Here is a 48,699-nt window from a genome sequence, read left to right as displayed (position 1 = left end):
CGAACTGCGCACGCCCCTGAACGGGGTTCTGGGCATGGCCGAGATCATCGGGGCCGATCTGGTGACGCCGCAGCAGCGCGAGCGACTGGAAATCCTGAAGGCGTCGGGGCGTCAGCAACTGAGGCTGGTCGAGGAGCTGCTAGACGTGGTGCGGCTGCGCGACGGGGCCGTGGCGCTGGAAACCCGACCGTTCCGGCCCGACAACCTGCTGCAGCGGGTCGCCAACGACTTCCGGGGCGCGGCCGAGGCCAAGGGGCTGAAGATTTCGGTCGAGGCGGCCGAAGGCGAGTGGCTGGGCGACCCGGTTCATGTCGAAAAGCTGATGGCGGCGCTGACGGACAATGCGGTGCGGTTCACACGCACCGGCGGCGTGATGCTGCGCGCCGTTGCGGGCGCGGGCCTGGCCTTGGAGGTCGAGGACACCGGGCCGGGCATGGAGCCGGCGGAGGCCGCGCGCCTGTTCGAGGCCTTCACCCAGGGCGATGAAAGCGCGACGCGCACGGCCGAAGGGCTGGGACTGGGATTGACGGCGGCGCACGGTCTGGCGGCCCTGATGGGCGGCAAGATCGAGATCGTCACCGCGCCCGGCGCCGGAAGCACCTTCCGCGTCGTCCTGCCGTTGAAGGCGGTCGCCTAGGCCGTCAGCAGGCGCGGCAGTTTGAAGGTGACCGTTTCGCGCGCGCCGTCGTCTTCGGTCACCGTGGCGTCGAAGCGCGCACGGATGGCGTCGACCAAGGCCTCGATCAACGGTTCGGGCGCGGAGGCGCCGGCGGTGACGCCGACGGTGTTCACGCCGTCGAACCAGGACCAGTCCACCTGGGACGCATCGTCCACCAGATAGGCGGCCGGGGCCCCGGCGTGCATCGCGACCTCGACCAGGCGCACGGAATTGGACGAGTTCTTGGATCCGACGACCAGCACGAGGTCGCAGCCCTCGCCCAACGCCTTGACGGCGTCCTGGCGATTGGTCGTAGCGTAGCAGATGTCTTCCTTGTGCGGATCGGGCAGTTCGGGGAAGCGGCGCTTCAGCACCTTCAGGATGCCCGCCGTGTCGTCTACCGACAGGGTTGTCTGGGTGGCGTAGGCCAGGGGCGCGTCGCCGGGGCGTTCGAACGATTCGGCGTCGGCCTCTGTCTCGACCAGGGTGATGGCGCCGGGCGGCAACTGGCCCAGGGTGCCGACGACCTCGGGGTGGCCTGCGTGGCCGATCAGGATGATGTGGCGGCCGGCCGCATGATGACGCTCGGCCTCGACGTGGACCTTGGACACCAGGGGGCAGGTCGCGTCCAGGAAGACCAGTTCGCGCGCCCGCGCCGTCGCCGGCACGGACTTGGGCACCCCGTGGGCCGAGAAGACAACCGGCCGGTCGTCAGGGCATTCGTCCAGTTCCTTGACGAAGACGGCGCCCATGGCCTTCAGGCGCTCGACCACATGTTTGTTGTGGACGATCTCGTGGCGCACATAGACGGGGGCGCCGAACTTTTCGATCGCGCGCTCGACGATCTGGATCGCGCGATCGACCCCGGCGCAAAAGCCCCGTGGGGTGGCCAACCTCACCGCGATGGGGCGAAGCGGAGCGTTGGGGACAGGAACATGCGCATTCATGGCGGCGAACCTAGTCGTTTGCGGCGCTGACCGCCATCGGAGCCGATGGGCGGATGCGACGGATTCTGTCGGCCGCAGCAGCGGCGCATCGTCACGGCGGGCAGGCGCGAATGGAAAGTCGATATTCTACAATGTCTTAGGCTATGATCACGACGCCTTGACCTGTAGGCCGCTCACGATTAGTTTCCGCGCCGAATTCAGACCCGTCCGGACGCACTGTCTGGACGCCGAACGCACAGGTCCTATCCCCCATGTCGGAATCGCGCGAAGAGGCGATCAAACGCCTCCAAGACAGCGCATCCGCATTGGAGGCGCGGACCACGGCGGAGAAATCCGCCGAATTGACCGGCCATCAGGTGTCGGGTCAGGCCTACAAGATCATCGCCGAGCTTCTCGGCGGCGTCTTCGTGGGACTGGCGTTCGGAGCGATCGCAGACTGGGCCCTCGGGACCCGTCCGTGGGGTTTGATCGGCGGGGTCCTTCTGGGCTTCGCCTTGTCGATTTACATGGCGCGTCGCACAGCCAACCGGCTGATGGCGCAGGCCAAGGCGCAAGGGACGACGGCTCCGGCCGAGCCCTACGTCGAGGCCGACGAAGACGGGGAACGATAGGGCTTCATGGCCGATCCGATTCATCAGTTTGCGATTCAGAAGGTCGTCGACCTTGGCGACGTCACCCTGCCTGTGCTGGGGACGGTCGATCTGGCGATCACCAACTCGCACATCGCCATGACGGTCGCCTTCGTGCTGATCGTCGGCTTCCTGGCCGCCGTAACCGCGAACGCCCAGGTCGTGCCCGGCCGGCTGCAAGCCGCCGGCGAGGGCCTATTCGGCCTGATCGACAATCTGGCCGATTCCATCATCGGTCACGAAGGCCGCAAGTATTTCCCGTTCATCTTCACCCTGTTCATCCTGATCCTGGGCATGAACATTCTGGGTCTGTTCCTGACCTTCACGGCGACCTCGCAGCTGGCCATCACCGCCACCTTCGCCCTGATCACCTTCGGTCTGGTGCTGGTCGTCGGCTTCGCCAAGAACGGTCTGGGCTTCTTCAAGCTGTTCTGGCCGATGGGCGCGCCGCTGGCGCTGCGCCCGGTGGTCGGCCTGATCGAGTTCGTGTCCTTCCTGCTTCGCCCGGTCACCCTGGCGCTGCGTCTGTTCGGCAACATGCTGGGCGGTCACGTCGCGCTGAAGATCTTCGCCGGCTTCGTCGTGTCGCTGGGCCTTCTGGGCCTGGGCGGCGGCATCGGTCTGCTGGCCTTCCCGGTCGCGGCCCTGTCGCTGGGCATGGTCGTCGCCCTGACCGCTCTGGAGTTCCTGGTGGCCTTCCTCCAGGCCTTCGTCTTCGCCGTTCTGGCCTGCATCTATCTGAACGATGTGGTCAACCTGGACCACGCCCACTAACGGGCCGGACCAGTCTCTTCACCCCAACCACCAACGACTTTAATCTAGGAATACAATCATGGACGCTGAAGCCGCGAAGTACATCGGCGCTGGTCTCGCCACCCTGGGCATGATCGGTTCGGCCCTGGGCGTGGGCAACATCTTCGGCAACTTCCTTGCCGGCGCCCTGCGCAACCCGTCGGCCGCCGCCGGCCAAGTCGGCAACCTGTTCGTCGGCGCCGCTCTGGCTGAAGCCCTGGGCATCCTGGCCTTCGTGCTCGGCATCCTGATGATCTTCGGCTGATATCAGTCGATCACGGCGCGCGGGGTTCGCCCGCGCGCCGCTTCATCTGATCCTGCAGTAGACGGTTCATGGCCAGCACCCACACCATCGACGCGGTCCCGCCTTCGGTCGAAGCGGACCTGCACGCCGAGACGGCGACCACCGCCGAGCACGGCTCGGGCGGCCTGCCGCAATTCCAGTTCGAACACTGGGCGGGCCAGATCGGCTATCTGCTGATCCTGTTCGTCATTCTGTATGTTCTGGTTTCCAAGGTCTTCGCCCCACGCCTTCGCAAGGTGATGGACGAACGGGCCGACACCATTTCCACCGCCGTCGCGACCGCGCGCCAGGTTCAGGCCGAAGCCGCCGAACAGGCCGCTCAGGCTCAGGCCGAAGTCGCCAAGGCTCGCGCTGACGCCCGCGCCACGGCCGAGGCCGCCAAGGCCCGCGTGACCGAAGAAGCGAACGCGCGTCAGGCCGCCGAAGAAGCCGTGGTCAACGCCCGCATCGCCGAGGCGGAAGCCTCGATAGGCAAGACGCGCGACGCCGCCATGGCCAATGTCTCCACCATCGCCTCCGACACGACCGCCGCCATGGTCGAACGTCTGACCGGCAAGGCCGCGACCGCCGCCGAGCTGGCCGCCGTCAAGGGAGTCGCCTGATGAACCTGATCTTCGAACACGGCATCTGGAGCTTCGCCAATGCGGAGATCTGGGTCGGCATCGGCCTGATCATCTTCTTCGGCATCCTGGTCGCCGCCGGCGTGCCCAAGATGGCCGGCAAGGCGCTGGACGCCAAGGCCGTCAAGATCCAGGCCGACCTGGACGAGGCCGCGCGCCTGCGCGCCGAGGCCGAAGCCCTGCTGGCCCAGATCCGCAAGGAGAAGGCCGAGGCTGAAGCTCAAGCCGCCGAGATGATGGCTCAGGCCGAGGCCGACGCCCGTCGCCTGGAAGTCGAGACCAAGGCCAAGCTGGAAGAAACCCTGGCCCGTCGTCAGAAGATGGCCGAAACCCGCATCGCCCAAGCCGAAGCCCAGGCCTCGGCCGAGGTGAAGGCCGCCGCCGCCGATCTGGCCGCCAAGTCGGCGGAACAGGTTCTGGCCGCCCGCGTCGCCAGCGGCGCCAAGGATCCGCTGCTCGACAGCGCCATCGCCCAAATCGGCGATCGCCTGAACTGATCAGGGCTGATCCTGAATGAAGCAAGGCCCCCGACGTCGCCGTCGGGGGCCTTTTTTCTTTGGACATCAAGCCGTGATCAGTGGGCGTGGGCGCCGCCGATGATGGTTGCGCCCATTCGCTTGTCGCGCGCCACCAGCCGAGCATAGACGTTGCCCAGCACGATGCCGAAGACCGCGTGGGTGATCAGCAGCCAGGCGAAGGTGCCGAAGCCCGCGCCGGCCGTGAAGGTGCGGTAGTTCCCGAACATCACGATGGCGGCCATCATGATGATCCAGGCGCCGACGGCGAAGACGATGCCCTTGGTCTCGGGCGTGTCCGTCGGCAGGCGGGGACACAGGACGGCGAACAGCGGCCCCAGGATGAAGACGCCGCTGATGACATGGACCACCCAGCCGACGGCCAGATTGCCGGGCATTCCGATCATGCTGGCGATGACCCCCTGGAAGGGATCAAACCAGTTCAGGAACATATTGGGTATTTCGAGCAGTGAGACGGCCACGGTCGCCGCAACGCCGGCGATCAGACCTTTTTGTACGCGTGACATCATGACCTTAGCGCCTCCCAACGCCTAAGTGGTTCTCTGATAACGCGCAGACAGGATACGCCTGACTTGAGAGAGCGGTGTTCACGATCCTGTGGTTAGCGGTTGCAGCAACGCAACCGCGAAATCAGGCGCTAACTAGCTGAAGAGTTTGCGGAAATAGCGCCGAACGCTCTTGCGGCCGCGCGAGAGGCGACGGCTGGACCGCTTGGTAACGATCTTTTCGGCCCGCAGCGCCTGTTGCCAGAAGACCGGTGCGAACTCGGGCTTCTTCCGCATCAGGCGACGGAAGGGATAGACCCATTTCGGCCGCGCATATTGGGCGCGAATGAACTGGCGTTTGGCCCAGAACGAGCTTTTCAGAATCAGCATCAGGCCGACGGCGATGACGGGAATGCCGCCCGGGCCGGGCAGGGGGGCGATCAGAATGCCCAGCAGCACGACGAACAGACCGCCGATCATCAGCGCCCAGCGCTTGACGACCCGCAGCGTCGAGGCTCGCGGCTTGTCTGGGCGGACGAAGGGAACGGGGAGTGAGGTCACGAATACGCCGGATGGGGAGGAGGATCGTCATGACAACGATCGCCACGGACGCGCGATCCCTCGTCGGGAAAGGAAAAGGCGACCGTGACGACCTTGCCACAAGACCTCTTAACGCCCTGCGTCCATGGCGGATGGATGTCCGGCGGGTGAAGCTTTGGTCATGAAGTGACGATCGCTGCGCGCCGTGGCGCTGCGGACACGCCCCGCGCCGTCAGCCGTAGGTCATGCCCGTCAGACGCTCTGATTCCGTCCAGAGACGCTTGGCCACATCGACGTCCCTGGCCTGGCGCTTGATCACCGCAACGCCGGGCGGCCCCTTCATCTCCTGAAAGCCGGTAGGGCCGTAATAGCCGCCGGGCGTCGGGTCCGGCAGGGTCGCGGCCATCAGGATCGGCAGGGCGCCGTCCGCGGCCGAATGGCTGAGCACGGCCTCCAGCAACCGGGCGCCGCGCGCGAACAGGCCGGGCTTGCCGGCATGGCCGTTGGCGATCAGGTCGGTGCGGGCGAAGCCGGGATGGGCCGCCACGCTGGTCAGGCCCCAGCCGTGCGCGTCGCTGCGGCGCTGAAGCTCCAAGGCGAACATCAGCATGGCCAGCTTGGACTGCTGATAGACCGGCCAGGGGCTGTAGTGGGTCTGATAGTTGAGGTCGTCCAGACGGATATGGCCGCTGCGGTGGGCGACGCTGGACAGTTGGACCACGCGGGCGTTCGCGGCCGTGAGCAAGGGCAGCAGGCGACCGACCAGGGCGAAGTGGGACAGGTAGTTGGTCCCGAACTGCATCTCGAACCCGTCGACGGTCGTCTGGCGCGTCGGCAGGGCCATGACGCCCGCATTGTCGATCAGGATGTCGATGGGGCGTCCCGTCGCCAGATACCGCTCGGCGAAGGCCCGGACGGAGGCCAGGCTGGCGAGGTCCAGCAGTTCGAACCGCACGGCCGCATCCGGATGACGAGACCGGATCAGCCGTTCGGCCTCGGCCCCCTTGGCGGGATTGCGGGCCGCCAGCACGACCTCCGCGCCCTTGCCGGCCAGCACCAGGGCGGTTTCTAGCCCCAGCCCGCCGGTCGCGCCGGTGACGATGGCCAGTCGGCCGGAAAGGTCGGGGATGTCGTTCGTCGTCCAAGTCATGGCCATGACCTAGCGATGGATCAGCCCCGCGTCAGCCCCTTCCCGCAGGAAGGGGCGACTAAGGGGTCAGGCCGCCTTGTTGGAGCCTTCCGGCGCGGTCCAGCGCAGAACCGGCGAACGGGCGGCGCGGGTTTCGTCCAGGCGCTTCAGCGGCGCATGGAAGGGCGCGCCCTTGAAGCGATCCACGTCGCCCGCCTTGGCGGCTTCGGCCAGCAGGCGCATGGCGTGGATGAAGCGGTCCAGCTCCGCCTTGGATTCGGTTTCCGTCGGCTCGATCAGCATGGCGCCGTGGACGACCAGAGGGAAATACATGGTCATCGGGTGGAAGCCCTCGTCGATCATCGCCTTGGCGAAGTCGAGCGTGGTGATGTCCGTGCCCTTCAGCCATTCGTCGTCGAACAGGGCCTCGTGCATGCAGGGGCCGTCGGGGAAGGCGGCCGACATCAAATCACCGAGCCGGGCCTTGATGTAGTTGGCGTTCAGTACGGCGTCCTCGGCGACCTGACGCAGGCCGTCGGCGCCGTGCGACATCATGTAGGACAGGGCGCGGGTGTACATGCCCATCTGGCCCTGGAAGGCGCACAGACGGCCGAAGGCTTGCTCGGCCTCGTCCTCTTCGCGCTCGATCAGGCGATAGCCACCGTCGTCATGCACGACCCAGGGGGCGGGGGCGAAGGGCGCCAGGGCTTCGGACAGCACGACCGGACCCGCGCCCGGACCGCCGCCGCCATGGGGCGTCGAGAAGGTCTTGTGCAGGTTGATGTGCATCGCATCGACGCCGAGGTCGCCCGGACGAACCCGGCCGACGATGGCGTTGAAGTTGGCGCCGTCGCAGTAGAAGTAGGCGCCGGCCTCATGCGTCAGGCGGCTGATCTCCAGAATGTCGCGCTCGAACAGGCCGCAGGTGTTGGGGTTGGTCACCATGATGGCGGCGACGTCGTCACCCAGCTTCGACGCCAGGTCGGCGACGTCCACGCGGCCGTCCTCGGTCTGGGCCACTTCGACCACCGAATAGCCGACGAAGGCGGCAGTGGCGGGGTTGGTGCCGTGGGCGCTGGTGGGAACCAGAACCTTGCGCCGCTTCTCATGCTGGCCCGAGGCCTCGTGGGCGGCGCGGATGGCCATCAGGCCGCACAGTTCGCCGTGGGCGCCGGCCTTGGGCGACAGAGCGACGGCGGGCATACCGGTCAGGGTCTTCAGCCAATGGGCCAGGGTGTCCATCAGCTCCAGCGCGCCCTGAACCGTCGAGATCGGCTGCAACGGGTGGATGTCGGAGAAGCCGGGCAGGCGGGCCATCTTCTCGTTCAGGCGTGGGTTATGCTTCATCGTGCACGATCCCAGCGGATAGATGGCCAGGTCGATGGCGTGGTTCTTCTGGCTCAGACGCACATAGTGGCGCATGGTTTCCGGCTCGGACAGGCCGGGCAGGCCGATCGGATCCTTGCGGACGAGGTCGCCCAGGTCAGAGCCGTTCGTCTTGGGTTCCGGCAGATCGACGCCGGTCTTGCCCCAGCCGTCCCCCTCGAAGATCAGGGCTTCGTTCTGCAACAGGCCGCGGCCGCCGGTCAGGGTGGCGGGCTTGGTCTGGACCTGGTTCGGGGCGGTCGGGCGGCCGACGGTGTTCATGGTGCTCATGGTCAGTATCCCTTACGCGCCGAGGACTTTGGAGAGCGACTTGGCGAGGATCTGGATGTCGGCATCCAGGGTCGTCTCGGTCGCGGCGACCAGCAGGACATCGTCCATGCCGGCGTCGGGGGCCAGGCGGCTGTAGGGCACGCCAGCCAGGACGTGATGGGCGGCCAACTGATCCACGACCTCGGCCGCGTTCTTGGGCAGGCGCACCGCGAACTCGTTGAAGAAGCGGTCGGTCAGGATTTCGACGCCCGGAATGGCGGCCAGGGCGTCACGCGTGGCGACGGCCTTTTCGTGGTTCAGCAGGGCCAGCTTGCGCAGGCCCGTCTCGCCCAGCAGGCTCATGTGGATGGTGAAGGCCAGGGTGCACAGGCCCGAGTTGGTGCAGATGTTCGAGGTCGCCTTGTCTCGGCGGATGTGCTGCTCGCGCGTGGACAGCGTCAGGACGAAGCCGCGCTCGCCGTCGGCGTCCACAGTCTCGCCGGTCAAGCGGCCGGGCATCTGGCGGATCAGCTTCTCGCGCGTGGCGAACAGGCCGACATAGGGGCCGCCGAAGTTCAGGGCGTTGCCGATCGACTGGCCTTCGGCCGCGACGATGTCGGCGCCCATCTCGCCGGGCGACTTCAACAGGCCCATCGACACGGCCTCGGTGACCACAACGATCAGCAGGGCGCCGGCGGCGTGGGCGGCCTCGGCGATCTTGGTCACGTCGGTGGCCGTGCCGAAGACATTGGGGGTCTGGACGACGACGCAGGCGGTGTCGGGACCGATCTGGTCGATCACGGCGGCCTCGGCGTCCACGGCGGCGGGCAGGGCCAGGGTTTCGACGCCGACGGCGTGAACCACGGTCTCGGTCGCCTTGATGTAGTGCGGGTGCACGCCGCCCGAGATCACCGCCTTGTTGCGGCGGGTCACGCGGGTCGCCATCAGCACGCCCTCGGCCATGGCGGTCGAACCGTCGTACAGGCTGGCGTTGGCGACCGGCATGCCGGTCAGGTTCGCGACCTGGGTCTGGAACTCGTACAGGTACTGCAGCGTGCCCTGCGCAATTTCCGGCTGGTAGGGGGTGTAGCTGGTCAGGAACTCCGAGCGCTGGATCACGTGGTCCACCGTCGCCGGGACGTGGTGCTTGTAGGCGCCTGCGCCGCAGAAGAAGGGCACAGCGCCGGCCGTGGCGTTCTTGGCCGCCATGGCGGACAGGGCGCGCTCGACCTCCAACTCACCCGCGACGCGCGGCAGATCGACGGGGCCGTCCAGACGGGCGGCCTGGGGCACGTCCACGAACAGATCGTCGATGGATTTCGCGCCGATGGCGGCGAGCATCGCCGTGCGGTCGTCGGGCGTCAGGGGGAGGTAACGCATATCCGGTTCCTTGCATCCGTCATCCTCGGGCTTGACCCGAGGACCAGATGTTGTGCGGCTCGTGCGTCGAAGGCTTCGCACGAGTGGTTGATCGTCCGGCCCTCGGGTCAAGCCCGAGGGTGACTGAGCTTAAATTTAGAGGGTTTTCAGGAAATCGTCGTAGGCCGCCTGGTCCATCAGAGCGTCCAGTTGCGAGGCGTCCGAAACCTTGATCTTGGCGAACCAACCGTCGGCCTCGGCTGCCGAGTTAACGGTTTCCGGGGCGGTCGACAGGGCGTCGTTCGCCTCGACCACTTCGCCCGAGACGGGGGCGTAGACGTCCGACGCCGCCTTGACGCTCTCGACCACGGCGAAGCTGTCGCCCTTCGAGACGGTCTTGCCGACTTCAGGCACTTCGACGAACACCACGTCGCCCAGGGCGTCGGCGGCGTGTTTGGAGATGCCGACGGTGGCGATGTCGCCGTCAAGGCTGACCCACTCGTGATCCTTAGTGAACTTCATGGTCTGATCTCTCAGGCTTTGGGTTTGCGGTAATAGCGTTGGGCCACGAAGGGCATGGCGACGACTTCGGCGGCGGCGGTCTTGCCGCGCACGATGACCTTCAGCTCCGTGCCCAAGGCGGCATGGGCCGGCGGGACGTAGCCCATGGCGATATTCTTGCCCAAGGTGGGGGAGGGGCCGCCAGAGGTGACCTTGCCGATCACGGCGCCGTCGGCGTCGGCGATCTCGGCGCCTTCACGGGCCGGGGCGCCTTCCTTGACGATCAGACCGACGCGAACGCGCGAGGGGCCGTCGGACAGTTCCTTGAGGATACGGTCTGCGCCGGCGAAATCGGCGCGTTCTTTGCGCGACTTGGAGAGGGCGAAGGTCAGGGCGCCTTCGACCGGCGAGGTCGTCGGGTCGATGTCGTGGCCGTGCAGCGGCAGGCCGGCTTCCAGACGCAGGCTGTCGCGGGCGCCCAGGCCGATCGGCTTGACGCGGTCGTCTTCCAGGATCGTGTTCCAGATGCGCTCGGCCTGGTCCGCCGGGACCGAAATCTCATAGCCGTCTTCGCCGGTGTAGCCCGAGCGCGAGACGTAGCAGTCGGCGCCGAACAGCATCAGACGGGCGCATTCCATGAAGCCCATTTCGGCCAGGATCGGCTCGTGCGCGGCCATGACCTCGGCGGCTTCCGGCCCCTGGATGGCGATCAGCGCGCGGTCCAGCACCGTCAGCTTGGCGTCGCTTTCGAGGTTGGCTTCCCAGAAGGCGAAGTCCTCGTCCTTGTTGCCGGCGTTGACGACGACGAACAGGCCGTCGTGATCCGGCCGGCCGGCCATCAGGTCGTCGATGATGCCGCCGTCGCCGTTCAGCAGGAGGGAATATTTCTGTTTGCCGGCCTTCAGGATCGCATAGTCGCCGGGCACGAACCGCTCGAACTGGGCGGTCGCGTCCTCGCCGGTGATCTTGCACTGGCCCATATGGGAGACGTCGAACAGACCGGCGTGTTCCCGCGTCCAGCGGTGCTCGGCCAGAACGCCTTCGTACTGGACCGGCATGTCATAGCCGCCGAAGCCCACCATACGGGCGCCCAGCGCGCGATGCGCCGCGTTCAGGGGCGTGGTCTTCAGGGTCTGGTCGGTCATGGTTCAGGCTTTCACGGTCGCGTGTTGTGGCGGAGCTCCGCCGTCCTCGCGCCCCCGCTGTCCTGAAGCCTGAGAGATTCCGGCGACCAAATCATGTCGCCTTGCTCCGTCGGCGCGCCCGAATGGGCGACTTTCCAGCGTCCGTATGCTTCGCGGTCCTTTTGCCTGAGCGTTTCCGGGGCGGTTGCGCCTTCGGCGTCGAACCCTGTTTCCAGCGCCCGATCTCTCCCGCGAGAGCGTGCGACCTAAGGCATCGACTCAAGCGCCAAGTCAAGCGGGCCGGGAACAAGGATGCGTGCGGCGGGTTGTCGTTGCGGACCTCGAAACCAGACCCAGGAATGTGAAAATGTCCATTATAGACAAGCTGTTCGGCGAAAACGACAAGCCGCGCGACACCCCCGCCAAGGCCGACGGCCCGATGCAGAAGGTGCTGGACGAACTGGCGTCCCTCGGCGGCAAGCCGATCGAGACCCTGTCGCCCGAGGAAGCTCGCCAGCAACCGACCCCGACTGACGCGGTGAAATCGCTGCTGCGCAAGGACGGCAAGGACCCCAGCGACGACATGGGCGTCAAGACCAGCGACATCACCATCCCAGGCGCCGCCGGCCCGATCCAGGCGCGCATCTACAAGCCGCACGACCATTCCGAAGACAAGCTGCACCCGGTCGTCGTCTATTTCCACGGCGGCGGCTTCGTGATCGCGGATCTGGACGTCTATGACGGCGGCCCGCGCGGTGTCTCCAAGATGGCCGATGTGATCGTGGTCTCGGTCCATTATCGCCAGGCTCCGGAACACCATTTCCCCGCCGCCCACGACGACGCCTTGGCCGCTTATCGCTGGGTGCTGGAGAATGCGCAGACCTTCCGCGGCGACCCGCAGAAGGTGGCCGTGATGGGCGAAAGCGCAGGCGGCAACCTGGCTATCGGCGTGTCAATGATGGCGCGCGACGCCGGCCTGCCGGCGCCCAGACATCAGGTGCTGGTCTATCCGGTCGCCGGCGTGGACATGGACAATGAGTCCTACGTCGAGAACGCCGACGCCAAGCCGCTGAACAGGCCGATGATGAAGTGGTTCGTGAAACACATTTTCGCCAACGAGGCCGACGCGCAAGACCCGCGCATCAACATCGTCGAGAAGGCGAACCTGTCGGGCCTGCCCTCGACGACGGTGATCTGCGCCGAGATCGATCCGCTGCGCACTGAGGGCGAGCTGTTGGCCGAGAAGCTGGAGCAGGCGGGCGTCGATGTGCGTCACAAGACTTTCAACGGCTCGACGCATGAGTTCTTCGGCATGGCGGCGGTCGTGCCAGATGCGGCGGCGGCCCAGACCTTCGCCGCCCACGAACTGAAACGGGCGTTCGGTACGGCGATCCTGCCGATCTGAGCGACAACGCCGAAGGATAAGGAAACGCCCCGGTTTCGCCGGGGCGTTTTCGTTGTCGCCTCGCCCTGCCGCCTTGCTCTGGGGCCTGTCCCCGGCCAAAACGGCGCAACGCCCAGAACCGGACCGACCGCATGACCCGCACACGCCTTGACGCCCATATCGCCGCCCTGGACGTGCCCGAGGGGCTGAAGACGGTTCTGACCGTGGTCGCCGCCACCTGCGCGGACATCAGCAAGGTCGTTGCGGGCGGGGCGCTGGCCGGGGCGCTGGGCGCATCGGGTCAGATCAATGTGCAGGACGAGGAGCAGAAGAAGCTCGACGTCATGACCAACGACATGCTGACCGAGGCCCTGCTGGCCAGCCCGGCCGTCGCCGGCGTCGCGTCGGAAGAGATGGACGAGGTCCAGCCGGCCTCCAATCCGGCCGGCGACTATCTGGTGCTGTTCGACCCGCTGGACGGCTCGTCCAACATCGACATCAACGCCCCCGTCGGCACCATCGTCTCGGTGCTGAAGTCCGCGACCGCGACCCCGACCGAGGCCGATTTCATGCAGCCCGGCCGCCATCAGGTCGCCGCCCTCTACGCCGTCTATGGACCGCAAACCATGCTGGTGCTGACGACCGGCGCGGGCGTGAAGGGGTTCACCCTGTCGAACGACGGCGACTGGATCCTGACCCACGACGAGATCGCCATTTCGCCGGACACCAAGGAGTTCGCCATCAACATGTCGAACCTGCGCCACTGGGCCGAGCCGGTGCAGACCTATGTCGGCGACCTACTGAAGGGCGAAGAGGGGCCTCGGGCCAAGAACTTCAACATGCGCTGGGTCGCGGCCATGGTCGCGGATGTTCACCGCATCCTGATGCGCGGCGGGGTCTTCCTTTATCCTTGGGACCGGCGCGAGCCGAACAAGCCGGGCAAGCTGCGTCTGATGTACGAAGGCAACCCCATGGCCTTCCTGGTCGAGCAGGCCGGCGGCAAGGCGACGACGGATGGTCGCCAGGCCATTCTGGACGTGCAGCCCGAGCACCTGCACCAGCGCATCCCCGTCGCGCTCGGCTCGGCCAACGAGATCGACGCCTACGCAGGCGTCTGATGAGCGACGCCCTTCTGGTCATCGATCCGCAGAACGACTTCTGCGAAGGCGGCCGTCTGGCGGTGGCGGGCGGCGCGGGGATCATGCCGCTGATCAACCGGCTGGCGGATCGGTTCGACCGGGTGATCGTGACCCAGGACTGGCATACGCCGGACCAGATTTGTTTCGCCTCCAACCACCCCGGCACGGCGCCCTTTACCGAGATCGAGGTGGCCTACGGTCGCCAGATGCTGTGGCCGGATCATTGTCTTCAGGGCACGCCCGGCGCCGACTTTCATCACGACGTGTCACCGACAGTCGAGAAGGCCATGGCCGTGATCCGCAAGGGCTATAATCCGGCCGTCGACAGCTATTCCGGCTTTTTCGAGAACGATCACCGCACCCCGACGGGCCTGGCCGGCCTGTTGCGTGAACTGGGCGTGACGCGCGTTTTTCTGTGCGGTCTGGCCTTCGACTACTGCGTCCGTTTCACGGCCGAAGACGCGGTTCGCGAGGGTTTCGAAGCCGTGGTGATCGCTGACGCCAGCCGGGCCATCGCGCCGCAAACCGAGGCGGTGGCCCAAGACAGTTTCCGGGCCTTGGGCGTGGCGGAGATCGCGGCGGCGTCCCTGCTGAGCTAGGTGTGGCTCACTCCCAGAAATCCTCGGCCTCGGGGATGCGGGTGAAGGCGATCTTGGCGCCGATATAGTCGGGTAAGCCGGCCTTGGGGCCGATGCTGACGGTGTCCTTGCCGTAGCGGCGGTTCAGCGCATCCAGCGCCTGGGACAGGCGAAGAGACGGCGCCTCGCCGTCCTGATCCGGGCCGGCGGCGAACAGGTCGGTCTCAAAAGCGTCGCGGGATTTCAGGCCGTGCACCCCGACCCCGACATAGCTCAGGCGTCCCGCCTCCACCTCCGGCTCGACCTTGCGCCACAGACTCTCAAGCGCGGCCAGCAGGGCGAAGGTGTCCTGCGTCGGCGCGATGGGGCAACTCATGGCTGCGGTTTCCCAGCCGCGACGGCCGCTTCGAGGCGTCGCTTTCGGCCCCATGTCCAAATGCAGGGTCAGGCTGGCGCCGGTCAGGCCCATGCGCCGCAGACGCGCTCCGCACTTGACCACCAGCCGTCGTGCCACGGCCCGCGCCTTGTCCGGGGTCCGCATGGCCTGAGCCAGGACGTGGCTATGGCTGATGGAGGCGGGCGGTTTTTCCGGCGTCGGCTCGCTGTCCAGACCGTGCAGACCGCGCCAGATGCGTTCGCCCTCGATGCTGTTCCAGACCACCCGGGCCTGTTTCGCGCTCATGTTCCAAAGGCCGGCCGTGTCGGTGACCCCCGCCGCCTGCAACCGGATCTGCATACGCGAGCCGATGCCCGGATATTTCGACAGCGGCAGGTCCAGCAAAGGCCCGGGCAGCTCGTTGGCGCGCAGCACCGTCAGTCCGGCGGGCTTCTGCATGCCGCAGGCGGTCTTGGCGAGGAACCGCGACGGCGCCAGCCCGACGGACGACCGCAGACAGTCGCCGACGTTTTGCAGGATGCCCGCCTGAATGCGTCGGGCCAGGGCGACGGCGTTCGCCTCCAGCCGTTCTGGACCCAGCAACTCGCAGGAACATTCGTCGATCGAGCCGACCTTCCACACCGGCACATGGCGGTCGATCTCGGCCATGATCTGCTGATGGATTTTGACGTAAAGGTCGGGGCGCGCCTCGGCGACGATCAGGTCGGGGCACAGTTTGCGCGCCTCGGACACCCGCATCCCGGTATGAACGCCCCAGGCCTTGCTCTCATAGCTGGCGGCGATGGCGCCGGTGTATTCGCTCATGGCCGGCCGCACGATGACCGGCTTGCCCCGCCAGCCCGGGTTCATCTGCTGTTCGACGCTGGCGAAGAAGGCGTTCAGATCGACGAACAGCCAGCGGAGGCTCGCGCTGTCTTCCACCGGTGATCCTGTCCGCTCCATCGTCGGAACATAACAGGAACGCGAAGCGATCTAAAGGGTGTGGATCACCAGACGACCAGGCTTACGACGAATGCAGCAAGGAAGCCCGCAGCGAGGAGGAAAGCCACCCGCGAAACTTTGACGCAGCGCGTTATGAAGCGGCTCTTATAGTGACCGTGTGCGTCGGAAAAGATCGTCCTGAACGACGGCCCTATGCCGAAGTAGAAGACATTCTTCGAGAAGTCGTAGAAGTCCGGTGTCTTCCGAGGAACGAGCCCGTTTCGCCTTCTGTGGTCAGCCGCAAGATGCGCGCCCATGCTGCTGACCATGCCTGTCGCCATACTCAACCAGCCGACGATGGCCAGAGCGGCTTGAGCGGTATTCATCGCTTCGCGTAGGCCTCGACCTCCGCCACGAACGCCGCCTTCTCCGCCTCGCCCAGGAACGACCCTTCGAAGCTGTTCTTCGCCAGTTGCGTCACCTGATCGCGTGTCAGGCCGACGGCCTCAGCCAGCCGGCTGTAGTTATCGTTCACATATCCGCCGAAATAGGACGGGTCGTCCGAGTTCAGGGTGACGTGCAGGCCCCGGCGCAGCATCTCGGGGACGGGATGGTCCTTCAGGTCAGCGACCACGCACAGTTTTAGGTTCGATAGAGGGCAGACGGTCAGGGTCATCTGCTCGGCGACCAGCCGCTGGACCAGCGCCTCGTCCTCCATCGAGCGATTGCCATGGTCCATCCGGTCGATGTTCAGCAGGTCCAGCGCCTCATGGACATAGGCGGGCGGCCCTTCTTCGCCGGCGTGGGCGCACAGTTTCAGGCCCAGCTCACGCGCGGCGGCGAAGACACGCTGGAATTTGGACGGCGGATGGCCGACCTCCGATGAATCCAGCCCCACCCCGATGAAATGGTGCAGATAGGGTTTGGCCGCCTCCAGCGTCGCGAAGGCTTCGTCCTCGGTCAGGTGGCGCAGGAAGCTGAGGATCAGGCCGCTGGACACGCCCAGCTCCGCCTCGGCCCGGTCCATGCCTGCGATCAGCCCCTCCACCACCACGCCGAAGGGCACGCCTCGGTCGGTATGGGTCTGGGGATCGAAGAAGATTTCGGCGTGGCGCACATTATCCGCCGCCGCGCGCTGGAAATAGGCGAAGGCCAGATCCTCGAAATCCTGCCGCGTCAGCAGGACGGCGGCCCCCGCATAGTAGATGTCTAGGAAGTCCTGCAGGTTCGAGAAATCATAGGCCGCCCGCACCGCCTCGACGCTGTCGTAAGGAATGGACACGCCGTTGCGCTGCGCCAGTTCGAACATCAGTTCGGGCTCCAGCGAGCCCTCGATGTGCAGATGCAGTTCGGCCTTGGGCAGGCCGGCGATATAGGCGTCGAGCGACATGGGCGATCTCCGGGAGGATGTCGCCCCGTCTATACCCTACATCCGCTCCGGCGTGTCGATGCCCAGCAGGTTTAGCGCGATTTCCAGCTGGCGCAGAGCCGCAGCGGACAGGGCCAGACGCGAGCGTTTGGTCGCTTCGTCCGGCGCGATCAGCACGGGGCAGGCGGCGTAGAATTTCGAGAAGGACTGGGCCACGCGATAGGCGTGTTCGGCGACCAGATGCGGCATCCGCTTGTCGTAGGCGTCCGACACTGCCGTCGAGAAGGCGTCCAGCGTCAGGGCCAGATCGCGCTCCGCCGGTTCGGCGATGACGATGGCACCGGGCGTCAGTCCCTGTTCGGCGCCCTTGCGCAGCAGGGATTTGATGCGGACCGACTGGTAAAGCAGATACGGTCCGGTCTTGCCCTCGAAGCTCATGAAGCGGTCGAGATCGAAGACGTAGCTGGTGGTGCGCGCGTTCGACAGGTCGGCGAACTTCAAGGCCGCGATGGCCACCTTGTGCGCGATGGCCTCGAACTCTTCCGGCGACAGGTCGTCGCCCAGCTTGGCCTCGTGCAGCCGCTCGCGCGCCTTGTCCGTCGCCTGATCGATCAGGTCGCGCAGTTTCAGCACGCCGCCCGCGCGGGTCTTGAAAGGCTTGCCGTCCTGTCCGTTCATCGTGCCGAAGCCGAGATGCTCCAGCGCGCCCTGTTCGGCGTAACCGGCCAGATAGGCGGCGCGGAAGACCTGTTCGAAATGCTCGGCCTGGCGTTCGTCGACGACATAGAGGGCCAGGTCGGGCGACAGAGCCTTCTTGCGGTCCAGGATCGTGGCCAAGTCGGTCGTGCCGTACATGGCCGAGCCTTCCGAGCTGATGACCAGCAGGGGCGGGGGGGACGGGGCCTCGATCACCGAGCCATCGGGCAGCTTCTTCTTACGCGTCTCGCCGGGCTTGGCGACGTGAACCACCTGGGCGCCGTCGTCCTCGACCAGCAGGCCGGTCTCTTTCAGGTGCGCCAGCATTTCGGGCATCTGCGGATCGGCGTCGCTTTCGCCGTTCCACAGGTCGAAATCGACCGACAGGTCGCCGTATTCGCGCTTCAGCGCCTCACGGCTGACCGCCACGAAATGCCGCCATAGCGCGCGATAGCCGGGACGTCCGTTCTGGAGTTCAGCCGTCGCCTTGCGGGCGCGGTCGCGGAAGGCCGGATCTTCCTTGGCCTTGCCGGCGGCCTGCGGATAGAGGCGGTCCAAATCGGCGAGCGTGACCGGGCTTTCGGCCGGGAAGGGGCCGTCGCCTTCGGCCATGAAGGCCTCGGCCAGGCCCTCGTCGCCGCAGGCGACGATCAGCAGGCCCATCTGGAAGCCCCAGTCGCCGAAGTGGGCGTCCCCGGTGACGTGGTCGCCGCGGAAGCGGAACAACCGCTTCAGGCTCTCGCCGATGATGGCGCTGCGCAGATGGCCGACGTGCATCGGCTTGGCGACGTTGGGACCGCCGTAGTCGATGACCACCTGGCGCGGTTCGGCCACAGTCGCGGCGCCCGCGTGGTCTGCGTCGTTCGCCACCTCGGTCGCCCGTTCGGCCAGCAGCGCGTCGGAGAGCTTCAGATTGATGAAGCCGGGTCCGGCGACCTCGACCGAGGCGAAGCGGGCATCCGTGCTCAGGCGCCCGGCGATCTTGCCGGCCAGTTCGCGCGGATTGGTTTTCAGCGCCTTGGCGGCGGCGAGCGCGCCATTGGACTGGAAATCGGCCAGGTCAGGGCGATCCGACGGGGTGACGCGGGCCAAGGCCGGGTCCACGCCTTCGGCGGCGAAGGCGGCGGCGACCGCTTCGCTGAGGACGGTCTTCAGATCAGACATTATTGGCTCGGTGCGGAGGCAGGCGCGGGGGCGGCCGGCGTCGTGCCGGCGTTGACGCGGAAGCGGCTGCCCGAGCGATTGAACTCGGCCATTTCCGGCGTCACGTCGAAACCGACCAGGATTTCGAAGTTGCTGCCGCTAGTCTCGATGCCGGCGCGCGGAATGACGATGGTGCGCTTTTCAGTGACCGAGGCGGTGCGCTGGCCCTCGAAGTTCACCGGCAGGTCGAAATATTCCTTGGACAGGATGGCGTTGTTCCGCTCCGTCACCGCGATCCAGTAGCGGTAGGTGCGCTGCTCGCCCGCCGCCTGTGGTCCGCGGCCCAGGTTGAACAGCACGTCCATGTCGACGCGAATCGGATCGGCCTCGCGATATTCACAATCTGAAGAGATGCCTTCGATCTCGCCGGTGTAGCCGACGTTGGCCACGGCGGCGCGGCCGCCTTCCAGCTCGACGTAGCGGGCGGCGTCGTAGAGGATCTTTACATAGGGGCAGGGGCCGGCGTTGGCGCGGCGACGCAGGGGCGCGATGCGCGGCGCGCGCGACGGCGCGGCGTCTTCACCCGAGGCCTGCTGCTGTTGCCCGCTGCGCTCGCGTTGACGCTGGGAGGTCTGGGCCTCGGCGGCGACGGGAAGGACGGAGGCCGCGATGGAGAGGGCGGCCAGGGCGGTGAACACGCGACGCATCAGCTTATTTTTCCGACAGCGAGAGAGGGCGCACGACGATCGGCGGCCGATCATCAACGCTCGCCGCTGATAGCGGCTAAAGCGAGGCGCGGCAAACGCTTGCTGGCCTCAGCGCTCCATCACCAGGCAGGTCGAGGTCGCGGTCGCATAGAGCCTGCCGTCCAGGCCGCGCAGATCGGCCTCCGAGAAGGCCGCGCGGCGACCGGCCTGAACGATCCGCCCCTCGGCCCGAACCGGCGTGCCGGCGGTCAGCGCCTTGTGAAAGACGGTCTTCAGTTCCAGCGTCGTATAGGTCTGACCCGGCCGAAGCGTGGAATGCACGACGCAGCCGCAGGCCGAGTCGAGCACCGTCGCGATCCAGCCGCCATGGACGGTGCCCAGTGGATTATAGACGGCGGTGGTGGGGATAGCCTCGAACACCACCCGGCCTTCTTCCACTTCGGTCAGTTCGAAGCCGACGGTGCGGGCGATGGGCGCGATGAAGCCGCCCGTCATGCCCAGACGCAATTGGTCGATCCCGGACAGGGCGGCGATATCGACGGTTTCGGTCATGCAAACGGCTCCCGATCAGGTCCGTTTACAATAAGGACGGACGCTGCCGTGGCAAGCGCCCGTCGTAGCGGTCCTTACAGGCCCGGCAGTTTGAAGCCGTTGCTGCGACGCGGCTGGATCGTGATGGCCTGCTGGCCGCCGGTCAGAGCCTGAAGACGCGCGGCCTCGGTCGAGGCGTCGATGGTCTTCTGGCCTTCCGCGGTCTGGCGGACTGTCGGGGCCTGGGTCGAGGCGTCGTCCTTGCGCCAGAACATCAGGCGGTTGGCGAAGCTTTCGTCCTTGTGCGCCAGATCGCCGAACTCGTCATCGACGACATAGCGGGCCAGCGGGTCGGCCTGTTCGCCGCCGGCCTGGGCCACCAGAACCTGTTCGCCTGGCGTGCGGGTGACGGCCTGACGCTGACCCAGAAGGATCTGACGCGCGGCACTTTCGGGGGCCAGTTCCTGCGGGCGCGGCTGGCCCGGCGCGGGCGGACGCAGGCCGTATTCCGGCGGAATGCTGAGCGGGGCGGTGGAGACGGTCACGAACTCGTCCGGCACGACCTTGGTCAGGCCGATGCCCTGTTTGATGCCGCCGCAGGCGGAGACGGCGAGCGCGGAGGAGGCGACGAGGGTCAGGACGGCGACACTGCGGATACGCATGGTTTCAGGCTCTGGTCGGCTGATGCAGGAAGCGCCGCGATGGCGCAGTCGGCATAGTGAAGACGGGGTGATTACGACTTTTCGGGGGCCGCGCCAACCTTCACAGGCTTGTCGGACACCAGACTGTCGATGATCAGCAGCACGACGCCGATGGTGATGGCGCTGTCGGCGACGTTGAAAACCCAGGGAAACACACCGGTGCCCGAGAAGTCGATGAAATCGACCACATAGCCGAAGCGGATCCGGTCGATGACATTGCCCAGGGCCCCGCCCATGACGAAGCCGATTGCGGTGATCAGCAGGCGTCGGTTCGATTGCGTCGCCCACCAGGCCAGGCCGGCCGAGACGACGATGGAGAAGATGGCCAGGCCCCAGCGCGCTTCACCGCCGCCGAACAGGCCGAAGCTGACGCCGGTGTTCTCGACCCAGCTGAAGTTTAGGATCGGCGGGAAGACGGGGATGCGGCCGACTTCCTGCAGCGACAGGCCGCTGATGATCCAGGCCTTGGTCAGCTGATCCAGGACGATGATCAGGAGGGCGAACACATAGGCGGTGACGGCGAGGCGCGTGATCTTCATGCGGCGCCGTTAGCAGGAAGCGGCGCCGGGGCGAAGCGGAAAACGCGGATCATATCCGCCGCCGTCAGAACAGGCTGCCCTGATCGGCGGCGGACGGCTTCGGCTTGGCCGCCGGACGCGGCGGGGACGGACGGGGTTCGCCGCCGTCGATCGTCGCCGGCTGCACGCCGTCGCCGAACACCAGCCGGACCGCCTGACCGGCTTCCAGCGCCTTGGCCGAGGTGATCCAGGCGCCGTCTGAATCTTCCACGCGGGCGAAGCCGGGCTTGGGACGTCTGGGGTCCAGGGTCGTCAGCGCGCGAGACAGCGCCGCCACGCGATCGGCGTCCCGCTCCAGCCGACGGGGCATGACCCCGTCCAGTCGCGCGCCGACGGCTTCAAGCCGCGCCTGACGCTGGTCCAGCCGTCGATGCAGCGGTTCGGGCGACAGGCGGGCCGAGACCTGCAACAGCCGCCGCTCGCCGCGCGCCACTCCGGCCTGAAGCGCCGCGCCCAGCCGATCGCTCGCGCCGCGCAGCCGGTCCTGACCTCGCTCGATCCGCGTGCGCAGCAGGGCCGGGCTCAGCTTGCCGCCCGTCACCGCCAGATGCCGCTCGTGCAGGGCGACATTGCGTTGCAGGCCCGATCCCAGTCGGCTTGACACATGGTCCAGCCGCTGCTGCGCCAGGGCCAGCAGGTCCTCCGGCCGCGCCGGCAGGCCGCGCGCCACGGCCCGCAGGCGTGTGCGTCGATCCTCGATCAGCCGTCCGCCCGCCTGCACCATGCGCCGGTCCATGTCAGCGACGGCGTAGCGCAGGTCCGCCAGTACCGGCGTCGCCATTTCGGCCGCGCCCGTCGGGGTCGGCGCCCGGCGATCCGACACAAAGTCGATCAGGGTGGTGTCGGTCTCGTGCCCCACGGCCGAGATGATCGGAATGCGCGCCGCCGCCACGGTCCGCGCCAGGCCCTCGTCGTTAAAGCACCACAGGTCCTCGACCGACCCGCCGCCGCGCGCGACGATCAGCAGGTCCGGGCGGGCGATCGGCCCGTCGGCTGTCATCGCATCAAAGCCGCGAATCGCGTTCGACACCTGACCGCAGGCCGATTCGCCCTGAACGACCACGGGCCAGACGATGACACGACAGGGCCAGCGTTCCGCGATCCGGTGCAGCACGTCGCGGATCACCGCGCCGGTCGGGCTGGTGATCACGCCGATGGTCGCGGGAAAGGCGGGCAAGGGCTTCTTGCGACCCGGCTCGAACAGACCTTCCTCACGCAGGCGGACCTTCAGCCGCTCCAACTGCGCCAGCAGGGCGCCGGCGCCAGCCGCCTCCATGCTCTCAATCACGATCTGATAGGAGGACCGCGCCGGATAGGAGGTGATCTTGCCGGTGACGATGACCTCCAGCCCCGCTTCGGGCTGAACGCCCAGGCCGCGCACCGACCCCTTCCACACGACGCCGTCGATGGCCGACTTGTCGTCCTTCAGCGTCAGATAGATGTGGCCCGAGGCGTGGCGGTTGACCTTGGAAACCTCGCCGCGCAGCCGCACATGGCCGAACCGGTCTTCCAGCGTGCGCTTTAGCGCGAACGACAGTTCCGAGATCGACAGGGGCGGATTGTTGTCGCGCGAGGCAGGGACCTCGGCCGGGCCTTCAAATACGTAGGAGTCGTCGCTCATGCAGACATCCTAGCCTGCGTCGATCCGCCCGGGAACGCTGCGCGCGCCCTGCCGTTCGACTTTCATGGCCGCCGACCCGCCCGGAACCGATCCTTCTGACCGCGACCCACATGAGCGCGATCTGTCGCGCCGCGCCGGGGGCGGCGGCGCCATGAGCCCGTGGCTGATCATCGGCTGCATCATTCTGCTGGGCCCGGGCGTCTATGTCGTCTCGGCCTTGCTCTAACGCCCAAGGAGGCCGTATGAACCGCTTCGTCCCGCTCGCCGCCATTCTTTGCCTGACCGGCGGCGTTGTCGCCTGCTCGGATCGCGACGACGATGTGGTCCAGGCCCCCGCGCCGGGCGCAGCGCCCGTGGCCTTGCCGGATCAACAGGCGGATGCCGCCGCCTCGAACGCCGCCTTGGCCTTCAACATGACCCGCGATCAGCTGGAGGATGCGGACCTGTATTCGCGTGACAACGTCGATCTGGGCGATGTCGAAACCCTGGTGCTGGACGCTTCGGGCGCCCTGACCCATCTGGTGATCGAGCTGAACGGGCCTGGCGACATGAAGGTGCGGGTTCCGGTCGCGGATGTGTCTCCGATCGACCGCAACGGCGACCGGGATCTGGTCACCGATCTGACGCCCGGTCAGCTTCAGGCCCTGCCGGCCTGGACCCCGCCCGTTCGCTGATTGGACGCTGAATGCGGCGTTAAGTCTGACGGGCGCTTGACCGGCCGGCGCCGGCCGGTCATTGCCCGATCTCATGAACATTCTTCTCGTCGGATCGGGCGGCCGCGAACACGCCCTGGCCTGGAAGATCGCCCAGTCTCCGCTGGTCACGCGCCTGGTCGCCGCACCGGGCAACCCTGGCATCGAGAAGCTGTGCGAGCTGCGCGTCGTCAAGGCGGACGACGCCGAAGGCCTGGCCGCCTTGGCCAGAGAGATCAAGGCCGATCTGGTCGTTGTTGGGCCAGAGGTAGCGCTGGCCGCTGGTCTCGCCGACCGTCTCGCCTCGGCCGGCATTCCCTGCTTCGGGCCGACCGCCAAGGCGGCGCAGCTGGAAACCTCGAAGGCCTTTTCGAAGGGCTTCCTTGAACGGCACGAAATCCCCACCGCCGGCTACGGCGTCTATGACACGGTCAAGGACGCCAAGGCGGCGCTGGACGTGTTCCGGCCGCCCTATGTCATCAAGGCCGATGGCCTGGCCGCCGGCAAGGGCGTGGCCATCAGCCCCGACCGCCCCGACGCCGAGGCCGAAATTGAACGGATGCTGGGCGGTCGGTTCGGTGCGGCCGGCGCCCGCGTCGTGATCGAAGAGTTCATGGACGGCGAGGAAGGCTCGCTGTTCGCCCTGTGCGACGGTCAACGCGCCCTGCTGTTCGGCGGCGCCCAGGACCACAAGCGCGCCTTCGACGGCGACCTTGGTCCCAACACCGGCGGCATGGGCGCCTATTCGCCCGCGCCCGTCTTCACGCCCGAGCTGGTGCAGCAGGCCGACGCGCTGATCGTCCAGCCGACGATCCGCAAGATGGCCGAAGAAGGCGCGCCCTATCGCGGCGTCCTCTACGCCGGCCTGATGGCGACCGAGGACGGCCCCAAGGTGGTCGAGTTCAACGCCCGTTTCGGCGACCCGGAATGCCAGGTGCTGATGATGCGGATGGCGGGCGACATCGTGCCCTATCTGCTGGGCTGCGCGCGCGGCGACGTCTCTGGACTGGCTTCGCCCGCCTTCAAGCCTCAGACGGTGATCTGCGTGGTCATGGCCGCCAAGGGCTATCCCGACAGCCCGCTGGAAGGCTCGATCATCCGCGGCGCCGATCAGGACTTCGGCCCCCATGTCCAAGTCTTCCACGCCGGAACCAAGCGCCGCGACGACGGCTTGCTGGCCGCCTCGGGCGGGCGCGTCCTGAACGTCTGCGCAGAGGGCGACGACATCGCCCAGGCCCGCGAACGCGCCTATGGCGCCATCCGCAAGATCGACTGGCCGGGCGGCTTCAACCGCTCCGACATCGGCTGGCGGGCCCTGGACCGGGGCTGAAGCCTAGGCTGCAGCGAACAACAGTCGGCCTTCGCCCATGCGCTCGCGCAAGGCCGGCAGGTCGGTGTGGGCGACCGAGAAACAGCCGTAGCTGCGACCCAGCTTGCCTTCGCGCGCCAGGAAGTCGGGATCGGCATAGTCGGCGCCGTGGATGATGATGGCCCGCTCGCGCGCCTTGTCATTGGTGTATTCCAGCCCGTCCAGCAGCACGTTCGGCCCCTGTTGCGCGCCCCAGTTGGCGCCCGCCGTCGCATAGGCGCCGATCGAGGACATGTTGGAATCCGGCGTGTTGGAAAAGCGCTGGGCATAGCCGGTGTGGCTGGGGTCCGATCCCCGACCGTGGCAGGTACGCAGCACCTTCACTTCACCCGCGATCAGGTCGACTTCGTACAGCCGCTCCTCGCCCGAGAACTTCTGGAAGTCGACCAGATACATCCGGTCACGCAGAGGCAGGCGGTGATGATGGGTGTCCAGCGCGGTCATGGCGCGCTCCATCAGTTCCTTGCGAACGTGACCACGTGGATCCAGCGGCGGCGGCGTCAGGGCGGAGGTCTGGACCGTGGGCAGACCGACCTGCGGCATGGCGATCGGAGTCCCGTTCTGAGCCGTCGTCAGCGGCGCCGTAGCGCTCGCACTGGCGCATCCCGCCAGCATGGCCGATCCGCCCAGAATAAGTCCTCGTCTCGATAGCCGCATGCGACGCCCTCGTTGCGGTTGGTCTTGAGGCGTGTTTGTTTCAGTTGGTTACGGGCGAGGCAACCTGAGCCTTGTGGGGCATTTTTGCGGCCGACGCGTCGCGGGGAGAGATCAATGAAACGTTTCGGAATCGCGCTGGCGGCGCTGATGGCGTCGGCGGTAAGCGCTCACGCGCAGCAAACCCCCGCGGCCACAGGCGTTTCGACGCAACCTAACACAACGTTCGTTGAAGCCGGAAGGTTGCTTGCGGATCCGTCGAACGGCGTTGTGCAACGCGATAAAACTCTCGTGATCAGAGGGAACCAGGTCGTCGAAGTGCGTGACGGCTTTGTCGGCGACGCCTCGCAAGGCAAGGTCGTGGACCTGCGCCAGGCCTTTGTCCTGCCCGGCCTGATCGACAGCCACGTCCATTTGACGAGCCAGCAAAACCCGAACGCACGCCTCGAAGAGGTGACGCTTTCAGATGCGGATCAGGCGATGGTCGGCGCCCGCTACGCGCGTCGCACCCTGATGGCCGGCTTTACGACGGTGGCGGATCTGGGCGCCTCGAACCAAGCCATCTTCGCCCTGCGAAACGCCGTTCGGAACGGCGACGTGCCGGGACCGCGCATCATTGCGGCGGGGTCGTCGGTGTCGATCCACGGCGGGCATGGCGACATCAACGGCTATCGCGAGGACGTCATGCACCTGCTGTCGTCCGAGAGCATCTGCTCGGGGCCTGAGGACTGCATGCGGGCCGTCCGCACCCAGGTTCGCGCCGGCGCCGACATCATCAAGATCACGGCCACCGGCGGCGTGCTGTCCAACACCGCCGCCGGCCTGAACCAGCAGTTCAGCGACGACGAACTGGCCGCCATCGTCGGCAGCGCCCACCGCATGGGCCGCCAGGTGACGGCGCACGCCCACGGTGTGGACGGCATCAACGCCTTCCTGCGGGCCGGAGGCGATTCCATCGAACATGGCACCTATCTGGACGATCAGTCGATCCGCCTGTTCAAGTCGAACGGCGCTTGGCTGATCCCGACCCTGCTGGCTGGGGATTTTGTGGCGCGCATCGCCTCGGGACCCGACAACTTCTTTTCCCCCGCCCAGACGGCCAAGGCGCTGGAAGCCGGGCCCAAGATGCTGGACATGGCGCGCCGCGCGCACGAGGGCGGGGTCAGGATCGCCTTCGGCACCGACTCGGGCGTTTCGGCCCACGGCGACAACGCCCAGGAGTTCGCGCTTCTGGTCCGCGCCGGCCTGAGCCCGCTCGAGGCCATCCAGGCCGCCACCGTCGGCGCCGCCGAACACCTGCGCATCGCCAATGAGGCCGGGAAGATCGCCGTGGGCATGCCCGCCGACATCGTCGCCGTCTCTGGCGATCCGCTGACGGATGTGACCGAGCTTGAGCGGATGAGGTTCGTGATGAAGTCCGGCGTGGTCTATCGCGCCGACTGAATTCTGTCGTTCAGGAAGGCGGCGAAAGCCGCCTCGTCCTCGAACCGGGCGACGACCGGCCAGGCGACGACATCCTTGCGCTGCTCGGCCGTCAGCCGGACCCAGTCCTTTTCCGTCGTGACCAGGCCGGCGTCGAACACAGCCGCCCGGTCGGTCAGGAACGTCATGTCAGCGTCGCTATAGGCCGCGTGGTCGGGGAAGGGGACGAAATCGACCAGGTCGCAGCCCGCCGCCGTCAGCGACCGCTCGACCTTCCAGGGCTTGGCGATGCCGGCGAACCCGACTTGCGGCCCTGACGGCGGCGGTCCCTCCGGCGTCAGGCGCGCGACAAAGACGGGCAGGGCGCAGAACACCGCCAGCAGTTCGGGATCGGGCTCCTCGACATCGGTCGGCAGCATGACCACCACGGCGTCGGCGCGCGCCAGGCCGGCCTTCAGCGGCTCGCGCATCGGACCCGAGGGAAAGACCGAACCGTCTCCGAACGGCCATTCGTCGCCGCGCGTCTCGCCGTCCACGACGATCAGGCTGACGGTCTTTTTCAGGGCCGGGTTCTGATGGCCGTCGTCCAGCACCAGAGCCTGCGCCCCCTCCGCGACGGCGGCCTTGGCGCCCGCGACGCGATCGCGCGCGATCCAGACCGGCGACCCCTGCGCCAGCATCAGCGGCTCGTCACCGACATCGTCGGCCGTATGGACTTGAGGATCGACCCGGACCGGCCCTTCGAGCCGCCCGCCATAGCCGCGCGACAGACCTTGCGCCCCCATCCCCGCCGCGCGCAGCAGCCGCAGGGTTTCGCGCGCGACCGGCGTCTTGCCCGATCCGCCGACCGTCAGATTGCCGACCGAGATGACCGCGCAGCCGGGATCGACCGGGACCGTCTTGTTGATCCGGCGCGCCGTCACGGCGGCCCAGATCCAGCCCAGCGGTTTCAGCGCGGTGCGCGTCATCCGGGCGTGGTTGCTGTCGCGCACATACCACCAGCGCGGCGTGTTCAGCTTCATCGCCGGCCCTGCCTGTGCGGCATCAGCGGCGACAGCAGCGACCACAGTCGCTCCAGCCCGCCTCCAGCTTCGACCGCCGCGCGACGCCCGCGCTCGCCCATGGCCTTGGCCGCGTTCAGGTCTTCCAGCAGGGGCTCGATCACGCCGGGCAGGTCGGACGGCGCCTGAACCAGGGCCAGGCCTCCCGCCTCGACCAGGGCCGCCGTCACCGGCGCCCAGTTCGACGCATCCGGCCCTGTAATCGTCGGCTTGCCCAGCCGCGCCGGCTCCAGCGGATTATGCCCGCCGACCGGCGGCAGGCCGATGGCGGGCGCGAATGAGCCCCCCATCACCACCACATCGGCGAGGCGCAGGAACAGACCCATCTCGTTCAGGGTGTCGGCCAGATAGATGTCGGTGTCCGGCGCGATCGTCTCGCCCCGCGAACGCATGGCGAAGGCGTAGCCGTCGCGTTGCAGGGCCTGGGCGATGTGCGCCCCCCGCTCGGGATGGCGTGGCGTCAGAATCAGGCAAACCCGCTCGCTTAGATGGTCCAGCGCGCGCACGATGGCGATCTCTTCGCCCTCATGGGTGCTGGCGGCGACGATCACCGGCCGGTCGCCGATGGCGGCGCTCAAACGGCTGAAGGCGGCGGGATCGTGCGGAAGGGCCTCGCCCGACAGTTTCAGGTTCACTAGCCCGTCGATCCGCGCGCCCATGCCCTCCAGCCGCTGGGCCGAGACCGCATCCTGCGGCAGGACCAGATCAAAGGCGCCGGTCAGCGCCCGCGCCGAGGCCGGAAACCGCGCCCAGCCCTCGACCGTCTTCTCGGTGATGCGCGCGCTGACCAGGGCCAGTTTCACCCCCCGCCGTTTCGCCTCAAGCAGCAGGTTCGGCCACAGTTCGCTTTCGACGAAGACCGCAAGGGCTGGCCGCCAATTGTCCAGGAACCGCTCGACCACGCCGGGGGCATCGACCGGCGCATATTGGTGGATCACGCCTGTCGGCAGTCGTTCGGCCAGAATCTGCGCCGAGGTCACGGTGCTGGAGGTAACCAGAACGGTCAGGTCCGGTCGCGCCTTCGTCAGCCGCTCGACCACGGGCAGCAGCGACAGGCTCTCGCCGACACTGACGCCGTGCAGCCAGACCACATCGCCTGCGGGGCGCTCGGTGCGAGTGAAGCCCATCCGCTCGTCCACCCGCACCGGGTCTTCCTTGCCCCGCCTGGCGCGCGCATCCAGCAGGCGCGGGGCCAGCGGCTCCAGCGCGCGCGTCGCCAGCCGATAGGCGATCAGCGGCAGCGGCGTCACGGCTGCATCCTCATGGTTTTAGGCCCGTGATCGCATCGGCTCGCGCCTCCACAGCGTTCAGCCGCGCGGCCCAGTCCTGGCGGACGTGATCCAGGTCGTCGCCGGTCGGATAATCGGCGATGTCCCAGACGATGGCGCCTTTGGCGAAGGGCAGGGGCAGGATCGCGCGGTCCCAACTGCTCAGCCGGATGGCCGGATTGCACGACATGCCGATGAACAGCGTCGGCGCCTTTGAGATCTTGGCCATCATCGGCAGACCCTCGGCCATCTGGCGCGCCGGGCCGCGCGGACCGTCCGGCGTGATGGCCAGGGCGCCGATCTTCAACTGACGCAGGCCAGCCCGGAGCGCCTGCGATCCGCCCTTGTCCCGGTCCGCCTTGTCCTTGTTCGACGACGAACCGCGAATGGCGGGAAAGCCCTGGCGAGCCACGGCCTTTGCGATGAACTGACCGTCCGCCGATAGGGAAATCAACGCCTTGGCCGGCTGCGCGCGGTTCAGCGGCCAGCACGCCGGCGACAGGCCGATGCGCGAATGCCAGAAGGCGCACAAAACCCCGCCGCCCCGGGCCCAAACACCCTCGGCCACCGCCTGGTTTTCGTGGGTCCAGCGCATGGTGGCGAAGCAGAACTGCATCCAGTGCGCCAGGATGAAAGACAGGCTGGCCTGGACGGCCGGAATGCGCAGCGGCCTCACGCGACAGTCTCGACCGTGGGCGCGGCGCCGTCCAGCGACTGCTGGCGGGCCAGGCGCGAATAGAGGCCGCCTCTGCCGACCAGGGCGTCGTGCGCGCCTTCCTCGACCACCCGGCCGGCCTCGATCACATAGATGCGGTCGGCGTTTCTGACGGTGGACAGGCGGTGGGCGATCATCAGGGTGGCGCGCCCCTGCATCAGCCGCTCCAGCGCCGCCTGGACCAGGGCCTCGCTCTCGGTGTCCAGGGCGCTGGTGGCCTCGTCCAGCAGCAGGATGGGCGCATCCTTGACGAAGGCGCGGGCGATGGCGATGCGCTGGCGCTGACCGCCGGACAGACGCAGGCCCGCCTCGCCCGCGCGGGTGTCGTAACCTTGCGGCAAGGCGGTGATGAAGTCATGGGCGGCGGCGGACCTTGCGGCGTCCTCGATCTGCGCCTGCGTCGCGCCCGGCCGTCCATAGGCGATGTTGGCGGCGATGGTGTCGTCGAACAGGAAGGGCTCCTGCGTCACCAGGGCGATGTGGTCGCGCAGGTCATGGATGCGAAGCGCGCGCACGTCTGCGCCGTTGATCGTCACCGCCCCGCCCGTAACATCATAGAAGCGCGGCAACAGGCTCAGGATCGTGCTCTTGCCGCCGCCCGACGGCCCGACCAGCGCCACCGTCTCACCCGGCGCGACCCGCAGGGACACCCCGTCCAGCGTCGGCGCATCGGTCCCGGCGTAGGCGAAGGACACCTTGTCCAGCACAACTTCGACCGGCCCGGCGGCCAGCGGCGCGGCGTCGGCCGCCTCGCGAATCTCGGGTTGGATATCCAGGGCGCCGAACAGGCGGCGCGCGGCGGTGAACCCCTCGCTCATCACCGTGGCCAGGTTGGTCACTTGACGCAGGGCTTGCCCTGCGGCCAGCAGCATGCCGATGAAGGCGGCGAACCCGCCCACGGTCATGTCGCCCGTCTGCGCCCGCCATCCGGCGTAGGCCATGACGGCGGCGACGACGATATAGGCGACGAGATCGCTGGAGGGGCCGGCGAAGGCGCGGGCGTTGGCACCCTTGATGACGTGGCGCTGGCGACGGGCGACCACCTCGGCGACGCGGTCCTGTTCGGCGGCCTCGCGGTTTTCGATCTTGATCAGGCGAACCCCGTCCAGGTTCTCCATCAGGGCAGTGGACAGGTTTTCGGTCTCGGCCATGGCGCCGACGGCGGCCTTGCGCGTCTTGCGCCCGAACCGGCGCAGCACCAGCGCCACCAGCGGCACGCCCAGCAGCACGACGATCGTCAGCTGCCAGTCGATGAAACCCATGTAGATCAGGACCGCGATCAGGGTCAGCAGGTTCTGGGTGTAGTTGACCACGCCCGAGGTGAAGGCCTCGCGCACCATATTGGCGTCGAACAGCACCGAGGAGACGAAGCCGCCCGAGTGCTGACTGCGTAAGCGCACCAGATCGGCGCGGATCATGGCGCCGAACAGGCGGATCTGGATGTCGCCGACGATGGTGTGACCCAGTCGGTTGACCAGGGCGGCCTGGCCCAGCGCGGCGAGGGTTCGCGCAATGGCGATGGTCAGGATGGCGACCGGAATCCAGACGACGGCCTTGTCCGCCGGAAAGGTCACCAGGCCGAACAGACTGATCGGTTTGGTCCCGCCCAGGAACAGACCGTTGACGGCCGGCTCCAGCAGCTTCAGCAGCGCCGCCGTCAGCAGGCCGGTCACCGCCGCGCAAAAGACCGACAGGATCAGCGATCCCTTGTGCTTGGACAGATAGTCGCGCCAAATCCGCGCCAACAGGGCGCGCAGCGGCATGGTTTCGGAGGCGGCGACGGTCATCGGCTCTCGGTCGTCCGAGCCGCCGTTCAAGTCAAGGCTTGTCCGGCGACGGTTCCAGCGCACGGCCCGGCTCGTCGGCGCAGATCAGGGTTTCGCCGGGCGCTTCCTGGATCCTGACGGCGGGCGGAACCGTCGGATTGGACGCGTATCGACGCCCGTCGAACGGCACGGCGACCTCATAGCTTTCGGTGATTCCGCCGCCCGCGACATAGACGCCCAGATCCCGTCGGCCATGGGTCTGTCGCTCTAGCAGCCGGATCGGCGCGCGCGCGACGCTGATCTCGCCGACCGAGCGATAGGTCGCGCCGGTGCGGTCCAGCACCAGCAGCCGACAACCGCCGGAGCCGCACCAGTTCGGCCCTGTCAGATAGACCAGGGTCATGGCCCCGTCCGGCGTGATCGCGGCCGTATAGCGGGTGGTGTCCAGCGCCTCCTTGGCCCGGTCACGCAGATAGGCGATCAGGGCGGGGTCTTCAGGCGGCGGCGTCTGGGCGGCGGCCGCGCCGGCCCACAGGCTGGCGGCGAAGACAACGGTTGCGGCGAGGGTTCTCATCGGGGTGTTCTCCGGTCTCGACAAACATTCCAACGCATCAGGATCGAGATCGGATGACGCGGCGGCGTCGGATCGCTATCTGGCGGGCATGGCGCGCTTCGACCTCTCGACCGCGATGGGCCGTTTTCGGGCGCATTGGCATTATTTCTGGGCCGACCACGCGTTTTTGCGCGTGGCCTTTTCCAACGCCCACTGGCTGGGCCCGGATCTGGTGCGCACCAACCAGCCGTCGCCGCGCCAGCTGGCCTATTGGAAAAAGAAGGGCGTTAAGACGGTCATCAACCTGCGCGGTGAACGCGACGAAGGCTATTACTGGCTGGAGAAGGACGCTTGCGAGCGGCTGGGCCTGACCCTGATCGACGCGCCGCTGGACTCGCGCGATCCGCCCGAGACGGTGCGCATCCACCGCGCGCGCGAGCTGTTCAAGACGATCCAGTATCCGGTGCTGATCCACTGCAAGTCCGGCGCGGATCGGGCGGGAATGATGGCGGTCTTCTATCGCCACTTCCACCTTGGCGAGCCGATCTCGGTCGCCATGAAGCAGCTCTCGAAGAAATATCTGCACTCGCGCGAGGGGCTGACCGGCGTGCTGGACTATACGCTGGAGAAATACGTCAACGAGATCGAGCCAAAGGGCATCAGCTTCATCGAGTGGGTCGACAGCCCCGACTACGACCCCAAGGCCATACGCGCCGAGTTCAAGGCCGGCTGGTGGGGCACGCTGCTGACCGACAAGCTGCTGCGGCGCGAGTAGGGGGCTTCAGCCCCAGGGGCCGGTCTTCGGTTCGTCGCCGGCCTCGCCGTTTGCGCGGGCCTCGGCGGCCAGTTCGGCGTCGCGACGCGCCTTGCGGTCGGCCTCCCACCGTTTGAACCAGCGGGCGTAGTCGATGTGGCCGCGCAGCGAAAAGCTGAACAGCGCCAGCACGGCCAGCAGGCTGACCAATTGAAAGATCTGTTGCGGTTCCAGGTTCATCGTCGTCCTCGCCTACAGATCGAAACGTCGGATCGAGGAGCCGGTTCGGCCCCTCGATGTCGCACTCAGTCCTCGGCTCAGGCCGCGTCGCCGCGAGGATCGATCAGCTTGTGGGCGTGCAGGATGAAATAGCGCATGTGGGCGTTGTCCACGGTCGCCTGGGCGCGCGCCTTCCAGGCCTTCTTCGCTTCGTCATAGCTGCCGAAGGCGCCGACGAACTCGACCTGCGACAGGTCGCGGAAAGTCGGCTCGCCCAGGTGACGAAGCTCGCCGCCGATCACGATGTGCAGAAGTTGCGGCGGGACGGCGTTCTGATCGGTCATCGGAAATCCTGAAGGCTGGGCCGGAGGGCTTGGGGGAGGAGGTTTGCGCGCGGCATAGGCCGAGAACGCCCTCGGATCAATGTGGGCCGGGGTTTTTCCGCCCTCGCCTTAGGTCGAAAGCGGCACGTTTTTACAGCGCCGCACGATCATCGGCTGGATGATCGGCGCCGCGCAGACCAGGCTAGTCTGACGCGGATCGGGCCGGTTGAACGCCCACGGCCGTCCGTGGTGATCGCTGACCCTGGCGCCGGCTTCGGTCGCGATCAGCCAGCCCGCAGCGACGTCCCAGTCCCATTTCGGCGTCAGGGCCAGGGCGGCGTCGAAGGCGCCGGCGGCGACCAGCGCCATCCGATAGGCCAGGGCGTTGCGCTTCTCGAACCGCATCGACGGCCAGGGTTCGTCGGCGAAATAGGGCGCTTCGATCAGTCGCGCATCGCCCAGGATCGAGGCGTCCTCCAGCGTATCGATATCCGAGGCGTGGATGGGTTTGCCGTTACGTCGCGCCCCGCCGCCGCGCGTCGCCACATAGGTCTCGTCCACCTCAGGCGCATGGATGACGGCGGCGACGACCTCGCCGTCCTCGACCACGGCGATGGGCACGCACCACCACGGCGTCCGCTTCATGTAGGCGACGGTGCCGTCGATGGGATCGACCACGAAGATGCGTCTTTTCGACAGACGCTCGGCCGTATCCGCCGTCTCTTCCGACAGCCAGCCATAGTCAGGCCGCGCCGACAGCAGCCTGTCCTTCAGCATGGCGTCGACCTTCAGGTCGCCGCTGGTGACGGGCGAACCGCCGACCTTGGATTCGATCTTCAGTCCCGCTTTACGCTCGGCGATGGCCAGCGCCCCGGCGTCGATGGCCGCCTGGCGGATCAGGTCGAGGTCGGCGTGCAAGTCGATCATTTGCCCGCGATGGCCACCGCATCGAACATCAGGCTGGGCACGTTGAACCCGCCCCGGAACTCCAGATCCGAACCGCGCTGGATGCGTAGATACAGGTCAGTCAGCTTGCCCGCGACTGTGACCTCGCTGACCGGATAGGCGATCACGCCGTTCTCGAACCAGAAGCCCGACACCCCGGCGGACCAGTCGCCGGTGTTGCCGTTCAGCGACGGGCCAAACATCGACGTCACCAGAAGGCCGGTCCCGGCGTCCGCCATCAGGCCGGCCAGATCCCGCTCGCCCGGCTCCATATGCAGATTGTGGGTCGAGACGCCGGATGGCCCTGCCAGACCCCGCGACGCATGGCCGGTGGTTTCCAGGCCCAGTTGTCGGGCCGATGCGCTGTTCAGCAACCAGGTGGTCAGGACGCCGTCGTCGAACAGGGCGCGCTTCTGGACCGCTACGCCTTCGTCGTCGAACGGGGTCGATCCCATGCCGCGCGGGCGGAACGGATCGTCGATCAGGGTGACGCCCTCGGCGAACACGCGCTGACCCATGCGGTCCTTCAGGAAGGAGGTGCCGCGCGCGATGGACGGGCCGGAAATGGCCCCGATGGCCGGAGAGACGATCTGGCCCGCCATCCGATTGTCGAAGATCACCGGGGCAGTGGTGGAGGCGATCTTGCGCGGCCCCACGCGGGCCACGGCGCGCTCGCCGGCGGTGCGGCCGATTAGGTCGGCGCCCGGCAGGTCGGACAGATGGCGGGTCGAACGGCTCTCGCCGCCGCGCTCCATCGCGCCGTCCTTTTCGGCGATGACGCCGACGCCCAGCGAGAAGGCCGACCCTTCATAGGCGCCGTCGAAACCGTGAGAGGTCACAAGCCGCCAGCGGCTGGATGACCAGCCGGCGTGTCCGCCTTCTGACCGCGCAACGCCCGTCACCGCCAGAGCCGCCGCCTCGGCCTCGGCCGAGACCTGTTCCAGAGTTTGGGCGCTGCGTTCGCTGGGATCGAACAGGTCCAGATCGACGAACGGCCCGCGCGCCAGCCGATCCTCGGGCGCGAAACCGGCGTGGGGGTCTTCCGGCGCCAGTCGCGCCATGGCCACCGCCCGCTCGACCAAGCGCGCCTGGGTCGCCGGCGAAAGGTCTGAGGCCGAGACCGACGCCTGCCTTTTGCCCACGAACACGCGCAGGCCCAGGTCGCGCGATTCCTCGCGTTCGACGTCTTCCAGCTTGCCGTTGCGCACCCCGACCGACAGGGATCGGCGATCGGCGCTGACCGCCTCTGCGGCGTCGGCGCCGGCCTTCAGCGCGGCCTTGACGATGTCGTTGAGAAGATCGGTGGAAACGGGCGCAGCCAGGGTTTCAGTCATGCCCCGATATGGCGGACGCCCCGCTGCACCGCAACCGCGTCAGACGACGGCGAAGGCGATCAGGCCCACAGCCGCCGTCAGCAGCGCCACCCAGGTCAGCAGCATGCCGACGACGCGACCCAGCGACGGCCCGGTCTGCAGCAAAAGGCCTAGGGCATGGGCGACCCGACCGACGAACAGCGTCGCGCCGACCCCATGGACCATCCAGGCCGGTGCCCCGACGGCGGCCAGCAGCAGCATGGCGATCATGCCCGGCGTCGCATATTCCACCAGATTTCCGAAGGCGCGGCTGGCGGCCATCAGGTCCGCGTTTCCGCCGTCGCCGAACGACACCATGTGTTTGCGCCGCCCGCTGACCACGATGCCCGACAAGACCAGCATCATCAGGATCAGCAGGCCGCTCCACAGGGCGGCGGCCTGAACGGCGTACATCATCGGCGTGGTCATCGATCAGTCCTCACGCCCGACGGGGTAGAGCAGATAATGGTCGTCATAGAAGGGCGTGCGTTCATAGAACCAGGCCAGACGCGCCTGCGGATCGGCGGCGAACGTGGCGTCGGCCGCCACCTTGGCCTCGAACTCGGCCTTCAATGCCGGGTCCGCCGCCATCATCTTGTCCGCCAGCGGCGCGATGGCGTAGGCCTCGATATATTCGACGCGGCTCATCACCTCGGGGAACATGCCCCAGGCGAAGAAGCTCTCGCTGGATTGCGGCTCAAGCAGCAGCACGACGATGTCGCCCAGCGGCTGATCCGTCGGCACGCGCACCGAGCCGGTCGGATACGTCCAGTCGCGCTTCTCGACCTCGACCGTCTTCACCGAAGCCTGCACGTGACCTTCATTGGCGCGGGTCGCCAGCTTGGGCTCGACCAGGCGCAGCATCGACAGGTTCACGGTGCGCGCAGCCTCGACCGTCTCCATTTCGATCCCGTGCGTCTTCAGCCGCTCGATGATGTCGGTGCGATAGCCCGGCACCCAATAGGCCGTCGGCCGCGTCAGGGTCAGCGTCGGATTTGAGCCAAAGAAGGGCATCCGCCACAGATCGGGATCGGGGCGGCCCAGCCAGCGGATCTCCTTCCGACCAGAGGCGGGACTGTCATACATTTCGTACAGCATGCCCTTGAAGGGCCGGGTGGACGACGCCGCCTCGTCGGCCTCGAAGTTGGCGGGGATCTGCGTCGGACGCAGGGCCTTGTCCTGATCCGTCGCAGCGCGAAGACCCGCGCCCTGATCGGCCAGCAACCGCATCGCCTCCTCGATGAAGACATAGGTGCCCAGCACCCGTTGTTCGTGCGGTTTCAGGCTGTGGTTCTCGATCAGGATCGTCGGCACATGGGCGGCTGCGCCCCAGCCGTTGGAAAACCGCTCGCCCAGGCCGCCGTCCGACAGGCCCTTCTTGGGTTCGTCGTCGTCGATGCCGAACACCAGTTCGCCGGGGATATGGCCTTCGCGTTCCAGCGCGGCGTTCATCGCCGGCTTGAAGACCGAATCCAGCCAGGCCGAGCCGTTCGGCGAGCGGCTGAAGTTCCCGTCCTCGCCGTTGAAGCCGTAGGTGACGTCGTACTGGTAATCCATGCCGTCGGTGACGTGGACGTCCACATACAGGTCCGGCCGGTATTTCAGGATCAGGCCGCGCACGGCCCGCATCTCGGGCTGGTCCAGCTTCAGATAGTCGCGGTTCAGGTTCTGGTTGGTCGCCGTATTGCGCCAGCCCTGGATGCGGGGGCCGCGCTGGTTGGGCCGGGAATAGGGGCCGGAACGCTCGTGGCCGTCCACGCTCAGGATCGGGATCAGGATCAGGTTGACCCGGTCCAGCAGGGCGTCCTTCCCATAGAAGGCGATGTCGCGCAGCAGCATCATGCCCGCGTCCTTGCCGTCGATCTCGCCGGGGTGAATGCCGGCCTGGATCATCAGCACCGGCTTGGCGGGATCGAAGGCGGCGCCGTCCTTGGACGCGATCACCGCATAGATGGGCCGGCCCTCGGGCGAGACGCCGAACTGCTCGATCCGGATCAGATCGCTGGCGGCGTCCAGACGATCGAACCAGGCGCGGGTGTCGACATAGTTGGGGCTGAAGTCGTGGCCCGGATCGGCCTCGAACGCCGTGACCCAGGGATCAGACGCATCGCGCAGCAAGGCCTTGGACGCGCCGTCCCATGCGGGGGCGGGCGGCAGGAAGGCTTGATCCCACGGCGCTGCATTCGGAACGGAGGCGGACGGAGTTTGGGACATCACGGAACTCGCGGACAACAGAAAAACAGCGGCAGTAGTCAGAAGGACGCTTTGCATGCCCTGTTCCTCAACTATGCATCCAGCCGGCGCAAGACCGCAGCAGCGGTCCTACTTCCAGATCGGTGTTCCGTCACCCGGCAGGCCGAGACGGCCCCACAGCTCGTTGACCCGCTCGACGACCGCCTCGTCCATGCGAATTTCCTCGCCCCATTCGCGCTTGGTCTCGGGCGGCCATTTGTCGGTGGCGTCCAGCCCGATCTTGGAGCCCAGGCCGCTCTCGGGGCTGGCGAAGTCCAGATAGTCGATGGGCGTCGACTCGATCACGGTGATGTCGCGCGCCGGGTCCATCTTGGTCGAGATGGCCCACATGACGTCCTTCCAGTCGCGGGCGTCGATGTCGTCGTCCACGACGATGACCCATTTGGTGTACATGAACTGGCGCAGATAGCTCCAGACGCCCAGCATCACCCGCTTAGCGTGGCCCGGATAGGCCTTCTTCATCGACACCACCGCGATCCGGTAGCTGCAGCCCTCGGGCGGCAGCCAGAAGTCCGTGATCTCGGGAAACTGCTGGCGCAGCAGGGGAATGAACACCTCGTTCAGCGCCTCGCCCAGCACGCTCGGCTCGTCCGGCGGCCGGCCGGTGAAGGTGGTCAGATAGATGGGGTCGCGGCGCATGGTGATGGCGCTGACCTTAAAGACCGGGAACTTCTCGACCGAGTTGTAATAGCCGGTGTGGTCGCCATATGGACCCTCGTCTTCGAACTCGTCCAGCAGGACGTGGCCCTCCAGCACGATCTCGGCCTGGGCCGGCACCATCAGCGGCACGGTCTTGCATGGGACCAGCTCGGCCTTGGCGCCCCGCATCAGGCCCGCGAACTGATATTCCGACAGGGTGTCCGGCACTGGCGTCACCGCCGCCAGGATCGTGCCGGGATCGGCGCCCAACACGACCGCGCAGGGCAGCGGCTCCTTGGGCCGCGCCTTCTTGTGCCGGGCATAGTGTTGCGCCCCGCCGCGGTGGGCGAGCCAACGCATGATGGCCCTGTCCTTGCCGAGCACCTGCATCCGGTAGATGCCCAGGTTGAAGTCGTCTTCGCGGTCGTCCGACGGCCCCTTGGTCACGACCAGGCCCCAGGTGATCAGGGGCGCCGGTTCGCCGGGCCAGCACGACTGGACGGGCAGGGCGGTCAGGTCGATCTGATCGCCCTTCAGCACCACCTCCTGCACCGGCGCCTTCTTCACCGTCTTGGGCCGCATCGACAGGACGGTCTGCATCAGCGGCAGCATCTCCATCGCGTCGCCCAGACCGCGCGGCGGCGTCGGATTGCGCAGGAAGGCCAGCAGTTCGCCGACCTCGCGCAGTTCGCCCGCCGTGGTCCGGTCTTTGCCTTCCAGCGTCACCCCCATCGCGACCCGTTTCACCGTGCCGAACAGATTGGCCAGACAGGGGATGGGACTGATCGTGCCGTCCGGCATGACCGGCTTTTCGAACAGCACCGCCGGACCGCCGTTCCTCAGCAGCCGGGTCTGAATCTCGGTCATCTCCAGCACGGTGGAGACGGGTTCGGACACCCGCACCAGTTCGCCCTTGGCTTCCAGCTGGTCGATGAAGTCACGCAGGGATTTGTAGGCCATGCCGCGACGCTTAGGCGGGAGTGGCCCCTGTGTCACGCGTCGCGCGACCGAACAGCCGGTCCAGCCCGACGAGGCCGAGCCCGACGATCAGGAAAAACATCAGCAGCACGCCGAAGATCACCACGACCCGGACCAGTCCCAGCTGATCCACATTGACGAAGCCATAGGGCCACCAGCGCGTCGCCAGTCCATGAACCAGGGTCCAGCCGCCGTAGACGAGCGGAAACGCCAGCCACTTCGCCGGATCGATCCAGCGCAGCCGCCCCTTGGGGCTGAACCACAGCCAGTCCAGCACGAAGGCGGCGGGCATGACGTAGTGCAGCACCAGATTGACCACCAAGGACCAGCCGGTCGGGTTCCAATAGGGATGCAGCAGGAAGTGGTACACCACCCCGACCACCACGATGTACATGGCGACGGCCGCCCTGACGCCTTCGCTGGCTGACCATCGGGCTAGCCGCGATCCTTCACCCAGCAGCGGCCCGGTAAAGGCCAGGGCGACCAAGATGTTGGTTAGGATGGTGAAGAAGCTGAAGTAGTTGATCGTCCGTTCGAGCACGGTCCAGCCCTGGGCCGGCGCGATCATCAGCAGATATTGAAGCGCCAGCGCGGTCCAGCCCACGACGGCGAACGTCGCACGCCACAGCCTGGGCTGGTCCCGCTTGCGAAACACCGGCGCCTCCCTTGTCGGTCAGGCGGCAGTCTTGTCCCATTCGAACGCCGGGTCCAGCCAATCGCCCAGTCGTTCGCCGCGATCCAGCGCGTCCATCCGCTGCATCTCTTCGTCCGTCAGGGCGAAGTCGAAGATGTCGAAGTTCTCGCGCGCGCGGCTCTCTTTGGTCGTGCGCGGGATGGCGATAATCCCGTGCTGGATCAGCCAGCGCAGGGTGATCTGGCCGTTCGTCTTGCCGTGCGCGCCGGCGATCTCGCTGATCGTGGCGTCGTCGGCGATCTTGCCTTGCGCCAGCGGCGACCAGGCGGTGATCGACGACCCCAACTCGGCCGCCGTCGCCACCAGCTGATCGACGCCCAGATAGGGGTGATGCTCGACCTGATCGGTCAGCAGCCGCGCCTTCGACAGGCTCTGCGCCTGGCGGAATTCCTTGGAGGGGAAGTTGGACAGGCCGATCGACTTGGTCAGGCCTTGGTCCTTGGCCTCGTTCAGGGCGCCCAGCGTCTCTTCGAACGTCGGCGTCGTCTTGGGCCAGTGCAGCAGCAGCAGGTCCGGCGTCGTGCCCAGGCTGTCGGCCGATTCCCTGGCCTGTTTCAGCAGGGCGTCGTGGGTGAAATGCTCGACCCAGATTTTGGTGGTCAGGAAGATATCCTCGCGCGCCACGCCGGAATCCCGGATGCCTTCGCCGACCGCCTTCTCGTTCTTGTAGATCCAGGCCGTATCGATGTGGCGGTATCCGATCCGCAGCGCCTCAGCGACCATGCGCCGCGCATCGTCCGGCTCCAGCTGCCAGGTGCCGAAACCGAGCAGGGGGATTTCGATACCGTCGACGGTGATCGTGGGTTGGTCGCCATAGGCCATGGGGCGCTCCTTGGGCTGGGTTCGCTTGAGGGGCGTAGTTAGGCGCCCGACCCCGCTCCGATAAGGTCTGGATGCACCTTGGACAGCTTTTTCGGCGCGATCCGACGCCATCGCTTCTCAAGCGCCGCCCTCAGCCAGACGGGATCGACGCTGGCGATGCGCGCCAGGACGATGGCGTGATCGCGATAGTGGTCGGTGAAATGAAAGGTCGCCGGGTTCATCTCGATCAGCAGTTCGCGCTTATCCCGATTGTCCAGATGCACCACGATGCTGTCGTCCACCAAATATATTGGATCGCTAACCTCATTTAATTGAGCTCAGTTTTAGTTCTGCTCAAAAATATATAAACATATCTCTTTATACCTTATAACGAGCCCAGCTCTCTTGAGCTTTGAATGTCAAGCGATTACACGGGAGGCCGATTCTTTATGCTGACGTTACGCGCGCTTTTATATCTACGCTCCTCTCGTACGGCAGAACCTTGAGGGCGTCTTGGATCCATGACGAAATAAAGCGTTATTCAGCACCACGTCGAATGTTTGGGGCGCTACACATTCTGACAGTAGGTGTGCAGCTCAGCAAGCGCTTTCGTACCCAAAAGGTACGAAGGGAATACGTGCGAGGTGCTATTTTGTTCTCCTCGTAACGATCTCGAAGCTTCGCCACAGGTTTTCCAAGATTTGACGGAGATGAGGCATCTCGGTTCGAGGGGTTTCTGTCGAATCCGCAGTTTGCGCCAAGGCACTTAGCCTTGCGCCTGCTCTTGTAGATCGCCCTTTGGTCGGTACCATCCCGGGCGCGGCGCGTTGTCCGGACGATGAAGCAATCCCCCGGATACCCCACGACCCCCGACGGCCGCTATTTCGTGGTGCGAGGCCGGCTGTGGCGGTGCTCCAATCCTGCTCTGTCAGCCGAGACGAGGGACGAACGGGTGCGTGATCTGATGTCGGCGCGCCGGGCGGTGCGGACTGCCCTGGCGGCTGAGGATACAAACGCACTGGCCGCAGCGCGGCGCAGCGTCGATAAGGCCAAGGTGGAACTGGGCGAGCGGGGGCCGGTGTGGTGGACTGACTGCTCGCCGGATCTCAATCGGCACATGGCGCGAAACACCCCCTATGCAGACTGGTTCGCCAGTCTGGGCGAGACGGGCGAATGACGACAGCGCTCGACCGTTTCGTTGTGGCTCAAGACCCTGTGTTCGAGACGGCGATGGCCGAGCTCGCGACGGGTCGCAAGACGAGCCACTGGATGTGGTTCGTCTTCCCCCAGGCTCGGTCTCTGGGACGGTCCTCGACGGCCGCCTTCTATGGCATCGGGTCGGTCGCGGAGGCGGAATCTTACCTAACTCATTCGGTTCTAGGGGAGCGGCTTGTCCGCGCCGCCCTGACCGCGACCACGGCGCCGGCGGCCTCATTGCATCAGCTGTTCGGATCGCCCGACGATCTCAAGTTCCGCTCATCGATGACTCTGTTCGCCGCCGTGGCGGCCGATCCGACCGTGTTCCACGCAGCGCTCGCGCGCTGGGGCCTTTCGCCTGATCCGTTGACCGCAGACCTTGTGTCGACCGCGAGGACAACACTGGGTCGTCTTTAAACAACGATCGGAGGCTTTTACGCGGTTCAGGCGTCGATAACTGCCAGAGTGCCGTCGGGCAGCGGGCGCTGAAGCGCCTTGGCCGTCTCCCACGGCGCCGTCATCCAGGCCTCGATCTCGTCGGGCTGTGTCAGGATCACCGGCATGGCCTTGGGGTGAACCGCGCCGACCTCCGCGTTGGGTTCGGTCGTCAGGAAGGCGAAGACGTCGATCGTCTCCATGCCGGTTTTGACCTTGCGCACGCTTGTGTGGGCCTGAAGGTGAATGCCGGCGAAGAAGGCGAGGGGCTCGGGATCGTCCCCGGCGAGCTTGAACCAGACGGTTCGGTATTTGCCGGCGGCGTCCCGACCTGGTTCGCTGAAGGCCGTGAAGGGGACCAGACAGCGCGACGTTGGCGACAGATGCGGGCGCCAATGGCTGGAGCTGGTGTTGCGGACGTTGGTCGTGCCGCTGTCGGGCTCGAATTCCAAGATCTTCTGGAAATCGACCTCGCCGCCTTTGGCGCGCAACTTGTCGGCGCGCTTTGTCGCATTGTCGAAGATCATCTTCTTGGACGAAGGCATGCCCCAGCGCGCCGAAGCCAGAATGCGCTCGGGGCCCTCCCAGCGCACGATCGGCGCGGGATAGTCGGGATAGACGTCGCCCGGCGCGAGATTTCCGACGGTCGACCGCATCGCATTCGCCGCATCCAGTATGGCCTGGGGGCCAGAGCGCTGGCGGTACAGATTGCACATCAGGCTCTGGCCTTTTTCAGATCCGCAGCCAGGGATTTACGGTCCGCCTCATAGGTCGCCTCCGCCTCGTGACGCGCCTTGTTCAGCGTAGTCTGCTGGTCCTCGAAATCAGCCACCTCGGCCTGACGGCGCTCGTCCAGATCGGCCAGCGCCGTCTTCAGCTTTTCGATCCTGGCGGCCCTCGTCTTGGATGGTCCCGGAGGTTTGGCGGGTTTGGCCTTGGCGATCTTGCCGACATCGATCGCGAGGCCCCGCTCGATGACCTCGCCCGGAGAGGCCATGGCGGCCTCGTAATCCGGGCCGCCGGAAAGCTGGCTGGCTAGGCCGGTTGCGAACAGATCCTGCTTTGAGCCCCAGGCCCCCAACGCCTTGGGTCGCGAGGTGGTGGCGATGGTAAAGGCATGGAAACCGTCGGACCAGGTGAAGACCTTCAGCTTGGCCGCCATCTCAGTCGATCAGTCCGCGACGCTGCATGCCCATGTTGATGATGTCGGTCAGCGAAGCGATGACCTCCATGTCAAAGGCGTCCTCCGCTTCCGTCTCATCGGCAAATGAGCGTGGTTGGTTCTGGCGTAGGGTTGAAAGCCGCCAGGACGACTGGACCGCCTGCTGACGGGCCAGATGCTCGATGCGTTGAAGGCGAACGCCGGCGCGCGATCTGATGAGGGTCTTGCGTGTCGCCATCAGTCGGTCCTCCCGGCCGAACCCTGACACGCAGGCCGACGAATGTGGAGTCGCGAACGCGCAAAGACCGCGTTCGAGCGCCATCGCCAACAAGGTCAGGCGTCAGCGCTCCAGCTACGTCTGGCCTTGACTCATCGCGGACCTTCGCTGCGGCCGCTTTCGGGAACGTCGTTGGCGGTTCGGATTTGTGACAATTCGCCATATCGCCTTCAGGGTCGCCGCGAACTTCCCCCGACGATATAGCTCAAAGCTACTTCTGTGACAGCGATCGATAGAAGGCTTTGGGTCGGGCCGGATCAGGTTGATGCATGAAGCAATCCTGCAGCGCATCAATCGCCGACATCACGGTCTGAAGAGCGACAGCTGAATAGGCGCTGGTGCTGCCTGTCGCCCAATGGGAAATGAAGTTGCTCGAGATCGTCATACCGCGCTGCTCGAGCGCGGCTTCCTGCCCCGGGTCGAGCACTAGATCGCCGGCCTTCTTGTGAAGTTTGACGGCCTCCTGAATGGCGGCGAGGAGGCGTCCGACCATCTTCTGGTCGTCGTTAAAAGCCACGTCGAACGGCACGGGGATTTTGCAGCGGGTGATGATGTTGCCGAGTTGATATTCGAGGTACTGCCGGATGAACGGTGCCGCGTCCGCCGCCCGCCCTTGGTTGAGCAGGTCGTTGGTCCCGTCCCGGACCTTGTTGATGGCGCCGGACTGAGGAAGTACCGCCATCTGCGGGGAACCCTCGAGGCGCTGGTGCTGCCACTCGGTGCTGCCATTGTGTGCGTTGAACAGTTTCTCCAGCATCGTGTCATGGCTGAGGAGAATGATCTGGGGGCCATCGGCCACCCGGGGACGGGCGAACTGAAGGCGGATGACGTCGATAAGATTGAGCTGGTGTCCCGCGTCCAGGCTTGAGGTGACATCGTCGAGGATCATGAATTTGGGCGCACCCCCATAGAGAGAAGCGGCGGCCAAGTAGACAGACACGGCGAAACCGTTTCGGAAGCTCTCAGACAGGAGGGCTTGGGCCGACACATCCTGCAGCGACCAGAAGGCGGAGAGACTGATCGCCAACTCCTCTGTTCCCGGGCGTTTGGCCAGCGCAGGCACGACGGATTGACCCATGATCGCCTTGAACAGGTCGCGACAGACCGGCAGGACCTTCTCCAGCCGTTCGGTGGCCATGGCGCTCTCGGCGACCGCGAAGGCGGTATTGGCGCCGTCAACGAAGGTCTTGAGCCGTGCAGTCCGGGTTTCGTGCGCATGAGCGGCGGCTCTGATCGTCTGCTGTTGAGCGACGTCCCGCCAAGCCGTCTGGAGACGTCGGGCAGTCTCGATCGCAGTGGTGGCCGCGACAAGCGACGGCGGCAGCACCTTGGCCAACTCGTCCATCTCTGTTTGGGCCTCTTCAATGAGAGCCTTAAGACGTTTCGCGAGCGACAGGCGAAGGCCCGACAGGTCTGCGAACTCGGCCGCGGAAAGCTCACCCTTGGCCCCCCGGGTTCCCAGCTCCTTGGCTTGCGCGGCCTCGGCCTCGTCGAGATGGGCGGCGAACAGGGGGCTCAGCTCGAGCCAACCGCTCGTTGTCCAGGCAGTCACGGCCGCTTTGGTTTCCTCATCGACTTTTTCGTAGTCAGCGATCCGGGCTTGGACCAAATCCAAGACCGCGCCGTCGCCAGGCCGTTCACAGGCAGGGCAGGTGTTCGGCGTGGCCCATGTTCCGCTGGTCAGCACTTTCTCGGTGACCCGGTAGAGCTCGTTCAGCAGATCGCCTGAGGTCAGTGCCACAGCCGCATCCCGCCGGGCCACTATGTCCGCCAGAACGCTGACATCATCATCCGACGGCCCTTTCGCGGCCTCTGTAGTGAGCTCGGACCGCTTGCGGACTAGCTCGCTATGGCGCGTTTTCTTCTCGCCACCCTCTTCCGAGACAATCGTTTGAATACATGCATCAAGATCGATCTCACCGAAGGCCTTTCCGTCGCAGTGCTGCGCGAGGGCGGGAATGCTCTGGAGTGCACCGTGGCAGGCGGATTCGATTTCCGCCTGTGGAGCCGCCGGCTCCAGCGGAGTCTTCATCAGGGCCTCATAGTCAGCCGCGATTCGGGGATCCAGGTCACGGATTGCCTTGTCGGCGGCGTCTCTACGCGCGAGGACGGCCGACCGGTCTAAGTGATTGTTGAACGATCGGGTATTGGCCAAGGTGTCCAGAGCACCCCGCAACGTTGAATAGCGCGCCAGGCCCAGCAGGCCGGCGAAGTTGCGGCCGCGCGAAAGCGACGTGTCGTCGATGAACCGCTGGAAGGTTGTGCCGTCCAGCAGGACGAACTCGCGATGGAGCTCCGCCAACAGCGCTTCGCCGTCGATCCCGTTGGTGGCGTTGACAGTTCTGGTGCCGGCGCCGTCTAGGGTGACCGTGACCTTTGTCGAAGGTGACCCGTCTGTCGGCTTCACGGTGAGAGCGATCGTGCCGACACCGCCGGTGTGGAACCTGTTGAGATAGTAGTCTCGCCCCCTCTCGGTCGCGGCCAGGTTATCGAGCTTCGGGATGGATTTTCGCAGAGCGAAGGTCAGAGCGTCGAAGATCGAGCTCTTACCCACACCGTTCGGGGCTGAGATCGAACTAACCGCATCCGGCTTGAACTTCAGGACGAGCGGCGCGCCCTCGTTGTTGACGCCACGAAATCCCTCGATTTCGAGCTGTTCGAGAAACCAGCCGATCTGCACGGGACCAGGCGTCGGTGGGGCCTCGGGTGTTTCGTCCTGCACTACTGGCGCGGAGGGAGGCGCTTCTTCCGCGGGTGAGCCCCCGGCTTTCGATGCCGCCGCTTTGACCTCGGCTGCAAGCAATGCTGCCATGAGGTTGTCGAGGACCTCCTCGCGCTTCATCGCCGCCTCCGACAGGCGGGAGAGCAAAGGAGTCGCCGCTTCTGCAAGATCGGCGTCGAGTCCAGCGAGATAGGTGGCGAAGGTCGCCAAGTTTGCTTCGAATGGCGCGGTGTCCTGAAAGGCGAGCGTAGGTTTTGTCTTGGCCATGGTGCAACTTCTCCCCCGAGGTCTTCTATCGTGACCACCTGCAATTGCCACCCTTGATTGTAGGCGCATCTGGAGGCAGGCGATCAGGGGCGTCTCGGGACGTTGAACTCCGTCCTGTAGAATTTAGGGGGCGGGCAATCGAAATATGGTGTCGGTCAGACTCGACCGATCGATGACCCATGCGTTCGGCATCGGACACGGTGTCCAGTTTCAGATAGCTGCCGAATGTCCCCTCGTGGCGCTGTGCCGAAAAAACTCGCTGACCCCAGCGACCGTACAAGCGACCAACGTCTCGGCAATCACCTAAGCAATCATAAGGCCGGGTCCGGCACTTCAGGCAACGCCTCGCCGCCAGTCTCCGCCAGGTTCTCAAGTTCCTCTTCCCAGAACACGTCCTTAAACGTCAGCCAGCCGGGCTCACTTATCGCGGTCGCGTTGATCTCGGCGATGTCTTCGGCGTCGAGCCTCGATCGCCGTAGCTTGAACGTCTCTTCCTTGGGCCCAATGGTGTAGAGCTTGATCTGGGACCGGTCGCTCAGCAGACGCACCATGCTGCTGATCACCGCATGGTCGCAGCGCAGCCCAAAGTGGATCGCGGTGATGCGAAACGGCAGCTCTTCGATGCCGTTGTGGTCACGAACGTCACGCCACTCCCTCTCGTACCTCCACTCCGGGGACTTCGCGTAGAAATAGGTCTGGAGAACACGATCCTTGGCCGCAGCGTCATCTGAGCCTTTCCACAGCGCTAGATCGCTCGCTTTAACGGCTCGGGGCGCGCGATAGCTGACGGGCCCCACGTTCGGATGCTCCTGATCAGTCGTGTCGTACTCGATGCAGATCCCGCGATGCTCGTCTGCGTAGTGGCTCCACATCAACGCGGAGGACCAGGTGGCGGACACCATCGACCAGAAATGGGGGAGGTAGGCTCGATATTCATCTTCAGCCCAACCATCCATGTCTGAGACACCAATCGGGTCCCACTGTCGAAACAGCAGACGGTCGAGAGCCTCGTAGGCTCCGGCATCTTCCGCGCTCAGCTTTGTCCCCATAGCCCGAGTGTGCAGGTGACACTTTAGGTCCGCAATGGTTCGATTGCGGTCTTGGGCTCTTCTGTTGAAAGCGGACGTGGGCAAGTTGGTGACGTGACCCCCGTTTCT

54 protein-coding genes and 2 riboswitches are annotated in these 48,699 nt (G+C 66.3%); of the genes, 16 read left to right on the top strand and 38 right to left on the bottom strand.

Annotation, left to right across the window (positions count from 1 at the left end):
• A partial coding sequence (locus tag B3T77_RS14645) for a sensor histidine kinase (RefSeq protein WP_292080561.1) occupies positions 1-637 on the top strand: 637 nt, incomplete at its 5' end.
• On the opposite strand, the gene ispH is transcribed toward B3T77_RS14645, so the two are convergent.
• The gene (gene ispH, locus B3T77_RS14640; RefSeq protein ID WP_292080560.1) at positions 634-1,605 is read right to left on the bottom strand and encodes a 4-hydroxy-3-methylbut-2-enyl diphosphate reductase; all 972 of its coding nucleotides are present in this window, start codon (positions 1,603-1,605) and stop codon (positions 634-636) included. The genes B3T77_RS14645 and ispH overlap by 4 nt on opposite strands.
• Positions 1,606-1,856: 251 nt before the next feature.
• On the opposite strand from ispH, the gene B3T77_RS14635 reads away from it, so the two are divergent.
• The 5 genes from B3T77_RS14635 to B3T77_RS14615 all read left to right on the top strand — a co-directional run bounded on the left by B3T77_RS14635 (position 1,857) and on the right by B3T77_RS14615 (position 4,447).
• Entirely contained in the window at positions 1,857-2,216 is a 360-nt protein-coding gene (locus tag B3T77_RS14635; RefSeq protein WP_017505296.1) for an AtpZ/AtpI family protein, read from the top strand.
• 6 nt (positions 2,217-2,222) lie between these two features.
• Positions 2,223-3,008: a F0F1 ATP synthase subunit A gene (locus B3T77_RS14630; RefSeq protein WP_017505297.1), complete on the top strand. Its 786-nt coding sequence runs from the start codon at positions 2,223-2,225 to the stop codon at positions 3,006-3,008.
• 58 nt (positions 3,009-3,066) lie between these two features.
• Positions 3,067-3,291, top strand: a complete 225-nt coding sequence (locus tag B3T77_RS14625; protein ID WP_017505298.1) for a F0F1 ATP synthase subunit C — start codon at positions 3,067-3,069, stop codon at positions 3,289-3,291.
• A 68-nt stretch (positions 3,292-3,359) separates the two neighbouring features.
• The gene (locus tag B3T77_RS14620) at positions 3,360-3,932 is read left to right on the top strand and encodes a hypothetical protein (RefSeq protein WP_292080559.1); all 573 of its coding nucleotides are present in this window, start codon (positions 3,360-3,362) and stop codon (positions 3,930-3,932) included.
• Entirely contained in the window at positions 3,932-4,447 is a 516-nt protein-coding gene (locus tag B3T77_RS14615; protein ID WP_292080558.1) for a F0F1 ATP synthase subunit B, read from the top strand. Before B3T77_RS14620 ends, B3T77_RS14615 begins: the two co-directional genes overlap by 1 nt.
• A gap of 77 nt (positions 4,448-4,524) precedes the next feature.
• Here the strand turns inward: B3T77_RS14615 and B3T77_RS14610 are convergent, their stop codons facing one another.
• From B3T77_RS14610 to gcvT, 7 genes are all read right to left on the bottom strand, one after another.
• The gene (locus tag B3T77_RS14610; protein WP_066552170.1) at positions 4,525-4,995 is read right to left on the bottom strand and encodes a DUF6789 family protein; all 471 of its coding nucleotides are present in this window, start codon (positions 4,993-4,995) and stop codon (positions 4,525-4,527) included.
• Between the two features lie 132 nt (positions 4,996-5,127).
• Positions 5,128-5,532: a PGPGW domain-containing protein gene (locus tag B3T77_RS14605; RefSeq protein WP_292080557.1), complete on the bottom strand. Its 405-nt coding sequence runs from the start codon at positions 5,530-5,532 to the stop codon at positions 5,128-5,130.
• A gap of 211 nt (positions 5,533-5,743) precedes the next feature.
• The gene (locus tag B3T77_RS14600) at positions 5,744-6,661 is read right to left on the bottom strand and encodes an SDR family oxidoreductase (protein ID WP_292080556.1); all 918 of its coding nucleotides are present in this window, start codon (positions 6,659-6,661) and stop codon (positions 5,744-5,746) included.
• 66 nt (positions 6,662-6,727) lie between these two features.
• Positions 6,728-8,296, bottom strand: coding sequence for an aminomethyl-transferring glycine dehydrogenase subunit GcvPB (gene gcvPB / locus B3T77_RS14595; RefSeq protein ID WP_409514543.1), 1,569 nt, complete (start codon positions 8,294-8,296; stop codon positions 6,728-6,730).
• Between the two features lie 12 nt (positions 8,297-8,308).
• On the bottom strand, positions 8,309-9,655 hold the full coding sequence (gene gcvPA, locus B3T77_RS14590; protein WP_066552167.1) for an aminomethyl-transferring glycine dehydrogenase subunit GcvPA: 1,347 nt from the start codon (positions 9,653-9,655) through the stop codon (positions 8,309-8,311).
• A gap of 135 nt (positions 9,656-9,790) precedes the next feature.
• The gene (gene gcvH, locus B3T77_RS14585; RefSeq protein WP_271042796.1) at positions 9,791-10,156 is read right to left on the bottom strand and encodes a glycine cleavage system protein GcvH; all 366 of its coding nucleotides are present in this window, start codon (positions 10,154-10,156) and stop codon (positions 9,791-9,793) included.
• An 11-nt stretch (positions 10,157-10,167) separates the two neighbouring features.
• The gene (gene gcvT / locus B3T77_RS14580) at positions 10,168-11,280 is read right to left on the bottom strand and encodes a glycine cleavage system aminomethyltransferase GcvT (RefSeq protein WP_271042797.1); all 1,113 of its coding nucleotides are present in this window, start codon (positions 11,278-11,280) and stop codon (positions 10,168-10,170) included.
• A gap of 55 nt (positions 11,281-11,335) precedes the next feature.
• Positions 11,336-11,420: riboswitch (glycine riboswitch) on the bottom strand.
• Positions 11,421-11,423: 3 nt separating this feature from the next.
• Positions 11,424-11,521, bottom strand: a riboswitch (glycine riboswitch).
• Positions 11,522-11,626: 105 nt separating this feature from the next.
• On the opposite strand from gcvT, the gene B3T77_RS14575 reads away from it, so the two are divergent.
• The 3 genes from B3T77_RS14575 (at position 11,627) to B3T77_RS14565 (ending at position 14,381) form a co-directional block, all read left to right on the top strand.
• The gene (locus B3T77_RS14575; protein WP_292080555.1) at positions 11,627-12,664 is read left to right on the top strand and encodes an alpha/beta hydrolase; all 1,038 of its coding nucleotides are present in this window, start codon (positions 11,627-11,629) and stop codon (positions 12,662-12,664) included.
• Between the two features lie 131 nt (positions 12,665-12,795).
• Positions 12,796-13,761 carry a class 1 fructose-bisphosphatase gene (locus tag B3T77_RS14570; protein WP_292080554.1) on the top strand — a complete coding sequence of 322 codons (966 nt, stop codon included), beginning with the start codon at positions 12,796-12,798 and terminating at the stop codon, positions 13,759-13,761.
• The gene (locus B3T77_RS14565) at positions 13,761-14,381 is read left to right on the top strand and encodes a nicotinamidase (protein ID WP_292080553.1); all 621 of its coding nucleotides are present in this window, start codon (positions 13,761-13,763) and stop codon (positions 14,379-14,381) included. The genes B3T77_RS14570 and B3T77_RS14565 overlap by 1 nt, the downstream gene beginning before the upstream one ends.
• A 7-nt stretch (positions 14,382-14,388) precedes the next feature.
• Here B3T77_RS14565 and B3T77_RS14560 read toward each other — a convergent pair whose 3' ends face one another.
• The 9 genes from B3T77_RS14560 to xseA form a co-directional block, all read right to left on the bottom strand.
• A complete protein-coding gene (locus B3T77_RS14560) occupies positions 14,389-15,678 on the bottom strand; it encodes a type VI secretion protein ImpB (protein ID WP_292080552.1) in 1,290 nt (429 codons plus the stop codon).
• 65 nt (positions 15,679-15,743) lie between these two features.
• Positions 15,744-16,064, bottom strand: coding sequence for a hypothetical protein (locus B3T77_RS14555; RefSeq protein ID WP_292080550.1), 321 nt, complete (start codon positions 16,062-16,064; stop codon positions 15,744-15,746).
• Positions 16,061-17,068 (bottom strand): adenosine deaminase, encoded by a 1,008-nt coding sequence (locus B3T77_RS14550; RefSeq protein ID WP_292080549.1) that lies wholly within the window; start codon positions 17,066-17,068, stop codon positions 16,061-16,063. Before B3T77_RS14550 ends, B3T77_RS14555 begins: the two co-directional genes overlap by 4 nt.
• Positions 17,069-17,104: 36 nt before the next feature.
• On the bottom strand, positions 17,105-18,907 hold the full coding sequence (gene argS / locus B3T77_RS14545; RefSeq protein WP_292080548.1) for an arginine--tRNA ligase: 1,803 nt from the start codon (positions 18,905-18,907) through the stop codon (positions 17,105-17,107).
• Positions 18,907-19,593 carry a Tat pathway signal sequence domain protein gene (locus B3T77_RS14540; RefSeq protein WP_271042804.1) on the bottom strand — a complete coding sequence of 229 codons (687 nt, stop codon included), beginning with the start codon at positions 19,591-19,593 and terminating at the stop codon, positions 18,907-18,909. The genes argS and B3T77_RS14540 overlap by 1 nt, the downstream gene beginning before the upstream one ends.
• A 108-nt stretch (positions 19,594-19,701) precedes the next feature.
• On the bottom strand, positions 19,702-20,145 hold the full coding sequence (locus B3T77_RS14535) for a PaaI family thioesterase (RefSeq protein ID WP_292080547.1): 444 nt from the start codon (positions 20,143-20,145) through the stop codon (positions 19,702-19,704).
• Positions 20,146-20,219: 74 nt separating this feature from the next.
• A complete protein-coding gene (locus B3T77_RS14530) occupies positions 20,220-20,786 on the bottom strand; it encodes a DUF3035 domain-containing protein (RefSeq protein ID WP_292080546.1) in 567 nt (188 codons plus the stop codon).
• A gap of 71 nt (positions 20,787-20,857) precedes the next feature.
• Complete coding sequence (gene lspA, locus B3T77_RS14525; protein WP_292080545.1) at positions 20,858-21,364, bottom strand: signal peptidase II; 507 nt, start codon at positions 21,362-21,364, stop codon at positions 20,858-20,860.
• Positions 21,365-21,428: 64 nt separating this feature from the next.
• Positions 21,429-23,024: an exodeoxyribonuclease VII large subunit gene (xseA, locus tag B3T77_RS14520; protein ID WP_292080544.1), complete on the bottom strand. Its 1,596-nt coding sequence runs from the start codon at positions 23,022-23,024 to the stop codon at positions 21,429-21,431.
• Positions 23,025-23,088: 64 nt separating this feature from the next.
• Here xseA and B3T77_RS14515 point away from each other — a divergent pair, with 64 nt between their 5' ends.
• The 3 genes from B3T77_RS14515 to purD all read left to right on the top strand — a co-directional run bounded on the left by B3T77_RS14515 (position 23,089) and on the right by purD (position 25,046).
• Positions 23,089-23,250 carry a hypothetical protein gene (locus tag B3T77_RS14515; protein WP_292080543.1) on the top strand — a complete coding sequence of 54 codons (162 nt, stop codon included), beginning with the start codon at positions 23,089-23,091 and terminating at the stop codon, positions 23,248-23,250.
• 16 nt (positions 23,251-23,266) lie between these two features.
• Complete coding sequence (locus B3T77_RS14510; RefSeq protein WP_292080542.1) at positions 23,267-23,698, top strand: PRC-barrel domain-containing protein; 432 nt, start codon at positions 23,267-23,269, stop codon at positions 23,696-23,698.
• A 73-nt stretch (positions 23,699-23,771) separates the two neighbouring features.
• Positions 23,772-25,046, top strand: a complete 1,275-nt coding sequence (purD, locus tag B3T77_RS14505; protein WP_292080541.1) for a phosphoribosylamine--glycine ligase — start codon at positions 23,772-23,774, stop codon at positions 25,044-25,046.
• A 3-nt stretch (positions 25,047-25,049) separates the two neighbouring features.
• Here purD and B3T77_RS14500 read toward each other — a convergent pair whose 3' ends face one another.
• A complete protein-coding gene (locus tag B3T77_RS14500) occupies positions 25,050-25,700 on the bottom strand; it encodes a murein L,D-transpeptidase catalytic domain family protein (protein ID WP_235551230.1) in 651 nt (216 codons plus the stop codon).
• A 156-nt stretch (positions 25,701-25,856) separates the two neighbouring features.
• On the opposite strand from B3T77_RS14500, the gene B3T77_RS14495 reads away from it, so the two are divergent.
• Entirely contained in the window at positions 25,857-27,182 is a 1,326-nt protein-coding gene (locus tag B3T77_RS14495; protein ID WP_292080540.1) for a metal-dependent hydrolase family protein, read from the top strand.
• Here the strand turns inward: B3T77_RS14495 and lpxK are convergent.
• The 5 genes from lpxK to B3T77_RS14470 are packed head-to-tail and all read right to left on the bottom strand — an operon-like array spanning position 27,167 to position 32,545.
• Positions 27,167-28,183 carry a tetraacyldisaccharide 4'-kinase gene (gene lpxK / locus B3T77_RS14490; RefSeq protein ID WP_292080563.1) on the bottom strand — a complete coding sequence of 339 codons (1,017 nt, stop codon included), beginning with the start codon at positions 28,181-28,183 and terminating at the stop codon, positions 27,167-27,169. The two genes, B3T77_RS14495 and lpxK, sit on opposite strands and share 16 nt — an antisense overlap.
• Entirely contained in the window at positions 28,180-29,472 is a 1,293-nt protein-coding gene (locus tag B3T77_RS14485; protein ID WP_292080539.1) for a 3-deoxy-D-manno-octulosonic acid transferase, read from the bottom strand. Before B3T77_RS14485 ends, lpxK begins: the two co-directional genes overlap by 4 nt.
• A 10-nt stretch (positions 29,473-29,482) precedes the next feature.
• Positions 29,483-30,166, bottom strand: a complete 684-nt coding sequence (locus B3T77_RS14480; RefSeq protein WP_292080538.1) for a lysophospholipid acyltransferase family protein — start codon at positions 30,164-30,166, stop codon at positions 29,483-29,485.
• Entirely contained in the window at positions 30,163-31,992 is a 1,830-nt protein-coding gene (locus tag B3T77_RS14475) for an ABC transporter ATP-binding protein (protein WP_292080537.1), read from the bottom strand. Before B3T77_RS14475 ends, B3T77_RS14480 begins: the two co-directional genes overlap by 4 nt.
• 31 nt (positions 31,993-32,023) lie before the next feature.
• Entirely contained in the window at positions 32,024-32,545 is a 522-nt protein-coding gene (locus B3T77_RS14470; RefSeq protein WP_292080536.1) for a hypothetical protein, read from the bottom strand.
• Between the two features lie 88 nt (positions 32,546-32,633).
• On the opposite strand from B3T77_RS14470, the gene B3T77_RS14465 reads away from it, so the two are divergent.
• Positions 32,634-33,299, top strand: coding sequence for a fused DSP-PTPase phosphatase/NAD kinase-like protein (locus B3T77_RS14465; RefSeq protein ID WP_153923022.1), 666 nt, complete (start codon positions 32,634-32,636; stop codon positions 33,297-33,299).
• Positions 33,300-33,305: 6 nt separating this feature from the next.
• Here the strand turns inward: B3T77_RS14465 and B3T77_RS14460 are convergent, their stop codons facing one another.
• The 10 genes from B3T77_RS14460 to B3T77_RS14415 form a co-directional block, all read right to left on the bottom strand.
• A complete protein-coding gene (locus B3T77_RS14460; protein WP_137721191.1) occupies positions 33,306-33,518 on the bottom strand; it encodes a hypothetical protein in 213 nt (70 codons plus the stop codon).
• A 77-nt stretch (positions 33,519-33,595) separates the two neighbouring features.
• A complete protein-coding gene (locus tag B3T77_RS14455; RefSeq protein WP_017505336.1) occupies positions 33,596-33,841 on the bottom strand; it encodes a DUF4170 domain-containing protein in 246 nt (81 codons plus the stop codon).
• A 108-nt stretch (positions 33,842-33,949) separates the two neighbouring features.
• Positions 33,950-34,747, bottom strand: coding sequence for a 3'(2'),5'-bisphosphate nucleotidase CysQ (locus B3T77_RS14450; protein WP_292080535.1), 798 nt, complete (start codon positions 34,745-34,747; stop codon positions 33,950-33,952).
• Complete coding sequence (locus B3T77_RS14445) at positions 34,744-36,099, bottom strand: TldD/PmbA family protein (protein ID WP_292080534.1); 1,356 nt, start codon at positions 36,097-36,099, stop codon at positions 34,744-34,746. The genes B3T77_RS14450 and B3T77_RS14445 overlap by 4 nt, the downstream gene beginning before the upstream one ends.
• Positions 36,100-36,138: 39 nt before the next feature.
• A complete protein-coding gene (locus tag B3T77_RS14440; RefSeq protein ID WP_292080533.1) occupies positions 36,139-36,546 on the bottom strand; it encodes an MAPEG family protein in 408 nt (135 codons plus the stop codon).
• 3 nt (positions 36,547-36,549) lie between these two features.
• Positions 36,550-38,331 (bottom strand): M14 family metallopeptidase, encoded by a 1,782-nt coding sequence (locus B3T77_RS14435; RefSeq protein ID WP_292080532.1) that lies wholly within the window; start codon positions 38,329-38,331, stop codon positions 36,550-36,552.
• 108 nt (positions 38,332-38,439) lie between these two features.
• The gene (locus tag B3T77_RS14430) at positions 38,440-39,969 is read right to left on the bottom strand and encodes a UbiD family decarboxylase (protein WP_292080531.1); all 1,530 of its coding nucleotides are present in this window, start codon (positions 39,967-39,969) and stop codon (positions 38,440-38,442) included.
• A 10-nt stretch (positions 39,970-39,979) separates the two neighbouring features.
• Positions 39,980-40,642 (bottom strand): Pr6Pr family membrane protein, encoded by a 663-nt coding sequence (locus tag B3T77_RS14425; RefSeq protein WP_165115877.1) that lies wholly within the window; start codon positions 40,640-40,642, stop codon positions 39,980-39,982.
• An 18-nt stretch (positions 40,643-40,660) separates the two neighbouring features.
• Entirely contained in the window at positions 40,661-41,503 is an 843-nt protein-coding gene (locus B3T77_RS14420) for an aldo/keto reductase (RefSeq protein ID WP_066628453.1), read from the bottom strand.
• Positions 41,504-41,541: 38 nt separating this feature from the next.
• Positions 41,542-41,784 (bottom strand): hypothetical protein, encoded by a 243-nt coding sequence (locus B3T77_RS14415; RefSeq protein ID WP_292080530.1) that lies wholly within the window; start codon positions 41,782-41,784, stop codon positions 41,542-41,544.
• 536 nt (positions 41,785-42,320) lie between these two features.
• On the opposite strand from B3T77_RS14415, the gene B3T77_RS14410 reads away from it, so the two are divergent.
• Together B3T77_RS14410 and B3T77_RS14405 are read left to right on the top strand one after the other, a co-directional pair.
• Positions 42,321-42,659: a hypothetical protein gene (locus B3T77_RS14410; RefSeq protein ID WP_292080529.1), complete on the top strand. Its 339-nt coding sequence runs from the start codon at positions 42,321-42,323 to the stop codon at positions 42,657-42,659.
• The gene (locus B3T77_RS14405; RefSeq protein ID WP_292080528.1) at positions 42,656-43,096 is read left to right on the top strand and encodes a DUF1810 domain-containing protein; all 441 of its coding nucleotides are present in this window, start codon (positions 42,656-42,658) and stop codon (positions 43,094-43,096) included. The genes B3T77_RS14410 and B3T77_RS14405 overlap by 4 nt, the downstream gene beginning before the upstream one ends.
• 26 nt (positions 43,097-43,122) lie before the next feature.
• Here the strand turns inward: B3T77_RS14405 and B3T77_RS14400 are convergent, their stop codons facing one another.
• From B3T77_RS14400 to B3T77_RS14380, 5 genes are all read right to left on the bottom strand, one after another.
• A complete protein-coding gene (locus B3T77_RS14400; RefSeq protein ID WP_292080527.1) occupies positions 43,123-43,830 on the bottom strand; it encodes an SOS response-associated peptidase in 708 nt (235 codons plus the stop codon).
• On the bottom strand, positions 43,830-44,276 hold the full coding sequence (locus B3T77_RS14395) for a hypothetical protein (RefSeq protein WP_292080526.1): 447 nt from the start codon (positions 44,274-44,276) through the stop codon (positions 43,830-43,832). The genes B3T77_RS14400 and B3T77_RS14395 overlap by 1 nt, the downstream gene beginning before the upstream one ends.
• A 1-nt stretch (position 44,277) precedes the next feature.
• On the bottom strand, positions 44,278-44,598 hold the full coding sequence (locus B3T77_RS14390) for a hypothetical protein (RefSeq protein ID WP_292080525.1): 321 nt from the start codon (positions 44,596-44,598) through the stop codon (positions 44,278-44,280).
• Positions 44,599-44,764: 166 nt separating this feature from the next.
• A complete protein-coding gene (locus B3T77_RS14385) occupies positions 44,765-47,542 on the bottom strand; it encodes an AAA family ATPase (RefSeq protein ID WP_292080524.1) in 2,778 nt (925 codons plus the stop codon).
• A 311-nt stretch (positions 47,543-47,853) separates the two neighbouring features.
• The coding region (locus B3T77_RS14380) for a DUF2971 domain-containing protein (RefSeq protein WP_292080523.1) at positions 47,854-48,699 on the bottom strand (846 nt) is incomplete at its 5' end.

The sequence above is a fragment of the Brevundimonas sp. UBA7838 genome, assembly GCF_002500885.1.
Classification (GTDB): Bacteria; Pseudomonadota; Alphaproteobacteria; order Caulobacterales; family Caulobacteraceae; genus Brevundimonas; species Brevundimonas vesicularis_C.
The sequence above is the reverse complement of the archived record's forward strand: the minus strand, read 5'-3'. Positions and strand labels throughout refer to the sequence as shown.

Coding starts and splice junctions, on each gene's coding strand:
- argS (WP_292080548.1), bottom strand. CDS start 18,907: ATGTCTGATCTGAAGACCGTCCTCAGCGAAGCGGTCGCCGCCGCCTTC.
- lspA (WP_292080545.1), bottom strand. CDS start 21,364: ATGAAGATCACGCGCCTCGCCGTCACCGCCTATGTGTTCGCCCTCCTG.
- B3T77_RS14530 (WP_292080546.1), bottom strand. CDS start 20,786: ATGCGTATCCGCAGTGTCGCCGTCCTGACCCTCGTCGCCTCCTCCGCG.
- B3T77_RS14570 (WP_292080554.1), top strand. CDS start 12,796: ATGACCCGCACACGCCTTGACGCCCATATCGCCGCCCTGGACGTGCCC.
- B3T77_RS14400 (WP_292080527.1), bottom strand. CDS start 43,830: ATGTGCAATCTGTACCGCCAGCGCTCTGGCCCCCAGGCCATACTGGAT.
- xseA (WP_292080544.1), bottom strand. CDS start 23,024: ATGAGCGACGACTCCTACGTATTTGAAGGCCCGGCCGAGGTCCCTGCC.
- B3T77_RS14500 (WP_235551230.1), bottom strand. CDS start 25,700: ATGCTGGCGGGATGCGCCAGTGCGAGCGCTACGGCGCCGCTGACGACG.
- B3T77_RS14575 (WP_292080555.1), top strand. CDS start 11,627: ATGTCCATTATAGACAAGCTGTTCGGCGAAAACGACAAGCCGCGCGAC.
- B3T77_RS14515 (WP_292080543.1), top strand. CDS start 23,089: ATGGCCGCCGACCCGCCCGGAACCGATCCTTCTGACCGCGACCCACAT.
- B3T77_RS14465 (WP_153923022.1), top strand. CDS start 32,634: ATGGCGCGCTTCGACCTCTCGACCGCGATGGGCCGTTTTCGGGCGCAT.
- B3T77_RS14600 (WP_292080556.1), bottom strand. CDS start 6,661: ATGACTTGGACGACGAACGACATCCCCGACCTTTCCGGCCGACTGGCC.
- B3T77_RS14540 (WP_271042804.1), bottom strand. CDS start 19,593: ATGCGTCGCGTGTTCACCGCCCTGGCCGCCCTCTCCATCGCGGCCTCC.
- purD (WP_292080541.1), top strand. CDS start 23,772: ATGAACATTCTTCTCGTCGGATCGGGCGGCCGCGAACACGCCCTGGCC.
- B3T77_RS14555 (WP_292080550.1), bottom strand. CDS start 16,064: ATGAATACCGCTCAAGCCGCTCTGGCCATCGTCGGCTGGTTGAGTATG.
- B3T77_RS14440 (WP_292080533.1), bottom strand. CDS start 36,546: ATGACCACGCCGATGATGTACGCCGTTCAGGCCGCCGCCCTGTGGAGC.
- B3T77_RS14410 (WP_292080529.1), top strand. CDS start 42,321: ATGAAGCAATCCCCCGGATACCCCACGACCCCCGACGGCCGCTATTTC.
- B3T77_RS14495 (WP_292080540.1), top strand. CDS start 25,857: ATGAAACGTTTCGGAATCGCGCTGGCGGCGCTGATGGCGTCGGCGGTA.
- B3T77_RS14455 (WP_017505336.1), bottom strand. CDS start 33,841: ATGACCGATCAGAACGCCGTCCCGCCGCAACTTCTGCACATCGTGATC.
- B3T77_RS14620 (WP_292080559.1), top strand. CDS start 3,360: ATGGCCAGCACCCACACCATCGACGCGGTCCCGCCTTCGGTCGAAGCG.
- ispH (WP_292080560.1), bottom strand. CDS start 1,605: ATGAATGCGCATGTTCCTGTCCCCAACGCTCCGCTTCGCCCCATCGCG.
- B3T77_RS14510 (WP_292080542.1), top strand. CDS start 23,267: ATGAACCGCTTCGTCCCGCTCGCCGCCATTCTTTGCCTGACCGGCGGC.
- B3T77_RS14610 (WP_066552170.1), bottom strand. CDS start 4,995: ATGATGTCACGCGTACAAAAAGGTCTGATCGCCGGCGTTGCGGCGACC.
- gcvT (WP_271042797.1), bottom strand. CDS start 11,280: ATGACCGACCAGACCCTGAAGACCACGCCCCTGAACGCGGCGCATCGC.
- B3T77_RS14635 (WP_017505296.1), top strand. CDS start 1,857: ATGTCGGAATCGCGCGAAGAGGCGATCAAACGCCTCCAAGACAGCGCA.
- B3T77_RS14450 (WP_292080535.1), bottom strand. CDS start 34,747: ATGATCGACTTGCACGCCGACCTCGACCTGATCCGCCAGGCGGCCATC.
- B3T77_RS14625 (WP_017505298.1), top strand. CDS start 3,067: ATGGACGCTGAAGCCGCGAAGTACATCGGCGCTGGTCTCGCCACCCTG.
- B3T77_RS14550 (WP_292080549.1), bottom strand. CDS start 17,068: ATGTCGCTCGACGCCTATATCGCCGGCCTGCCCAAGGCCGAACTGCAT.
- B3T77_RS14445 (WP_292080534.1), bottom strand. CDS start 36,099: ATGACTGAAACCCTGGCTGCGCCCGTTTCCACCGATCTTCTCAACGAC.
- B3T77_RS14460 (WP_137721191.1), bottom strand. CDS start 33,518: ATGAACCTGGAACCGCAACAGATCTTTCAATTGGTCAGCCTGCTGGCC.
- B3T77_RS14615 (WP_292080558.1), top strand. CDS start 3,932: ATGAACCTGATCTTCGAACACGGCATCTGGAGCTTCGCCAATGCGGAG.
- B3T77_RS14470 (WP_292080536.1), bottom strand. CDS start 32,545: ATGAGAACCCTCGCCGCAACCGTTGTCTTCGCCGCCAGCCTGTGGGCC.
- B3T77_RS14395 (WP_292080526.1), bottom strand. CDS start 44,276: ATGGCGGCCAAGCTGAAGGTCTTCACCTGGTCCGACGGTTTCCATGCC.
- B3T77_RS14535 (WP_292080547.1), bottom strand. CDS start 20,145: ATGACCGAAACCGTCGATATCGCCGCCCTGTCCGGGATCGACCAATTG.
- B3T77_RS14630 (WP_017505297.1), top strand. CDS start 2,223: ATGGCCGATCCGATTCATCAGTTTGCGATTCAGAAGGTCGTCGACCTT.
- B3T77_RS14390 (WP_292080525.1), bottom strand. CDS start 44,598: ATGGCGCTCGAACGCGGTCTTTGCGCGTTCGCGACTCCACATTCGTCG.
- lpxK (WP_292080563.1), bottom strand. CDS start 28,183: ATGAAGCTGAACACGCCGCGCTGGTGGTATGTGCGCGACAGCAACCAC.
- gcvPA (WP_066552167.1), bottom strand. CDS start 9,655: ATGCGTTACCTCCCCCTGACGCCCGACGACCGCACGGCGATGCTCGCC.
- B3T77_RS14430 (WP_292080531.1), bottom strand. CDS start 39,969: ATGGCCTACAAATCCCTGCGTGACTTCATCGACCAGCTGGAAGCCAAG.
- B3T77_RS14565 (WP_292080553.1), top strand. CDS start 13,761: ATGAGCGACGCCCTTCTGGTCATCGATCCGCAGAACGACTTCTGCGAA.
- B3T77_RS14475 (WP_292080537.1), bottom strand. CDS start 31,992: ATGACCGTCGCCGCCTCCGAAACCATGCCGCTGCGCGCCCTGTTGGCG.
- gcvH (WP_271042796.1), bottom strand. CDS start 10,156: ATGAAGTTCACTAAGGATCACGAGTGGGTCAGCCTTGACGGCGACATC.
- B3T77_RS14385 (WP_292080524.1), bottom strand. CDS start 47,542: ATGGCCAAGACAAAACCTACGCTCGCCTTTCAGGACACCGCGCCATTC.
- B3T77_RS14435 (WP_292080532.1), bottom strand. CDS start 38,331: ATGTCCCAAACTCCGTCCGCCTCCGTTCCGAATGCAGCGCCGTGGGAT.
- gcvPB (WP_409514543.1), bottom strand. CDS start 8,296: ATGAGCACCATGAACACCGTCGGCCGCCCGACCGCCCCGAACCAGGTC.
- B3T77_RS14405 (WP_292080528.1), top strand. CDS start 42,656: ATGACGACAGCGCTCGACCGTTTCGTTGTGGCTCAAGACCCTGTGTTC.
- B3T77_RS14420 (WP_066628453.1), bottom strand. CDS start 41,503: ATGGCCTATGGCGACCAACCCACGATCACCGTCGACGGTATCGAAATC.